56 protein-coding genes (2 of these 56 only partly in view) are annotated in these 57,112 nt (G+C 60.5%); 36 read left to right on the top strand and 20 right to left on the bottom strand.

Translation table 11 applies throughout. The features are described from left to right. From P3T17_RS22165 to P3T17_RS22185, 5 genes are all read left to right on the top strand, one after another. Window positions 1–749, top strand: the 3' portion of a protein-coding gene (locus tag P3T17_RS22165; RefSeq protein WP_429408901.1) for an aromatic ring-hydroxylating oxygenase subunit alpha. The gene continues 403 nt to the left of window position 1, outside the view; the window shows 749 of its 1,152 coding nt (coding positions 404–1,152); its start codon lies beyond the left edge, outside the window; its stop codon occupies window positions 747–749. Between the two features lie 35 nt (window positions 750–784). Next, the gene (locus tag P3T17_RS22170; RefSeq protein ID WP_429408902.1) at window positions 785–1,984 is read left to right on the top strand and encodes an ABC transporter ATP-binding protein; all 1,200 of its coding nucleotides are present in this window, start codon (window positions 785–787) and stop codon (window positions 1,982–1,984) included. A gap of 76 nt (window positions 1,985–2,060) precedes the next feature. Then, the gene (locus P3T17_RS22175; RefSeq protein ID WP_143787747.1) at window positions 2,061–3,047 is read left to right on the top strand and encodes an ABC transporter substrate-binding protein; all 987 of its coding nucleotides are present in this window, start codon (window positions 2,061–2,063) and stop codon (window positions 3,045–3,047) included. Window positions 3,048–3,064: 17 nt separating this feature from the next. Beyond that, window positions 3,065–4,321 carry an ABC transporter permease gene (locus P3T17_RS22180; protein ID WP_429408903.1) on the top strand — a complete coding sequence of 419 codons (1,257 nt, stop codon included), beginning with the start codon at window positions 3,065–3,067 and terminating at the stop codon, window positions 4,319–4,321. Window positions 4,322–4,334: 13 nt separating this feature from the next. Beyond that, entirely contained in the window at window positions 4,335–5,156 is an 822-nt protein-coding gene (locus P3T17_RS22185) for an ABC transporter permease (protein WP_429408904.1), read from the top strand. A gap of 62 nt (window positions 5,157–5,218) precedes the next feature. Here P3T17_RS22185 and P3T17_RS22190 read toward each other — a convergent pair whose 3' ends face one another. Further along, a complete protein-coding gene (locus P3T17_RS22190; protein WP_429408905.1) occupies window positions 5,219–6,280 on the bottom strand; it encodes a hypothetical protein in 1,062 nt (353 codons plus the stop codon). A gap of 186 nt (window positions 6,281–6,466) precedes the next feature. After that, entirely contained in the window at window positions 6,467–7,585 is a 1,119-nt protein-coding gene (locus P3T17_RS22195) for a helix-turn-helix transcriptional regulator (RefSeq protein ID WP_429408906.1), read from the bottom strand. Window positions 7,586–7,812: 227 nt separating this feature from the next. Here P3T17_RS22195 and P3T17_RS22200 point away from each other — a divergent pair, with 227 nt between their 5' ends. Beyond that, entirely contained in the window at window positions 7,813–8,520 is a 708-nt protein-coding gene (locus P3T17_RS22200; protein WP_429408907.1) for a hypothetical protein, read from the top strand. A 38-nt stretch (window positions 8,521–8,558) separates the two neighbouring features. Here P3T17_RS22200 and P3T17_RS22205 read toward each other — a convergent pair whose 3' ends face one another. Next, window positions 8,559–9,635, bottom strand: a complete 1,077-nt coding sequence (locus P3T17_RS22205) for a LacI family DNA-binding transcriptional regulator (protein ID WP_429408908.1) — start codon at window positions 9,633–9,635, stop codon at window positions 8,559–8,561. 125 nt (window positions 9,636–9,760) lie between these two features. On the opposite strand from P3T17_RS22205, the gene P3T17_RS22210 reads away from it, so the two are divergent. Next, window positions 9,761–10,954 (top strand): phytanoyl-CoA dioxygenase family protein, encoded by a 1,194-nt coding sequence (locus P3T17_RS22210; RefSeq protein ID WP_429408909.1) that lies wholly within the window; start codon window positions 9,761–9,763, stop codon window positions 10,952–10,954. Window positions 10,955–11,215: 261 nt separating this feature from the next. Beyond that, a complete protein-coding gene (locus P3T17_RS22215; RefSeq protein ID WP_429409144.1) occupies window positions 11,216–11,479 on the top strand; it encodes a DUF4148 domain-containing protein in 264 nt (87 codons plus the stop codon). 141 nt (window positions 11,480–11,620) lie between these two features. On the opposite strand, the gene P3T17_RS22220 is transcribed toward P3T17_RS22215, so the two are convergent. From P3T17_RS22220 to P3T17_RS22230, 3 genes are read right to left on the bottom strand one after another with little or no spacing between them, the layout of a single operon-like run. Then, window positions 11,621–12,826, bottom strand: coding sequence for a porin (locus P3T17_RS22220; RefSeq protein WP_429408910.1), 1,206 nt, complete (start codon window positions 12,824–12,826; stop codon window positions 11,621–11,623). A gap of 42 nt (window positions 12,827–12,868) precedes the next feature. Then, window positions 12,869–14,362 (bottom strand): sodium:solute symporter family protein, encoded by a 1,494-nt coding sequence (locus P3T17_RS22225; protein WP_429408911.1) that lies wholly within the window; start codon window positions 14,360–14,362, stop codon window positions 12,869–12,871. After that, on the bottom strand, window positions 14,359–14,637 hold the full coding sequence (locus P3T17_RS22230; protein WP_429408912.1) for a DUF3311 domain-containing protein: 279 nt from the start codon (window positions 14,635–14,637) through the stop codon (window positions 14,359–14,361). Before P3T17_RS22230 ends, P3T17_RS22225 begins: the two co-directional genes overlap by 4 nt. Window positions 14,638–14,895: 258 nt before the next feature. On the opposite strand from P3T17_RS22230, the gene P3T17_RS22235 reads away from it, so the two are divergent. From P3T17_RS22235 to P3T17_RS22250, 4 genes are all read left to right on the top strand, one after another. Next, a complete protein-coding gene (locus P3T17_RS22235) occupies window positions 14,896–15,432 on the top strand; it encodes a cupin domain-containing protein (protein WP_074267861.1) in 537 nt (178 codons plus the stop codon). Window positions 15,433–15,435: 3 nt separating this feature from the next. After that, window positions 15,436–15,813 (top strand): TIGR04076 family protein, encoded by a 378-nt coding sequence (locus tag P3T17_RS22240; protein ID WP_074267860.1) that lies wholly within the window; start codon window positions 15,436–15,438, stop codon window positions 15,811–15,813. Further along, a complete protein-coding gene (locus tag P3T17_RS22245) occupies window positions 15,810–16,865 on the top strand; it encodes an aldo/keto reductase (protein ID WP_429408913.1) in 1,056 nt (351 codons plus the stop codon). The genes P3T17_RS22240 and P3T17_RS22245 overlap by 4 nt, the downstream gene beginning before the upstream one ends. Before the next feature lie 165 nt (window positions 16,866–17,030). Next, a complete protein-coding gene (locus tag P3T17_RS22250; RefSeq protein ID WP_429408914.1) occupies window positions 17,031–18,149 on the top strand; it encodes an FUSC family protein in 1,119 nt (372 codons plus the stop codon). Between the two features lie 18 nt (window positions 18,150–18,167). Here P3T17_RS22250 and P3T17_RS22255 read toward each other — a convergent pair whose 3' ends face one another. Then, a complete protein-coding gene (locus tag P3T17_RS22255) occupies window positions 18,168–18,485 on the bottom strand; it encodes a DUF4148 domain-containing protein (protein WP_074267857.1) in 318 nt (105 codons plus the stop codon). A 995-nt stretch (window positions 18,486–19,480) separates the two neighbouring features. Here P3T17_RS22255 and P3T17_RS22260 point away from each other — a divergent pair. Then, complete coding sequence (locus P3T17_RS22260) at window positions 19,481–20,065, top strand: hypothetical protein (RefSeq protein ID WP_143787676.1); 585 nt, start codon at window positions 19,481–19,483, stop codon at window positions 20,063–20,065. 92 nt (window positions 20,066–20,157) lie between these two features. Here the strand turns inward: P3T17_RS22260 and P3T17_RS22265 are convergent, their stop codons facing one another. From P3T17_RS22265 to P3T17_RS22290, 6 genes are all read right to left on the bottom strand, one after another. Next, on the bottom strand, window positions 20,158–21,891 hold the full coding sequence (locus tag P3T17_RS22265) for a PQQ-dependent sugar dehydrogenase (protein ID WP_429408915.1): 1,734 nt from the start codon (window positions 21,889–21,891) through the stop codon (window positions 20,158–20,160). A 235-nt stretch (window positions 21,892–22,126) separates the two neighbouring features. Further along, window positions 22,127–22,669, bottom strand: a complete 543-nt coding sequence (locus P3T17_RS22270; protein WP_429408916.1) for a glycoside hydrolase family 19 protein — start codon at window positions 22,667–22,669, stop codon at window positions 22,127–22,129. A gap of 38 nt (window positions 22,670–22,707) precedes the next feature. Continuing rightward, window positions 22,708–23,511: a DUF4239 domain-containing protein gene (locus P3T17_RS22275; protein ID WP_074267853.1), complete on the bottom strand. Its 804-nt coding sequence runs from the start codon at window positions 23,509–23,511 to the stop codon at window positions 22,708–22,710. A gap of 4 nt (window positions 23,512–23,515) precedes the next feature. Further along, the gene (locus tag P3T17_RS22280) at window positions 23,516–24,613 is read right to left on the bottom strand and encodes a hypothetical protein (protein WP_429408917.1); all 1,098 of its coding nucleotides are present in this window, start codon (window positions 24,611–24,613) and stop codon (window positions 23,516–23,518) included. A gap of 97 nt (window positions 24,614–24,710) precedes the next feature. Next, window positions 24,711–26,348, bottom strand: a complete 1,638-nt coding sequence (locus tag P3T17_RS22285) for a S8 family peptidase (protein WP_429408918.1) — start codon at window positions 26,346–26,348, stop codon at window positions 24,711–24,713. A 190-nt stretch (window positions 26,349–26,538) separates the two neighbouring features. Then, complete coding sequence (locus P3T17_RS22290) at window positions 26,539–27,429, bottom strand: hypothetical protein (protein WP_429287884.1); 891 nt, start codon at window positions 27,427–27,429, stop codon at window positions 26,539–26,541. 621 nt (window positions 27,430–28,050) lie between these two features. Between P3T17_RS22290 and P3T17_RS22295 the strand changes: the two genes are divergently transcribed. From P3T17_RS22295 to P3T17_RS22325, 7 genes are all read left to right on the top strand, one after another. Next, entirely contained in the window at window positions 28,051–28,257 is a 207-nt protein-coding gene (locus tag P3T17_RS22295; protein ID WP_074267849.1) for a response regulator transcription factor, read from the top strand. 8 nt (window positions 28,258–28,265) lie between these two features. Next, the gene (locus P3T17_RS22300) at window positions 28,266–28,484 is read left to right on the top strand and encodes a response regulator transcription factor (RefSeq protein WP_429288119.1); all 219 of its coding nucleotides are present in this window, start codon (window positions 28,266–28,268) and stop codon (window positions 28,482–28,484) included. A gap of 180 nt (window positions 28,485–28,664) precedes the next feature. Next, entirely contained in the window at window positions 28,665–28,943 is a 279-nt protein-coding gene (locus P3T17_RS22305; RefSeq protein WP_429408919.1) for a hypothetical protein, read from the top strand. A gap of 48 nt (window positions 28,944–28,991) precedes the next feature. Beyond that, on the top strand, window positions 28,992–30,053 hold the full coding sequence (locus tag P3T17_RS22310) for an extracellular catalytic domain type 2 short-chain-length polyhydroxyalkanoate depolymerase (protein ID WP_429287886.1): 1,062 nt from the start codon (window positions 28,992–28,994) through the stop codon (window positions 30,051–30,053). Window positions 30,054–30,079: 26 nt separating this feature from the next. After that, window positions 30,080–30,655, top strand: a complete 576-nt coding sequence (locus P3T17_RS22315; protein WP_429408920.1) for a hypothetical protein — start codon at window positions 30,080–30,082, stop codon at window positions 30,653–30,655. A gap of 55 nt (window positions 30,656–30,710) precedes the next feature. Beyond that, entirely contained in the window at window positions 30,711–31,088 is a 378-nt protein-coding gene (locus tag P3T17_RS22320) for a hypothetical protein (RefSeq protein ID WP_429408921.1), read from the top strand. A gap of 237 nt (window positions 31,089–31,325) precedes the next feature. Beyond that, the gene (locus tag P3T17_RS22325) at window positions 31,326–32,396 is read left to right on the top strand and encodes an Ldh family oxidoreductase (protein WP_429408922.1); all 1,071 of its coding nucleotides are present in this window, start codon (window positions 31,326–31,328) and stop codon (window positions 32,394–32,396) included. Between the two features lie 100 nt (window positions 32,397–32,496). Here the strand turns inward: P3T17_RS22325 and P3T17_RS22330 are convergent, their stop codons facing one another. Together P3T17_RS22330 and acnA are read right to left on the bottom strand one after the other, a co-directional pair. Continuing rightward, window positions 32,497–33,393, bottom strand: a complete 897-nt coding sequence (locus P3T17_RS22330; RefSeq protein WP_429408923.1) for a GntR family transcriptional regulator — start codon at window positions 33,391–33,393, stop codon at window positions 32,497–32,499. A gap of 42 nt (window positions 33,394–33,435) precedes the next feature. Further along, complete coding sequence (acnA, locus tag P3T17_RS22335) at window positions 33,436–36,060, bottom strand: aconitate hydratase AcnA (protein WP_429408924.1); 2,625 nt, start codon at window positions 36,058–36,060, stop codon at window positions 33,436–33,438. Between the two features lie 388 nt (window positions 36,061–36,448). Between acnA and P3T17_RS22340 the strand changes: the two genes are divergently transcribed. The 7 genes from P3T17_RS22340 (at window position 36,449) to P3T17_RS22370 (ending at window position 43,993) form a co-directional block, all read left to right on the top strand. Next, a complete protein-coding gene (locus P3T17_RS22340) occupies window positions 36,449–37,645 on the top strand; it encodes a diguanylate cyclase domain-containing protein (RefSeq protein ID WP_429408925.1) in 1,197 nt (398 codons plus the stop codon). Between the two features lie 337 nt (window positions 37,646–37,982). Next, a complete protein-coding gene (locus tag P3T17_RS22345; protein ID WP_429287888.1) occupies window positions 37,983–38,771 on the top strand; it encodes an enoyl-CoA hydratase/isomerase family protein in 789 nt (262 codons plus the stop codon). Between the two features lie 34 nt (window positions 38,772–38,805). Further along, window positions 38,806–40,467, top strand: coding sequence for an AMP-binding protein (locus P3T17_RS22350; RefSeq protein WP_429408926.1), 1,662 nt, complete (start codon window positions 38,806–38,808; stop codon window positions 40,465–40,467). 58 nt (window positions 40,468–40,525) lie between these two features. Next, window positions 40,526–40,891 (top strand): VOC family protein, encoded by a 366-nt coding sequence (locus P3T17_RS22355; RefSeq protein WP_429408927.1) that lies wholly within the window; start codon window positions 40,526–40,528, stop codon window positions 40,889–40,891. Window positions 40,892–40,930: 39 nt separating this feature from the next. Beyond that, window positions 40,931–41,953: an LLM class flavin-dependent oxidoreductase gene (locus P3T17_RS22360; RefSeq protein ID WP_074267837.1), complete on the top strand. Its 1,023-nt coding sequence runs from the start codon at window positions 40,931–40,933 to the stop codon at window positions 41,951–41,953. Next, the gene (locus P3T17_RS22365; protein WP_429408928.1) at window positions 41,950–43,059 is read left to right on the top strand and encodes a flavin reductase; all 1,110 of its coding nucleotides are present in this window, start codon (window positions 41,950–41,952) and stop codon (window positions 43,057–43,059) included. The genes P3T17_RS22360 and P3T17_RS22365 overlap by 4 nt, the downstream gene beginning before the upstream one ends. Window positions 43,060–43,111: 52 nt before the next feature. After that, on the top strand, window positions 43,112–43,993 hold the full coding sequence (locus P3T17_RS22370) for an alpha/beta fold hydrolase (protein ID WP_429408929.1): 882 nt from the start codon (window positions 43,112–43,114) through the stop codon (window positions 43,991–43,993). Window positions 43,994–44,004: 11 nt separating this feature from the next. On the opposite strand, the gene P3T17_RS22375 is transcribed toward P3T17_RS22370, so the two are convergent. Further along, on the bottom strand, window positions 44,005–44,781 hold the full coding sequence (locus P3T17_RS22375) for an IclR family transcriptional regulator (RefSeq protein WP_074267834.1): 777 nt from the start codon (window positions 44,779–44,781) through the stop codon (window positions 44,005–44,007). A gap of 285 nt (window positions 44,782–45,066) precedes the next feature. Here P3T17_RS22375 and P3T17_RS22380 point away from each other — a divergent pair, with 285 nt between their 5' ends. After that, window positions 45,067–46,158 (top strand): porin, encoded by a 1,092-nt coding sequence (locus P3T17_RS22380; protein ID WP_429408930.1) that lies wholly within the window; start codon window positions 45,067–45,069, stop codon window positions 46,156–46,158. A gap of 69 nt (window positions 46,159–46,227) precedes the next feature. Here P3T17_RS22380 and P3T17_RS22385 read toward each other — a convergent pair whose 3' ends face one another. Beyond that, window positions 46,228–47,154 (bottom strand): LysR family transcriptional regulator, encoded by a 927-nt coding sequence (locus P3T17_RS22385; protein ID WP_429408931.1) that lies wholly within the window; start codon window positions 47,152–47,154, stop codon window positions 46,228–46,230. Window positions 47,155–47,341: 187 nt separating this feature from the next. Between P3T17_RS22385 and P3T17_RS22390 the strand changes: the two genes are divergently transcribed. The 6 genes from P3T17_RS22390 to P3T17_RS22415 all read left to right on the top strand — a co-directional run bounded on the left by P3T17_RS22390 (window position 47,342) and on the right by P3T17_RS22415 (window position 52,629). Further along, window positions 47,342–48,694, top strand: coding sequence for an amidohydrolase family protein (locus P3T17_RS22390; protein ID WP_429408932.1), 1,353 nt, complete (start codon window positions 47,342–47,344; stop codon window positions 48,692–48,694). Window positions 48,695–48,755: 61 nt separating this feature from the next. After that, window positions 48,756–49,955 (top strand): arabinose transporter, encoded by a 1,200-nt coding sequence (locus P3T17_RS22395; protein ID WP_429408933.1) that lies wholly within the window; start codon window positions 48,756–48,758, stop codon window positions 49,953–49,955. A 66-nt stretch (window positions 49,956–50,021) separates the two neighbouring features. Next, on the top strand, window positions 50,022–50,792 hold the full coding sequence (locus tag P3T17_RS22400) for an SDR family NAD(P)-dependent oxidoreductase (protein ID WP_074267829.1): 771 nt from the start codon (window positions 50,022–50,024) through the stop codon (window positions 50,790–50,792). 237 nt (window positions 50,793–51,029) lie between these two features. Next, window positions 51,030–51,476 (top strand): Ohr family peroxiredoxin, encoded by a 447-nt coding sequence (locus P3T17_RS22405; RefSeq protein ID WP_429287900.1) that lies wholly within the window; start codon window positions 51,030–51,032, stop codon window positions 51,474–51,476. Between the two features lie 110 nt (window positions 51,477–51,586). Next, on the top strand, window positions 51,587–52,033 hold the full coding sequence (locus P3T17_RS22410) for an OsmC family protein (RefSeq protein WP_429287901.1): 447 nt from the start codon (window positions 51,587–51,589) through the stop codon (window positions 52,031–52,033). A 137-nt stretch (window positions 52,034–52,170) separates the two neighbouring features. Next, entirely contained in the window at window positions 52,171–52,629 is a 459-nt protein-coding gene (locus P3T17_RS22415; protein WP_074267826.1) for a MarR family winged helix-turn-helix transcriptional regulator, read from the top strand. Window positions 52,630–52,797: 168 nt separating this feature from the next. Here P3T17_RS22415 and P3T17_RS22420 read toward each other — a convergent pair whose 3' ends face one another. Further along, window positions 52,798–53,190 (bottom strand): tautomerase family protein, encoded by a 393-nt coding sequence (locus P3T17_RS22420; protein ID WP_429408934.1) that lies wholly within the window; start codon window positions 53,188–53,190, stop codon window positions 52,798–52,800. Window positions 53,191–53,336: 146 nt separating this feature from the next. Between P3T17_RS22420 and P3T17_RS22425 the strand changes: the two genes are divergently transcribed. Further along, window positions 53,337–54,242 (top strand): LysR family transcriptional regulator, encoded by a 906-nt coding sequence (locus tag P3T17_RS22425; protein ID WP_429408935.1) that lies wholly within the window; start codon window positions 53,337–53,339, stop codon window positions 54,240–54,242. Window positions 54,243–54,317: 75 nt separating this feature from the next. On the opposite strand, the gene P3T17_RS22430 is transcribed toward P3T17_RS22425, so the two are convergent. Together P3T17_RS22430 and P3T17_RS22435 are read right to left on the bottom strand one after the other, a co-directional pair. Next, window positions 54,318–55,457 (bottom strand): Gfo/Idh/MocA family protein, encoded by a 1,140-nt coding sequence (locus tag P3T17_RS22430; RefSeq protein ID WP_429287904.1) that lies wholly within the window; start codon window positions 55,455–55,457, stop codon window positions 54,318–54,320. 5 nt (window positions 55,458–55,462) lie between these two features. Continuing rightward, window positions 55,463–56,224, bottom strand: coding sequence for a sugar phosphate isomerase/epimerase family protein (locus P3T17_RS22435; RefSeq protein WP_429408936.1), 762 nt, complete (start codon window positions 56,222–56,224; stop codon window positions 55,463–55,465). Between the two features lie 299 nt (window positions 56,225–56,523). Between P3T17_RS22435 and P3T17_RS22440 the strand changes: the two genes are divergently transcribed. Beyond that, window positions 56,524–57,112, top strand: the 5' portion of a protein-coding gene (locus tag P3T17_RS22440) for a LacI family DNA-binding transcriptional regulator (protein WP_429408937.1). The gene runs 443 nt beyond the window's last position; 589 of the gene's 1,032 nt are visible here — the first part of the coding sequence; the start codon lies at window positions 56,524–56,526; the stop codon falls past the right edge of the window.

Below are 57,112 nucleotides of genomic sequence, written 5' to 3' on the forward strand. Positions count from 1 at the left end.
TGGAGCGGCAGGCAGGCTTCTGCAAGGAAAGCTACCGGCTGCCGTCGATCCGCTGCGAAACCTGGCAAGGCTGGATCTATGTCACGCTCGATCCTGACCTGCCGTCCGTCGCAACCCAGCTCGAAGAACTCACGCAACTGATCGAGCCGTACGGCATGTCCGACTACGTCGAGACGTTCTACGAAGAACACGTGTGGGACACCAACTGGAAGATCCTCGCGGAAAACTTCATGGAGAGCTACCACCTGCCCATGCTGCATCGTGCCACGGTGGGCCCGCATTCACGGCTCGAAGAGATGGAGTGCCCGCCCGGACGCGCGGCCTTCAACTATCATTGGATTACGAAGGAAGCGTCGCTGCCGATCGGCAATGCGCACCCCGGCAATACGCGTCTGCAGGGACACTGGCGCCGCACGACCGCGCTCCTCGCGATCTACCCGACGCATCTCGTCACGCTCACGCCGGGCTACTTCTGGTACCTCGTGCTGCAGCCGCGCGGTGTGGGCAAGGTGCACATCCAGTTTGGCGGCGGACTCTCGCCCGAGTTTATCGACGATCCCAAAGCGGCCGACTACATGGCCACGCTGAAGACCCTGCTCGACGAGGTCAATGCGGAAGACCGGCGCGGTGTCGAAGCCGTGTTTCGCGGCGTGCATGCCCCGCTCGCGCGGCCAGGCAACCTGAGCCACCTCGAGCGGCCGAACTACGACTTCGCGCGCTATCTCGCGCAGCGAACCGCTTCGTCATGACGCGCGTGAGCCGCGCACCGGATGATCACACGACCATGTCCAGCCAATCGTTCATTTCATTCGCAGGGGTCAGCAAATCGTACGACGGCGTGCATAGCGTCGTCGAAGGTCTCGATCTCGATGTCGCGCGCGGCGAATTCGTCTCACTGCTCGGCCCGTCCGGTTCAGGCAAGACCACGACACTCATGATGCTGGCAGGATTCGAGTCGCCGACGCACGGCGAGATTCGCCTGAACGGCAACCGGCTCGACGACAAGCCGCCGCACCAGCGCGATATCGGCATGGTGTTCCAGAACTACGCACTGTTCCCGCACATGACGATCGCGCAGAACGTCGCGTTTCCGCTGTCGGTCCGCAAGATTGGTCGTAACGAACAGAAGGCACGCGTGGCGCGCGCGCTTGAGATGGTGGAGCTGCCCCACCTCGCGGCACGCCGGCCGGCGCAGCTTTCCGGCGGCCAGCAGCAGCGCGTCGCACTGGCACGCGCATTGGTATTCGAGCCGAGCGTGGTGCTGATGGACGAGCCGCTCGGTGCGCTCGACAAACGCCTGCGCGAAAGCATGCAATACGAAATCATGCGCCTGCATCGCGAGTTGTCGCTGACCGTCGTCTACGTGACGCACGACCAGAACGAAGCGCTGACGATGTCGGACCGCGTCGCCGTGTTTTCCGACGGCCGTATCCAGCAGGCCGCGACGCCGACCGAACTCTATGAAAATGCGGCGAATGCGTTTGTGGCGAACTTCGTCGGCGAGAATAACGGCTTGACTGGCCGCGTCGTCGCGAGCGAGGGCGAGTGGGCCACGCTGCAGCTCGCCGACGGCACCACCATCAGCGGCCGTGCCGGTGCCGAACTGCGCACCGGCGGCGAAGCGATGCTGGCCTTGCGGCCCGAGCGCGCGCACATCGCGGCAGCGGCGGCTGCGACGGCCGATGCCGCGCGCGGCGAAGGCGATTCGAATGTCGTGCACGCGCTCGTGCAGGAACTCGTCTATTGCGGCGACCATCACCGTGTGCATCTGAAACTGGCACACGGCGAGAGCGTCGTCGTGAAAGTGCCCAACACACAGCATCGCGATCTGCCTGCACTTGGCCATACCGTGGCCGTGACGTGGCGACGCGACGACTGCAAGGTACTGGCCGCCGTTTCGCCGCGCGTCGCGGTTACCGCCGACGGCCCCACCCAGGTTTCGCCTTCATCGTCCGCATCGCCACTCATCGCAGGAGTTAACTAAAATGCACGCTACTCGCTCTCCCATCCGGCACGGCGCTATTTTTACCGCCGTCACGGTCCTCTCTGTCCTGTCTTCGATGGCGCACGCCGCCGACACGTTGTCCGTCGTCACGTTCGGCGGCGCTTACGAATCGGCAGCAAAACAAGCCTGGTTCGAGCCGTTCACCGCAAAGACCGGGATCGGCTTTTCGACGGAATCGTACGACGGCGGCCTCGCGAAACTGTCCGCGATGGAACAGGCGAAGAACCCCACGTGGGATCTGATCGACCTCGAAACCAACGACGCCATCACGGCATGCGACGAAGGTCTGCTGCAGAAGTTCGACCGCAAGCAGCTCGGCAATACCGCTGACTTTCTGCCTGGCTCGATCAGCGATTGCGCCGTCTCGGCGATGGTGTGGTCGACCGTGTATGCGTACGACACGACAAAGCTGAAGACGCCGCCCACCTCCATCAACGATTTCTTCGATCTGAAGAAATATCCGGGCAAGCGCGGCATGCGCAAATCGCCGAAGGTGGCGATGGAATGGGCGCTGATCGCCGATGGCGTTGCGCCGAAGGACGTCTATAAGGTGCTCGGCACGCCCGCAGGCGTCGACCGCGCATTCAAGAAGCTCGACACGATCAAGTCGAGCATCGTCTGGTGGGACGCGGGTGCGCAGGCGCCGCAGCTGCTCGCGGACGGCGCGGTCGTGATGACGCAGGCTTATAACGGCCGTATCGACGATGCCACGCACAAGGATGGCAAGCCCTTCAAGGTCGTCTGGGATGCGCAGGTCTACGACTATGAATGGTGGGGCATTCCGATGGGCGCGAAGCATGCGGCCGACGCGGAGAAGTTCATCGTCTCGGCATCGACTCCGCAGGCCTATGCGGACCTCTCGAAGTACATCGCGTATGCGCCGCCGCGCAAGGAAGCGATTCCGCTGATCGACAAGGCACGCCTCGCCGATCTACCGACTGCGCCGGCCAACTTCAAGCGTCCGCTGCAGATCGATGCGACGTTCTGGGCCGACAACGCGGATGCGATCAGCAAGCGCTTCCAGGTGTGGCTCACGCAGTAACGAGAACGGGCGAGACGATGAACACGCCAATGCAGCCCACAGCAACGATCGGCGCCGGCAACCCCGGCGGCGTCCGTCACGCCTGGCAGCGCGCCCGTCGCAAGGCCGCCTTGCAGGCGTTACTGCTGGCGTTGCCGTTGCTCGTGTTCCTGCTCGCCACGTTTATCGCGCCCATCGCCAGTCTGCTGGCGCGCAGTGTGCAGAATCCCGAAGTGCGCGGGAGCATGCCGCAACTGACGGTGGCGCTACGGGCGTGGGATGGCAACGGCGTGCCTGGCGAACCGGTTTTTGCCGCACTCGGGCAAGGCTTGCGGCAATCGGCCGAAGCCGGCGAACTCGGTAACATCGCACGCCGAATGAATTTCTATCAGCCGGAGTTCCGCAGCCTGCTGATGAAGACGGCGCGCGAAACGCGCTCGCAGACACCCGACGCGTGGAAGCCTGCGCTGATCCAGATGGACCCGCGCTGGGGCGAGAACGAAACATGGCGCCTGCTAAAACGCGCCGCCACGTCGCCGACGCCGGACTACCTTCTCAACGCGATCGATGCACAGATCGCGCCGGACGGTTCCGTGACACCGGTGCCCGCGGACAGCGCCGTCTATCGCGCCGCCTTCGTGCGCACCATCCAGATCAGCGCGACCGTCACGCTGTTGTGTCTGCTGCTCGGCTACCCGGTCGCCTACCTGCTCGCCACGCTACCGCCGAAACAGGGTAACCGGCTCATGCTGTTCGTCATCGTGCCGTTCTGGACATCGCTGCTGGTGCGCACGACCGCGTGGTACGTCCTGCTGCAGCCGGGCGGCGTCATCAACACAGCGTTGATGCGCTTCGGCATCGTCCACCATCCAGTGCCGCTGGTCTTCAATCGCACCGGTGTGCTGATCGGCATGACGCACATTCTGCTGCCGTACATGATCCTCGCGATCTATTCGGTGATGAAAGGCGTCTCGCCGGTGTACGTACGGGCCGCGCAATCGCTGGGGGCGCATCCGGTCACGGCGTTCATCCGCGTCTATATTCCGCAGACGCTGCCAGGCGTCGGCGCCGGCTGCTTCCTCGTCTTCGTGCTTGCGCTCGGCTACTACATCACGCCTGCGTTACTGGGCGGCGCGGGGGACGAGATGATCAGCCAGCTGATCGCATCGCAGACCAACGAGCAGCTCAACTGGGGACTCGCGGGCGCTCTGTCGTGCTATCTGGTGGTCTTCACGGCCCTCTTCTATTTCGTCTTCAACCGGCTTGTCGGTATCGACCGGCTGCGCTTCGGCTAGCGGAGAGACCAGCATGCAACCTCAACGTCACCAAACGCTGTCCGAGCGTATCGCGGGCGCAGGGCTGCGCGTGCATTGCGCGTTGATCTTCCTGTTTCTCGTCGCGCCGATTCTCGCGATCGTGCCGTTGTCGTTCAACTCGGGCTCGTTCTTTTCCTATCCGATGGAAGGCATTTCGCTGCGCTGGTACGCGCAAGCGTTCGGCTCGCACGACTGGCAGCTTGCGTTCGCGAATAGCATCGGCATCGGCGCGGTCGCGACATTGATTGCAACCTGCCTCGGGACACTCGCCGCGCTCGGGCTGAGCCGTCCGGTATTCCCATTTCGCACGATCATCATGCCGCTGCTGATTTCGCCGATGATCATCCCGATCGTGGTGGTCGCCGCCGGCTTCTACCTGATCTTCGCGCCGCTCGGACTCGTGAACTCGTACATGGGCGTAGTGCTCGCGCATGCAGCACTTGGCACGCCGTTTGTCGTGATTACGGTGACCGCCTCGCTGCTGTCGTTCGACCAGAGCCTGCTGCGCGCCGCCTCCGGTCTCGGCGCGCGGCCGTGGACCACCTTCCGCCGCGTCACGCTGCCGCTGATCGCACCGGCTGTGGCGACGGGCAGCGTGTTCGCGTTCGCCACGTCGTTCGACGAGGTGATCGTTATTCTCTTCATTGGCGGCCCTGAGCAGCGCACCGTGCCGCGTCAGATGTGGAGCGGCATCCGCGACCAGATCGATCCTTCGATTCTTGCGGTGGCGACGGTGTTGATTGTGTTTGCAACGTTGTTGTTCACTGCGATGAACTGGTTGCGTGGCAGGGCCGCCGCCGGCTCGGCACCCTGAAACAAGCCACACAAGCTCCCCGCCGCTGCCGGCCCCCGTATCAGTCCATCAATCACATCGAGCTAAAAAGTCACCGCCGCTTTCAGGCTTGTAATTGCTGCAGCATTCAGACGTATCTGGATGTTCTGCGAATAGTTGAGCGTGAAACCCTGCGTGGTGCCCGCTGCCGCAACCGGATACTCGTTGCCGCCCAGAACCGTGCCGTCCTTGACGAGGTTGCCAGAGTAGACGTTGCCGTTGAGGTCGTAATAGGTGTGATACGTCGGGGTGGTCCGGTTAGGACGCACCGCGCTGGCGACGTAGGTGGTGACGCCGTTGATGGTCGACACTGCGCCATTGCTCAGTGTGTAGGTCGTGTCGTCGGAGCCGGACTTGATACCGCCTGCCGTCATCAGCGCGGCGATGGTCGTGCCGGTCGCAACAGGTACGGGCGTGTTTCCGGTTGTCGAACCCGTATAGTCTTCCACTGTGTACGTGTCGCCGATCTGGGTCTCTGTGTACTTCATGTACGCCGCGCCCGCGGTCCACGTCGTGGTCGTGTTCAGCAGTGCAGTGTTGAAGTACAGAAAGTTGAACCATTGCACCAGATCGGTCGGGGCGGAGGCCACGGTACCGCTCAGCGGCACGACCGAGATATTGCTGCGCAAGGTGCTGTTGACCGTTGTGGCACCGTCCACGGCAAGCGTGTCGGCCCTGACGCCGGTTCCCTGAAAGCTGATGTTCGTGATGTAGGCTGGGCCGGAACCAATCAGGATGCTGCCATTGATCAGATACCGTTCGGGAAGCGATGCGGCAGCCGGAATCGGCAAGGTGTTGGCGATCGACGCGAGCGCGGAGTTGGTCACCTTCTGCGTGCCGGCGCTCGGCGACGCAGCCAGAGACCCGTAGCTGTCGTCGAAATAGCTCGTTCCGCTAACTGTTGCGCCCGAGGCAGGCAAATCCCAGTCGGTTCGATACGCCTGATTCGGCGTGAGCTCGAAGCTTTGAAAAGTGGTTTGATCCGCGCTCAGCGTGGGCGTAGTGCTCGAACCGGAACTGGACCCTGAATGCCCGCCGCCGCACGCGGTCAACGCCGCGACCAGGCCAAATGCGACAGACAGTTTTTTGCGCTGCATCATGTTCATCTGATTCCCCTCTTGGTGTGTTTGATAATCCCCTGGTACCCGGGCACGTCTGCGTCAGGCGTCTGCCGACGTCTGCGCTGGTCTGCGTGCAATGAAAGACTATCGATTGGTCGGGGTGGGGACATCCCCAAAATTGGGGATACGAGTGGGAATCAGCTTGTTCGAACGGCGGGTATGGCAGGATGCCTAATCGGCCTGCGGGAGATCGATGCCCGCGAACAGTGTGGCGATTTCCGACATGCGACGCGTGCCGGTCTTAGCCATGATCGATTTGATCTGGCTTCGCACGGTGCTGACTTTCACGCCACTGCGCGAAGCGCATTCGGCGGGGGTCAATCCTTCCGCCATTGCGGCGGCTACGGCAATCTCGGCGTGCGAGAGCGAATAAGGACGGGTACTCGCACCGGACCAGTTCGCGCGCTGAAAAGGGCAGCGCAGCAGGACCATCGCCATCGGATCTGCCGAAGTCACACTGGCCGCCAGGGAAGGGTTGAGCGGCACGATATGAAGCTCGACCGAAGGACGCCCGTTCGAATCGACCGTATAAATTGGCACCGAATCGATTGCCGGCGTGGGCCGACAGATTTGTTTCACGCGTTGAACCAGTTGACGCGCAAGATGCGGATCGGACAACGTCAAACGTCCAGACCTCACGAGCACATCTTGCGCGCGATCGAGCAGCGCGCTGGCAACGCGATTGCTATAGCGAATCGTCGCGTACTCGTCGACGATAATGACTGCGCGCGGCAGCACGTCGAGTGCCGCGCAAGACATCGATGCACCGACGAGGCTTCGCGCGGCCAGCTCACGCACCCGAAACACGTGCGGAAGATGATCGAGCACGCGCTGAAGCTCAGCCACGGTATGCTCTTCGTAAGGGCGATGGCCGACCGGGCGATGCACCGCCAGGATCAAACGCCGGTTGCCGTCGAACAGCGTGCCGCCGCACGAATAGCGCAGTCCCTCGGGAATATAGAAACCCTGGTAGTACTCGCTTTTCTGCACCATGCTCTCGGATACATGGCGATGCATCGCATGCATGCGTCCGGCGGGCTCACGCAACAGCACGTGGCGCGCGAGATCGAGATTGTGATAGTGGCCTGCATAATCGCGGGCCCAGTTCGCACCGTATCCGCTGAACCGGTATTCGACGAAACTGCCGGTCAGCGCGTCATGCACGAAGCAGTTTGCCGCGCGCGCATCGGCGAGACGCTTCAATGCCTCCAGGGCCGTGTCCCATTGATCGGGCGCGACTGCAGCCGCATAGAGTGCGGCAATCGCTTCATCAGCCGAATATGCACTCACTTTTCTGCCTCTTATAATGATCGGTGTGCCACGATTTAACCGATACTGAGCTGCAGCTCGTACGCCCGTCGAACGCGTTTTTAAAACATTCGTTTCGGTTGAAGCATGGGAAGCGGGTCTTGCGACAGTTTAATTTCTCCCGTCTTTGCGTAGCTGTCCATTCCTCGTTTGAGGTGTTGCAGGATTTATTTTTTTGTTGTTGGCAAGTCTATCAAGGAGACGAATTCATGATCGAGGTTGCCCAGACGCTGCGCCAGTCAATCGGGTTCGATGCGCTCCTGATCGGAACCGGTACCTCCAACGAAGACGGCTCCGTCAGCATTAGTCAAACTCAACTGGTTAATCTCCCACCTGAATTCGTCGAAGAATATCCCAATGTGTCATCGGCCGATGTCGTTGCACAGGTATTCGCGGCGCTTCCGCACACGGTCCAGGTAGTTTCGATCCGCGACTATCGCGAACTCAAGGCGGACCACCCGATCGCCGACTATCTTGAGAAATACGATATCGAGCACCTCATGCTGACGGGCATCCATAGCTCGTATGGCCTTGCGTGGATCACCATTTACCGGTTCAGACGTGGCGCGTTTGCGGAGCCCTTCAATAGCGACGACGCCGAAGCCGCGAAATACAGTGTACCGGGTGTGCTCTATCAATGGCAATGCCGGACACAACCGAAAAGAGAAGTATCGAGCGACATATCGGCCACGCTTGCTCCGCTTGAGCGCGATGAACTGCAGATTGTGCTGTTGAAGCTTCAGGGCATGCTGAACAAAACCATCCAGGACAAGCTGCACGTCAAGGAAGACCGGGTCAAAGACGTGCTCAAAAAGGCGCGCCTGTGGTTGGGTGTATCCGGCCGAAAGCTCACACCCCAGGACCTGGAGAAGACGGCGCAGGCAAAGGACAGACAACGCGAAAGTGGCTCGTCCTGAAGTCGCGGCTCTGCTGGTGTTCCGCGCACATAGACCCGTCATCTCCAGTGGTCATTAGCGGATTCCTGCGGTGCATTGCCGAAACGGCGACTAATGTACTGTGGGATGTTTGCCGGAGTCACCACGACCACGGACGATGAATCGCCAATAGCCGACGCCGGCAGCAGCTTGTGGAAATGCATGATCTGGTGGCACGCGTTGCGCAGATCCAGACGCAGGTCATGATGCAAAACCGCGCTAATGCTTCCATCGCGCAACAGTCGAATGTTGTCCCTGTCGAGATCATGCGCAATGAAGCACTGTGGCGCTTTTCCCATGCCATGCAGGGCGCGGAGTATCGCAACATTGCCACCGCCCATCGAGTACACCGCTGCGATGGTCTTTTTTCTGCCGACGGCTTTTCGCACGCGCTCCTCGGTCAGGGCGTCGAGCCCATGGCCGCCACTGGCGTCTACCAGGGCCAGTTTCGGATAGCGCGCGCGCAGTTCATCGCGAAAGCTGAGCTTACGATCTTCCTCGCCCCGGAAGCTGTCGTCGCTCATCGCCACAAGAACGTTTCCGTGTGACTGCGCAAGCCACTGACCGATCAGAAAGGCGGCGGTCGCACCCGCCATCCGGTTATCCAGACCCGCGTATGCAATCCGAGCCGATCGCGGTATATCGGTGAAAATCGTCACGACCGGAATGCCGCGTTGACGCAGTGCGGCAATTGCGTCCGTCACCTCCGGAACGTCACGCGCCTTGAGCAGCACACCATGTGTGCCTCTGCGGCCCGTCGCCTCCAGTGCGTCCACCACCTGCGCGGTCGTCATGGTGTCCTGCATCGTGAAGCGTGGCCTGAATACGGCTGGGCGTAGAGTGGGAAGCTCCGATTCGAATGCTTCGCGTATTTCGTCGCAGAACCGGCTCGGCGCTTCCACCAGGACGTCGACGACAAGCTTTCTCCCGGTGACTGCCAATTGAAACTGCTGCCGCTCCAGTTCCTTGATCGCGTGTTGAACCCGCTGACGGCTGCGCTCGTGCACGTTTGGACGGCCATTCAGCACGCGGTCGACCGTGGCAAGGCCAACGCCAGCCTGCAGCGCAATTTCCTTCATCAGAAAGCGACGGGCCATGGATTCCACTTGAGGTGTTTTTGATGTGTTTATGGTACCGCAGACCAGTGCAACGGCAGTATCGTTAGGGAAACCAATTAGCAACCCTCACATGAGAGTGCACTTTCATGGGATCGGAGACAGACATGGACACGCAACGCTCACGCCCGGATGCCGGGCGCAGGAAACCGTACCGCGAACAGGATTGTTCGCTTCGCGACTTTCTTACCGTATTGCACGATGGTCGCGATGCCGTTCGAGCCGAATATGCAGACGAAACGCGTGAGAACGTGCCGTTCTACGATTGCAACCGGTTAAGCGGGATGCTTGAGGATGCGACACGGCGCACGGAGCTGCAACTCGAGTGGGCGGACGTTCTGGAACATGGCGCAGGCGTGCTTGTATTGAAGCGCGCGTTTCCCGACACCACGCCGATCGACGATGCAACGGCGGTCTTCGATGCGATCATCCGGGACGAGCGGGAAGCAGGCAGCGCGGCAGCCGATCATTTTGCCAAGGCAGGAGCCAACGACAGAATATGGAACGCGCAGCAAAAGCTTTGCATGCGCGCCCCGTCCGCGTTTGCCCGTTACTACGCTAACCCCGTGCTGGTTGCCGCGGCGCAAGCATGGCTGGGCCCCTGCTTTCAGGTGACGTCGCAGGTGAACGTCGTGCGTCCCGGCGGCGACGCGCAACAGGCGCATCGCGACTACCACCTGGGGTTCCAGACCGTAGCGGAGGCCGAACGCTATCCGGCACACGTGCATACGATGTCGCCCTTCCTGACACTGCAAGGTGCGGTCGCACACAGCGATATGCCGGTGGAAAGCGGACCCACCAAGCTGCTGCCGTTCTCGCAGCGCTACGCGCCAGGCTATCTTGCGTGGCGGCGTCCGGACTTTCGTGAGTACTTCGAGGCGAACTACGTCCAGTTGCCTCTCGAGAAAGGCGATGTGATCTTCTTTAGTCCTGCGCTTTTTCACGCAGCGGGGGCGAACCGCACGGCAAGCGTTCAACGTATGGCGAATCTTTTGCAGATTTCGTCGGCTTATGGGCGTGCAATGGAATCGCTGGATCGCACGAGAATGTGTGAGGTGCTGTATCCCGTTCTGCTCGATCAAGTCATGACCCACAGGTTGAGCGCAGCTGAAGCCGACGCGGTCATTGCGTCAAGTGCTGAGGGGTATCCGTTTCCTACCAATCTGGATAGTGATCCACCGATAGGCGGTCTCGCGCCGGAGAGCCAGCAAATGTTGTTCGCGCGGGCACTAAGGGAGTCATGGAAGGTTGATGCGTTCGTTGCGGCGCTACGTCGGCAAGCGGGGCAACGGGAGGCGTGAAGCGGGTGCCTCAGCTGCTGCGTTGTGGCCACAAACTCAGCTCCTCGCGATCCCAAGACTGTTGTAAAGGCAAGAAAACAGTTTTGCGCTCAGCGGAGTGGTAGTGCGTGCTGACTGGTGGTCTACTAATTACACGCTATAGAAATAGAACCCCCTACGAAGCATGCCGGCTTGCGCTATCCGCGCAAATGCTGGGATACATAAAAGTGGAGACGCTTCATCATGATCCATCCTTTCAGATTAGCAATTCCGATTACGCTAATGGCCGCCAGCGCATGTGCCATGGCGGGCACCCAGCTTACGCCGGAACAATGCAGCAGCTATCCTTTCAGACCGGCGCATGGACAGGTGACCAGGGCCGATCTGTCGCGTGAACTGGCTGAGCTCGAGTCAGTAGGGTATTGGCCTGGGACAGGCAACTACTCCCCGGGCATTCCTGTGATGCGAGCTCGCCTGAATGAGAAATACGCCCGGGACTGCGGGTCGCAGCACACTTCGACTGACGTTCAAACGCCGGGTGGCTGAGCGGGCTCAGGCAGGTGAACGGCAGGAAATATGTCGCAGTACGGAATGATCGTCTGGACATGACTGACGAGACAACCGGAGCTGAAATCCACCAGGGAGTGAATGCTTGATACCCCCTGATGGGTTTGCTGCTTGCATAGCTTAAAACGCGTGGTACATCCCCACCGACATCAGCAGTTGCCTGGAGGTGCTGGAGTCATAGCCGGCGCCAGGAATTTCAGCAATTGCTGTACGCCCTACTACTGCACCATCGGCATCGAACACAGGAGCTATGCCATCGCCGCCTGCCTTCTGAACAATCGCAATGGCATAGAGGCTGGTGCGCTTCGAAAGCGCGTACGTCACACCAAGGTTCACCTGCTGGAAGTCCGGCTTCAGGTTCTGGTAGTCGGCCTTCCCCGCGTTGAAGATGTAGGCCGCGCCTAACAGCAATGCAGGCGTGACTCTGTAGGTCGCGCTGGCTTCGTAGGCATCCATCTTGAAGTCGTTGCCGCCTCCCGCACCCGCAAATCCGTTGATGACGAAGTACTGGCTGTTTTCCAGGTCGGTGTGCGAGTAGTTCAATGCCAGCGTTGCCTGGCCGATCGAGTACGAACCGCCAATCGTGAGCACCTTCATCGAACTGGCGTCCTGCAATCCGACGTAATCGTTCAATGAGCCCACATAGTTGCCATTGGATGCGTACACGCCGCCGGTACCGCCCGCGTTCGTCGCAGGATTCTGAATGTCCAGATAGCCCGCGGCAACCGCGAACGGTCCGCGGTTATACGCGGCGGCCAACGACCAGACGCGATTCGTCGAGAAATTACCTGCTACGCCGCCCAGGCTGAACATTCCTTCCACATGCAAGCCACCCCATGTCGGGCTCACGTACTTGACGGCGTTGTTGAAGCGGATCGACTGGTTCAGGTTGTCGAGATCGCCGAAGTGCGACCCGTAGCCGGTGGCGAAATTATTGCTGGACGGAAAGTAGCCGACCGTCAACGACGGCGGATCGTACTGACGCCCTAGCGTCACCGTGCCCCATTGATCGTTGGCGAGCCCCACGAAAGCCTGCCGCCCGAATTCCGTGCCGCCCTGTCCGAGTTTGCCGTTCTGGATGTTAAAGCCGTTCTCGAGCGTGAAGATCGCAGATGTGCCGCCGCCCAGGTCTTCCTTGCCCTTCAGCCCCCAGAGGTTGCAACTCGGTGGACCGCAGGTGTCTGCCTCGACGACGTGCCCCTTGCCGGTATTGTTGACGAACGTCAGGCCCGAATCGACCAGCCCGTACAGCGTCACGCTGCTCTGGGCCGAGGCCAGCGCCGGTAGCGCCATCAGCACGGCAAGACAGATACTGCTCTTTTTCATCAGGATCTCCAGGTAAAGGGGCTGTCGTTCGAAGAGGCTTATTCAGACGGTCGATTGCTCGCTCGCAGCACGCTCAAGCGCAACGCCGAGCGACACCGCATGCCGCCCAGGCAACGGCGTGGCCAGACTGACGAGCACAACCATCGCTGCATTGATCGCCATCGCGATCAGACCAGGTTCGCATTGGGGGGCGACGGCATCCCAGTAGTGCGCCGCAAACGGTGCAAGCAGCGCAATAAAGCCGGCCACGAGACCCGCAAGTACACCTGTCGCAGTGGTCCTCTTCCAAATGAAACCAAGGAAGACACCGGGCGCAAGCATCCCGATTGCCGAATACGCGTCGAGCAAAATCTTGACGAGCGAGCCTTTCTGGCTGATCGACAACCACACGGCGATCGCAGCAAATACCGTGAGCGCGCCGCGGGAAATCACCAGGAACGTGGCGTCCTTAAGACCCGGCAGGATCGGCGCGACCACGTTGCGGCTGAAGATCGATCCCGCGGTTAGCAGAAGCAGCGCGCCAGGCGCGAGTGCCAGCAGGAATCCGGTGCCGGCCACGAGGCCCACGATGGGCGCGGAATAGCGCTGCGAGATGAACTGCAGCAAGGCCGCGTTAAGGTTGTTGCCAGGCGGATGCGTGCCGGCCAGCAACGCAGCGAAGCCAAGCAGAATAATGAAGAAGTAGGCGAGCGAATAAAGCGGTTGCCAGATCGCGTTGCGGCGGATGGCGGTAGCGCTTTGCGCTGTGTACGACATCTGGAACAGATGAGGAAAGACCCAGTTGCCGAGTGCGATGTTGATCGACGATGTCATCAACCAGATCGCCGTAGTGGGTGACGTAGGATCCAGACCGGGGAATCTGCCAATACCTGGATGCTGAACCTCAGCCATCCGAAAGATATCCAGCATCGATGCGGCACCGACCTTACCCGCTACCGTCGCGCTCAACAGCACGACCACCACGATCATCAACACGTCCTTGACGCCGGCCGCGAATGCTGCGGAGCGTATCCCCGCGACGAACACGAACGTGATCATCAACAGCCCGGCAATCAGCGTGGCCGTCTGGGTGGAGATCAGGTCATCCAGCGTCAACTGGACGATCAGTCCCAGGCTGACCAACTGGATTTGCACATAGACGATCAGCGAAGCGATGCCGATCACGCCCGTCAGGACGCCGAGCCAGGTAGCGTCGTAGCGGGCAGCGAAGAAGTCGGCCTGGGTAACGAGTTGCCGGATGCGTCCGGCGCGCCAGATCTTCGGCATCAGCCAGTAGCCAATGGCATAGCTCATCGACACCGAACAGAAGGCAAGATACGCAGGCGCGCCTAGCGCCCATGCATAGCCGGAGATGCCGAGCACAGCAAATGTCGTGTACACCTCCCCTGCGTTCATGAACCAGAAGATGATCGCGCCCAGACTGCGGCCGCCCACCGCCCAGTCCGACAACGTATGCCCTTTCCGGGTGCGACGGCCATAGCCCACCGCACCGGTGAGCGTGGCAAGCAGAATCACCACAACGATGGCGAGCTTCATCGTGGCTCTCCCGCTGAACCCGACGTCGCCGCAATGAACGCCGCTTCCTCAAGTTCGACGCCATGGGCACGATCGAGCCGGAACACAATCGCGATCAGCACGCTCGTTAGCACGATTCCCGACAGTTGCCACAGCATGGGAAAGGGCAACCCGAATGGCGCCCACATCACCCCGTTGACGACAGGCGCAAGCCCTGCCTGCCATACGAAAGGAACCGCCAATAACCATCGATACGTATGACGGGGCGAGCCGCCCGTCCCGGGACCTTGTGCCATGACCGATGCTCCACGTAAAGTTACACTGCACTGCCGCAGGCAAAGTGTGCATCCACAGTGCACAACATTTCAAGTGAGTCAAAAACAATTTCTCGTCCAAACGGATCAGGTAAACCCCTGGTTAAATGCAAATTTATAGAGAATTCAGATTTTTTGTGAGGGCGGCCGCAAACGGCGTCGAGGAAATTGACGATCCAATTTTGTGCACCTATACTCCACACTAATGTACGACTCAGTTGCACGACGTGAGGCCTCAAATTGATTGGTGAACGGCTCAAGGAATTGCGGACCGCGCGCGGCATGTCGCTGCGTCAGCTGGCGAGTCTCGCGGATGTCTCACCCACCCTGCTCAGCCAGATCGAGCGGTCGGTGACTGATCCAAGCCTCGAAACGATGCGACGTCTGGCCGGGGTATTTGGAGAATCGGTCGCCTCGCTGTTCGCTCAAACAGTTGCCCCCGCTGTGTGGATCAGCCGCCCGGGTAACCGCTCGAGGCTGATTGCCCCCAAGGGTCGGGTCGGCTACGAGCGCCTGACTGCCGGCAACGGACAGCTCGAAGTGCTGCGCGCCGTGCTGCAACCAGGCGAAATCTCCGCGGATGAGCCGCGCGGCCATCCGTCCTCGGAATGCGTCTACGTCATCGCGGGCGAGCTCATCGCGCAGATCGACGGCATCGAGTACCAGGTGGCGGCCGGCGAAAGCATTTCGTTCGACTCACGGCTGCCGCACCGGTATCGCAACGGATCCACCACTCCCACCGAAATCATTCTCTCGGTCACACCACCGAACCCTTGAGCCATGACCTCTCACACTCCTGACGAGCGCGCGGGTCTGCCCTCGTTCGAACTCTACGATCTGCGTGTCGAAGTCGTTGCCCCTGAAGGGGCGAAACTCTATTGCGGCGCGCGCGTCGGCGACTACTTTGAACTGCATGGGGAAATGCTGCACCTGCCGCCGGGGCAAGCATTTTCCATTTATTCGCTTGCGGCACTGCTGCCGCTGCTGCCGGCCAAGCAACGCGCCACCGACCCGCATGACTGGATGTCGACCGATGCCGAAGTAGCCTGTCCCGATCCCAATTGCCCGTCGCGCTTTCGCATTTCGCGGCTCGGCAAACGCACGTTCCGGCACGTGGATACGACAGCGGTCAAACTGATTGATAAGGACTCTGAATGACACAGATGCAGCGCATCGAGCTGGCGCCAGGCTACTCGATCTCACGTATTCTCAAAGGGGGTTGGCAACTCGCCGGTGACCATGGCAGCGTGGACCGCGCCGCCGCGATTGCCGACATGGGCGCCTATTACGACGCAGGCATTACCGCATTCGACTGTGCAGACATCTACACCGGTGTCGAAGAAATGATTGGCGAGTTCCGCGACGACTACCGGCAACGGCGTGGCGCCGACAGCCTCGACCAGTTGAAGATCCATACGAAGTTCGTACCCGATCTGTCTCTGCTGCAGACGATCGACCGCAGGCTCGTCGAGCAAACTATCGACCGGTCTCTATCGCGCTTGCGCGTCGAACGGCTCGATCTGGTCCAGTTTCACTGGTGGGACTATTCCGTGGCGCGTTACCTCGAAGTCGCGCACTGGCTGCGTGAACTGCAGCAAGCCGGCAAGATCGACCGGCTAAGCGGGACGAACTTCGATACCCAACGCACCATGGAGCTGGTGGAGTCGGGCATCGAACTGACGAGCATGCAGGTGCAGTACTCCCTGCTGGACCGGCGTCCGGCGCGCCAACTGGGCGCTTACGCTCGCGAGCATGGCATTCACCTGTTCTGCTATGGCACGGTGGCGGGCGGCTTCCTTTCCGGACGGTGGCTCGGTGCTGCGGAACCGGGACAAGACATCGCAAACCGCTCGCTCATCAAATACAAACTGATCATTGACGATTTCGGCGGGTGGGATATTTTCCAGGCGCTGCTGCAAGCGCTGGACCGTATCGCGGCTAAACACAACGTCTCGATTGCGACCATCGCGACGCGCTGGGTACTCGATCAGGAGCAGGTGGCGGGCACGATCGTGGGCGTGCGCCGCGGCGATCATCTGCCGGAGCATCTGAAGGTCATGTCGGTCACGCTGGATGCCGAGGACCGTTCAGCAATCGAGCAGGTGCTCGCCCAGAGTGCGACGATCGAGGGAGACGTATATAGCGTCGAACGCGACATTCATGGACGGCACGGCAACATTATGAAGTATGAGTTGAACAGCGCTTCGTGACAGTGGACGGACCGATCGTTAATACGCGTTGTTAGCCTTTATATTTATCGGTTGACCTGAGTTGCCTGGATTATCCTAGTCATATCCCGCGTCCCGCAGACTTTGCGCCGAGCCTCAAACAGATCAGCGGGCTAATGTTCCCCGGAGGAGACGACGGATAACCCTATGAATGACAACCCGCAACGCTCCCCTGATCAAGGCGCACAACGCCGGCAGGCCACGCTGCGTCCGGTAGCGGCACTTGGCCAATGGCTGGACCGGATCGATCCCGGCACGCACCGCCGCATCAAAGGCTTGCGGCTCGTGACGGCGTACGGCATCGCGGCGGCACTCGGGACGTTGCAGGATATCGCCCATAGTGTGCCGAGCAGCGTCTCGCTGGGTTACCTTGCCGGAAGCTTCGCTCTGTGGGCGAGCGTGTCCGAGGGTAAAGCGACGCGAGCCGAATCGAGCCGCGACCTCGTCCTGTTGAGTTTTGCCGCCGCGCTGGGCGCAGTTCTGTTCGTGGTGTTATCCACGCCATTGCAACTCGCGGGGCGGGCGGGACCGGAACTGGTTCTCGTGACTGGCGCGTTTCTGGTCGGATATCTGAAACGATTCGGTGTCCTGGGGGCGGGCATCGGTTCACAAATCTACATTGGAGAATTGCTCGCGTACGGCACCCATCTGACGATTGCCGATCTGTGGGCGGTTGGAATTGCGGCGCTGATCGCCGCGCTCGCGTCGGTCGTGCCGCGCATGCTCAGTGGACCCGCGGAGCGGCCGGTCACGCCTGCGGTGCTCGCAGCCGGGCCGCAACCGTTACCCGGGAGATGCTCGCCGGAATTCCTCATGGGATTGCAGGCGGCCATCGCCGCGTTGACCATCTGCCTGCTGAACGGCCTGATTAGCCTCGAGGAGTCCGCCTGGGCGATCACCGCGTCCACGTACGTCGTCGCGGGTTCGGCAAGCGGCACGATACAGCGGGTGCGGCGACGGATCATCGGCACACTGATTGGCGTTCCGATAGGCCTCGCCTGTCTGCCGGTCGCAGAGCACGCGCCGTTGCTGATCTGGGCCGCAGCCGCCATCGCGATGATCATCTATGCGATGGCCTTGCCGGAACGCTACGACGTCGCCTGCGGTGCGTTCGCTTTCACGTTGATCGTCACGCTCGCGGCAAGTGGAGTGCACTCGATCCCCCTGCTCGCCGCTCGCGCCTGGGAGACGCTCCTTGGTGGAGCACTCGGCCTCGCTGCCGCGATATTCATCTTTCCACTTCGGTCTTCGAATCCCGAGCGGTAGAGAGCGTCCAGAGCAGGCTCACGGCTTGGTATAGAGCGAACCGAGGCCGATCACATCCGCGGTAACGGCGTGTGAACCCGAAGCCGACGTGCCGGCCGCCGACGAACCATATGACGATGCCGCAACGCCGTTTTGCGCGCTCAGGCGTGCCTCGGCTGCCTGAATGTTCTGCGGGTATTGCGTTTGATCGGTGGCCGGGTTGTAGCCGACCTTTTGCAGTTCGACGAGTTGCGCGCGCACTTCGGCACGGGTGAGCGGCTGATTCGACGATTGGGCGAACGACAGCGCAGGCAGAGCGACAACAGCAGCGACCAGAAGAGATTGGATGACTTTCATGATTTGCACCTGGAGATTGGGTTGTTCGCGCAGACACCCGTCGGGGGCGTCTGCTTTGCGAAGCCAGAACGTCTGGCGTGGAAGTATTAGAAGCCCCGGACGTATCTGGCTTGTGTCCGCGAGAGGCGCCAGTGCAAGGTTTTGTATTTATCGTGGGCGCAGATACATTGCGATACAAAGGCGATGACCCGCGACTCGTGCTACTCCATTCCACTAACCGAAAAAAGTATGAAAACGCGCCACGCTGGATCGTCTATCGGTTGTAACCATGGTGATTGCGTGAGCCAGGGGAAGGAGTAAGACCGTGCGGCGCTTTGCTCTTGTCTTTCTGTCATGCATGACGCTAGCGATCACGTGTGCCGCCCAGAAGCCTCCAAGGTGCGACAGTGACGTAGAGATTGCGCGTTCAGACGGTGCCTGCAAATCAACGGCCGCTGGTCAGGGCAGCAAAGCCGGGGCGCTGTCAGCCTCCCGTTCAGGCATGTCCCCCGGCGAAGCGGCTTCGGCGACCGGCGCGTTTGCGACCATCCGCAGCCTGAACAAAGGCGCGACCGTTCCCCATTACCCGGCGACGAATGTGCCCACGTCTGACGAGTCGTCGCCCTCTGATGCGCCGAGCGACGTCAGTCCAACGAAAAAACCGCCGTCGTCGGTGAAGAAGCCATCTGCGCGCCGGCCCGATCCGATGGAACCCATACCGGACAACAATAGATTGCGACCGGTAACGCCCCCTCGGAAGCCTATATGGCCCATCGTCGTAAGAATCCTTGCTGCCCTCCTTTCACTGGCTGTTCTCGCCCATGTCATCCGAAAGTGGCTGCGACGCCCGATGTCCACCAGGTGTTACGTCCGCATGCGCAGCGACCCCGGTAACCAGTCGTGCCGGCTGCCGAGCCACCACATGGTGTATCCCTCAGTCGAAGTGAGACTCGGGTCGACGTCGTGGGAAGCGCACATAGGTACGATGTCCGGCAGAGTCATCTCGTAGGAAAATCATGTCCGATATACCCGTTACGCTAGGTACGCTTTTGTGGAGCGACTCGCCCAGGACGTGCGCTAGCGCGTTGATCGACGCAGTCAAGCGCAACGCGCCGCATAACGTCGCGAAGCTGCCGCTCATGCAATGGAAGGAAATTGCGCAAGCGACGGAAGATCAGGTGTCGGCAGGCTTCGACACCAGCCTCGGCTCAATTCTGGTGCGTTCGTGGTGCGATCTGAAAGAGGTCCGCGAGGCGGCGGACCCTACACACACCCCTCCAGGAACAACCCGTTGTGTGCAGCTCGTCGATCATTCGATCGAGTCCGTGCATCATCCAAAACTGGAAATCACGATCGAAGGACTCGCCAGCTTCGAGATCCTGTTTGAGCTGAAACTCGCACTCGACATTCGCGGCGCAATACTCAGCATCCGCGACGCTCGGCTTCGAGAGATTTCGCTCGTCGAATGCCGCGGCGACGCCACCTTGTCATCGTACGGACAAACGCTGCAGCACTATGAATTGGGAACGGTCAGGTTTCCTGCGCAGATCCGCTTCGCCGGCGAAGGCGTGCCGCTCACATCTCCGCTAACGTCTCATTAGTAAGCCCACTCGTTTGCAACGTGGCAAGTCATGCCATCGGCCCCTCGCCGATATTCAGGTCTTAAAGCAGATGAGGCGCTTTCCGCTCCGCATCACGGCGCGCCCGCATACGAGACGCGCCATACGGTGCCGTTGCCGTCTTCGGTCACGAGCAGCGCGCCGTCGTGGGCAACCGCCACACCTACAGGTCTGCCCCATACGCTGCGGTTGTTCACCACGAATCCGGTGAGAAAGTCCTCGTACGCACCGGTTGGAACGCCGTGCTCGAGACGCACCCGCATCACCTTATAGCCGGTGCGCGAACTGCGATTCCACGAACCGTGAGAGGCCACGAAAACATCGCCGCGATACTCGGCGGGGAACGCTGCCGCGCCCGTTTTCGCCGTATAGAAGCACATCTCCAACGGAGCCGAATGCGACTGCAGCAGGACGTCGGGGGTGATCGTCTTGCCGGCGAGATCGGGGCGCTCACCAGCGTGGCGAGGATCTTCGTGGTTACCCATGTAGTACCACGGCCAACCGTAGAATCCACCCGCCTTCACCCGGGTGACGTAGTCGGGCACTAGATCGTCGCCAAGGCCATCGCGCTCGTTCGTCGCAGTCCACAACTCGCCCGTATCCGGATCCACCGCGATCCCCACGCCGTTGCGAATGCCCGTCGCGAAGGTGTGGAGCGCTTCATGACCTTCGGGATCGGTGACGAGAATATCGGCACGATTGGTTTCAGCATCCCACCCAGCGCCCTGCCCGTGTTGCGAGTCCCAACGAGCGATTTCCTCAGGACTCTTCTTGCTCATACCCTCAGCAACGTTCGACCCGGACCCGACCGTGATGAACATGCGCTTGCCATCCAGCGAAAAAGCCACATCGCGCGTGCTATGACCGCCGTGACTCTCCGTCAGACGTGGCACGATCACCTGCGCCGCACCGCTCACCTTGAGATCGCCGCTACGATAGGGGAAACGGACAACCGAGTTGTTGTTCGCCACGTAGATCCATTGCGGATGATTCCCCGGTGGATAAAATGCGATCCCGAAGGGCTGGTCCAGGCCATCCGCAAAGATCTGATTGTCGGACGGCGCCTGGGCTCCGTCGGCGGCGCGCAATACCCTGATGCGATTCTCGGCGGTCTCCGCCACAAAAATATCCCCATTGGGTGCGACGCGCACGATGCGGGGATCGGACAGGCCTGTCGCAAACAACTGAACCTTGAACCCCGCTGGCACGGACAACGAGGCATTGGCGGGTTGCGCTACCACTCGCGGACTGTTGCCGGACGAAGTCGTCTTGTAGGGTGCCGGCAAATCCGCCACCGTGAGGTGATGCTCGACACCTGGAGCGGCGTGACGCCAGTCGCCTGGGTCGGTTTCAGGCGAAGCGCCGGACGCGGTGTTCGCGGTCGACGAAACCTGGGCCAACTGCTTCAAGGTGGAGAGGTAGGCAATCACGTTGCTGCGATCGTTGGAATCGGCGACCGATATAGGCATGGTGGTGCCAGGGACTGCCGCCGCCGGATTGAGCAGGAAGTGCTCCAGGGTCGCTGAATCCCATGTGAGACCTGACCCGCTCAAGGCATTGGTGAAGCTGAAGTTTGGGATAGAGCCCGCGCGCCGGCCCAAAACGCCTACGAGGCTTGGGCCTTGCCCCATGATGGGTAAATTGCCAGGCCCAAGGGTGTCGGCGTGGCACATGGCGCAATTTTGCTGAAAGAAGACTTTACCTTGTGAGGCATTACCTGCAGGCGGGACCTGCGCTGCGGCTTCTCCAGCAACACCAAGACCGGCAAAGACCATGCTCACAAGGAGCGCCCGAGGGAGTGGCCGCATGGACAGCACCCCATGCCCGGCCGTGTTCGACCTGCGATGCGGCATAGATAACATGACCCACCTTCCGCGGATTGAGTTATCAATACTCTACGGTGGAATCGAGGCGATGTAGACCCTGCTGAAGCAATGAATGCCTTTTCTGGCAGAGATGCCATCCCCCCGCCACTCAATTGTCATTCTGCGGGGCGATGTTGTGCCGTGATGTATTGCAGCTAGCGACGCTTTACCGCCCCACTTAAACTGCCAAAGCGGCCTTCGCTATTTCCCAGCGCCGGATCCGGTCGTCGAGTCCGTTGGTGCCACCGTTGATCCGCCGCGTAAGCGCCACGAAGTCTCCGCTATCAGCGAGCGCATTGCAGCCGTGCTCCTTCCACCACCATGCGGCGGAACGTGCCGCCCAATCGTCGTGCTCCAGTAATTCCGGCGTGGACGTCAGATCCACGCCGAGCGCCGCGCCACATGACGCGTAGTTCGCGCGGCCCGTTATCTGGATCAGGCCGCGTCCGCGGTAACGATATCCGTCTCCTGCCCGAAGATTTCCCAGACTACGAGCTTTCTCCGAGGGCGGTTCATACAGTTTTTGCGCCGGTGTTGGCCCCCACAGTTCGTGTGTCAACTGGAAGCCAAGCGTTTCGTGCCCGGTTTGCGCGATGAAGGCAACGAGACGAACCCGGCTCGCGATGTCGAATTCGTCGAGCACGGCGCATACGCAGGTATGCCAACGAGTCGCAAGCGCCACCGGAAGGTCGGCGGCTTTTTGAAATTCTTCGAGTGTCATTTCACTATCCCCACGCCAGGATCCGGCGTCGCATCCAGTTAGTGGATCGGAGCGGCTGGCCACGTGCCGCGCGCTATTAACGCGTCGATGGTCTGCCGGAAAGGGGCCGAACTCACGCTGACGTCGCCGGCAAATGGGCGATCGACTGCCAGCACGAAGAAAAATGCGAGTCCAAGCGTGACAGCCCATGCCGATGTGAGTGCGACGTGGAAGCGCGTCGCAGGCAGCGCATACAGCAACAGGAAGGACAACAGACTAACCACGATCATCACGGCCCACAGCGTGACAGGCATCGCCACATCGAGTGTGGCGATGCGTTGCTCGCGATACTTCACCATCTCGTTGGCACGTGCCAGCACTTCAGCGAGCAAGGTGGTCTGCCGCGGACCGGTGGGTTGGATAAGGTTGGCCGAGTCGAACATCGCATCGAAGCGGGCCTCCGCCTCCGGGTCGAATCTCGCCTGTTGCTGCATCAACGGCCACTCATTTTCTACGACGCGTTCCAGATAGCCGCGCAGCGCCCGTCCGGTCGCATCCGCGTTTGGACTGCTAAACGCTGCCAGATCACGCGCGAGTTCGCCGGCACAGGCGGCTTCGGCCGCCACCGTGCGATTCGCGTCGTTGTACGCATCCCATACGCTGATTGCTGCGAATGCCACCAGCAGCGAGTTGATCGTCGTGATGACGGAGACCATCGAGATGGTCATCGCCCGCTGCTCGGCATCGAGCTCAATTGGTGCGCAGCGCCGGAATATGACGTACCCCAGCAGCGCAGCCGCGAGTGTGGCGCCTACGACGAGCGCGGCCATGCAGAAGGTGGGCAGGTTGTAGAGAAGCAGCATGGTCCTACTCCTGCGCGACGGATGCGGCACCATCGACCGCGGTGCTGGCGGAGGGCGCCGATTCGGGCGATAGCATCGCCCGTGTGAAATCGCCGAGTCGTTGCCTGATTTCCACGGGCGTGGTGCCCGCATCAAGTGCCTGCTGAAGCTCCAGCAAGCGCGCAGCGAGATCGCTTTGCGACTGAATCCGTTCGGTGGTGGCGTGGGCGCGCTGCGCATCGAGCGTCGCGCTCACCTGGGTGGACCCGTCGCCGCGCACGAGCGTCTCCACGGTGTCGACGAGACGTTGCAGAAGCCGATGCACCGCAGTCGCGGAGAAGCCACCGAGCATCGCGAGCGACGGTTTTCCGAAGCTGTTCATCGGGCCCGATCTGAACAGATCCGCGGGCAGCATCTCCACCAGGATTAGCCCTGCGATCACGCCAAGGATCAGGCGCGCACCGTACGAGGCGTCGAATTTCGGATCGTAGGTCGAGTTCGCCACGTAGCGGTGGGCGTGAAAGAGCGTCGCGAACGATGCACCCAGCCCCGCACAGAAGAGCAGAAACAGCGTATTCCACAGCAGTGTCGAGCCCGACGAGGCGAGGAAGCCGCGTTGCATGTTCGCAGACGACACTTCCGCCGGCAGTCCGGTAACGACCACCGCCAGCAGAAACAACACCGACGCCACGGTCAGCACGCGGATCAATGGAACGGGGCCCAACCATGCGAAGCGCTGGCCGCGGCGCCGTTCCGTGTCCAGCAACGTGATGCCCTGAGGCGTCGCGGGCGCTACGGCATGAGCCAGTTTGCGATGCATTGCCGCAAGCTCGCGGGCACGGGCGCCAGGGGTCTCCGGCGAGCGGCGTGGAGCCGTGGCCATGGTGGCATCCACATCTGCTCCATCGGCCGAATCGATGAGCGCGGAAAGCTGCGCAATCAGTTCTGCCGGCACGGCGAGGCCGTGCTGCAATGCGTGGCGTGCCATTGCTTCGCACTCCAGCTGAAGCTGGCCCACCAGCGATTTGGCGCGCTCCCCGGTCACGGCCGGCGCCAAGGTGGCACTCGACCGCCCGCTTAACGCGCGGGGTAGAGGCGTCGGCCCCAGTTCCAACGTACGCATATGCCCTCTCCTTTTATCTTGTGTGCCTGCCGTCCGGGAGGGAGAACCGTGTCATGACGCCTCTCCCTCCCGGCTGCAAAAATGCGGCTCCCTCAAACTACATGCCGCGAGTGAACAGACGGGTCAGGTTCTGCAACCGGGGTAATCCGGCGCCAAAACGGTTCTCAGGATCGCTCGCCAGGATCGGCGAGCTGATCATACGGATCAGCCGGAACAGGCACGCCACCCGGTTCAGTCCGCGCGGCCCCAGATACTGCGAAAGCTGCGGATCGGCTAGCAGCATTGCGGCGAGCCCGGCGATATGCGGCGCCGCCATCGACGTGCCCGAATCGGGCATGAAGGTCGCGCCGGGGACTGTCGATACGATGCCGACTCCAGGTCCGCATACGGCCACTTGCGGGCCGAAGCACGAGAACGTCGGCGCAAACAGCCCTTCGCGCGTGAGCGCCTGTTTGAGGATCTGTGTCTGCTCCCACACCGTAGGGGGCAATTCGCTTTGCAGTCCCAGGGCAGATACGGCAAGCACATAAGGCGAGGCCGCCGGGTATTGCACCGGGCCGCCGGAGTTGCCCGCAGCGACGATGCAGGCGACGCCACTCTGGGCCGCCTCGATCAGCTTGTGTTCGACGACCTCGGAGGTCTGCGGTGCGCCCAGGCTGAGATTCACGACATCGATGTCATGGTCGATGCAGTAGTCCAGTGCCTTGAGCAGGGTGCTGAACTGGCCGCCCGGGAAAATCTTCAGGGCGTGAATCTCGGCGTCGGGTACAAAGCCACGCATCGATAGCCGTTGTTTGTCTGCCTCCGCACTGGCCTTCGCGCCGATCACACCCGCGCAATGGGAACCGTGACCGATCGTGTCGCGCTTCCATGTCTGGACGTCGTCGCTATTGGTGAAATCCACGCCTTCGCGGATGTGGCTGAGCAACGGATGGCTGGCATCCGCGCCGGAGTCGACGATCGCCACGCGAACGCCAAGTCCACGCGGCTCGCGGCCGTTGTCTTCGAGTCCCATCAACCGTTGTCCCCATCCGAGGGATGCAGCCGGCGGCACCTGGGGATTCGGCTGTGATAACGGTACGACCTGGACCACGTTGACCTGCTCCGACGACAAGGTCGGCGTCAGCATGTATTTGTTCCAGTAGCGGTTCAACGGCCGCACAAACAGCGAGCGCGCCGGTCCCGGCTGCGACTGGACAAGTGCCAACGCGACTTCTCCGCTCGCGTCGGTCGTGCCGCTCGCCGGATTTCCGTCACCCGTCAGCGCAATGGCCACGCCTGCAACGGGCTGCCCATCTTCCCCGATCACGCGGATCACCACCTGGCGCGTCAAGGGACCGTCGAAGGCGGATTGCGGATGCAGCAACTGAGTGCTTTCGCTCTCCGGCTTTCTCCCATATCCCAGCGGGTGATCTTCCTCGACGATCATGTGCGGCGGCGCAACGTTCTGCAGCGCCTGCGCGTGATTCGCGTCGAGTTTGACCACGTAGGTGTGCGTGGCTTCGTCAGCGCGGACCGAATTCTGGTGCGAATTCTTATGACCGGTGACCACATGCACGATCTCCACGCCTGGCAGATTCGTCACCGCACTGTGCAATTCCGTGGCCGACATCGGCTGGACTGACGCTTGCTGCGCAAGCACGCCGCGGCGCGATCCAATCAGGTATTGACGCTTGTTGTTTTCCACCGTGACTGGCTCTGCGCTGGGCGCACCAGAGTGTTTGTCCTGTTCCATGGGTGTCTCTCCATTCAGGCGCCGCGCCGAAGGCGACACCTCATAATAATTTGCATGCCTAAGTTAATAGAGGAATGATCCCGGCAATCGAATCGCCCTTTGAAAACAAGAGCCGCTACCGACCTCTTGTCCCGTCTCTAACCGGACCCGGTGGCCTTTAACGGCGCGCACCGGATCCGGGACGCCGCGATCAGTGGTAAATGACCATCGGTTGCGCCGAGAACGGCAACAGACTGCCGATATGTCCCGCGACCGTGCCGATCTGCTGACCGGCGTTCGGATGACCGACGAGGCCACCCACGACGTTCCCGACCGTGGGCGCCAATGCACCGATCAGGTCACCGAATACGCCTTGCGGAGCAAGCGTCACTTGCGGCTGGGCAGAGAACGGCAGCAGGCTGGCCACATGCCCCGCGACCGAGCCGATCTGCTGACCGGCGTTCGGATGACCGACGAGGCCACCCACCACCTGACCGACCGTCGGCGCAAGCGTACCGATCAGACTGCCGAGAATCCCTTGCGGAGCGAGCGTCACCTGCGGTTGGGCAGAGAACGGCAACAGACTGGCCACATTCCCCGCGACCGAGCCGATCTGCTGACCCGCATTGGGGTGACCGACGAGTCCACCCACCAGATGGCCAACCGTCGGTGCAAGCGTGCCGATCAGACTTCCGAGAATGCCTTGCGGCGCCAGCACGATTTGCGGTTGCGCCGAGAAAGGCGAATACCGCGCAGCCTCACTGACGATGTTGCCGAGATGCTGACCCGCGTTCGGATAGCCCACTGCAGCGCCGATCGTCGAGAAAACGGGAGGCGCCACGGTATGAACGACCGCGCCGATCGGGCCCGGATGCGCAGGCGGCTGCGGAAACGGAATGTGGCGTACGGCGCCGGCAAGCGCATGCCCCGCCACGAGTCCCGTGGTGGGATAGCCGAAGTGAGTGCCGACAGCGTGCAGGGCGTCAGGCGCTGCCGCCGCCAACGCGTCGGGCAGTCCGCTTTGCGGATGCAGAAGCCATTGCGGATGCACTGAAAGCGGCAGCACATTTCCATAAGCGTGAAACGCAGGTTGATAGCTCATTTCATATCCTTGGTTATCCATATTCCCAATGCGCGGCGGAGCCGATGCATGTCTCCTTCAGCGCTCTCATCCCGGGCCTTTTTAAATCGGCCCGCGTCTCGAGGATCGAATTCGCGAAGCCTTGCGTGCACCGGTCAGGCCATTCTGCGATGGCACTTCTGACACAACCATTCGGCAAATGCGGTATGGGATGGATAAGGCAGAAAAACGGAGTGTCTGGCGAATTCACTGTCTTTTTTACTTAAATTTCATTTTCATTACTTTAATTTTTCGTTTTGTAATTTTGCAAAACTGCATGGAATTGAACCGTCAAAAAAGACAATGGACGTTCACGTATTAGTCATATCATATGAATATAGATCTATACGCAGAGCGCCGGCCTCCGGCGCCTGTGCTGGGATTCCCGTTCGCCTACGTCCGAACCGTCAACGAACGGCTGCAGCCTCGAATAGCAAAGCAATCGAATTTACACGCTGTGATCTGAAAAGCCTTACCCGGCATATCCAGTTTCCGCTTGTGGGTCCGATAAAACGCGTTGTTACGGGGGCATTCCCGACGCGGTAAACATGCGGCTGCCACTCCTGCACCGGAACTGAAATTCCGGGTCGCCAGGAGACCTCCATGGGACTTACCCTTCGGGAAAAGGACGTGCTCGCGCTTATTGCACAGGGATTCACTGATCGGCAGATTGCTATGCAATTAGCATTCGCCGTTTCTACCGCACGCAAACACCGCGAAAATCTGCTTCTGAAATTTTCAGTAACCAAATCTGTTCATCTGGTCGCGCAATATTTATCAGATCAACCTGATTTGCTTAAAAAAACTTAATAATCCCTATTCCTTCCCCCTGCTCACCGCGTGAACGGGACGTTTTGCAGCAACTGGCCAGGGGCTTAAGCGACAAAGAGGTCGCAAGGTCTCTCGACATTAGCGATCAAACCGCCCGCAAACACCGCACCAATCTGCTCCGGAAGACCGGCACGCATAACGTCTGCGAGCTTGTCTTCAAGGCAGCCACATCGCACTGGATCGATCTTGCAGGTCCGCTGGAATGAAATCCCGAACCGCGACATCAGCGCTCTCAAACATGAACGACTACCGCATTTGCCGTATGGCGCCGGTTAGGTCCAGTTGCGCAGAATGATTCACAACCGGTTGGGCCTTCGCAGTCGGGAGGTCCGCTCCGGTCAATCGACGTTTCGAGCGTGGCAGCCACTCAACGCAACGGGGGCGGGATGACTTGCTATCTGGTGCAGACGATGTCGAGCGGAGACCTGAGCCGCATCACCTATTTCAGGCGGCTTCCGGAAAGCCATCCCTATCCGGATGAGAAGCACCGCTTCACGGAAGACGCAACGCTGGACTACGCCAGACTGCGTGGCATTGCGCCGTCGGAGGTGGTGGCGGGCAAATTGATCCTGCAGCAAAACGCGCTACGGGGCGTATCCACCCGAGAGCTCGACGTCACGGACGGCATACCGCTCGAGTGTGACGGCCACATCCAACCGGCTTGAAACACCGTACTGACAAGCCACCACTACCAGAAACTACAAGGAGTAGCGATGAAACGCCTATTACCACGATCCGCCTCGCGTCTGGCGTGGCTATGTGCCGCCCTCATACCGCTAGCGTCAATTGGATATGCCGCGGATTCGACTGCGCCGCTGCCCAGCTACGGAGCGGATCTTACCCAGACCTCGGTGTCCGGACTTTCATCGGGCGCATTCATGGCCGTCCAGTTCGACGTGGCATTTTCGAACGAAATCGTCGGTGCAGGCATCGTCGCAGGAGGCCCGTACTATTGTGCGGGGCTCTTTGCGCCGACCTCCCCCTTTCTCGCGGCACAGACGCAATGTATGGAGCCGCTTGGCGATTCCGGTCCGCAGGCGAGCGACGCGTTGCAAGCCGCGCGAACGTTTGCCCGCGATGGCCTCATCGACGATCCGCACGGGCTCGCGCGTCAGCGCATCTACGTCTTTAGCGGATCCATGGACAAGACCGTGGATCGCCGCGTCGTCGATCAAACCGCGGCGTTCTTCGCGCTGGCGCAGGTTCCGCCAGAAAATATCCAGTATCAGCATGACATTCCCGCCGGGCACGCGTTCATTACAGACAGGAGCACAGACGCGAATTGCGGCGTCTCTGCCGGTCCGTACATCAACAATTGCGGTTTCGAACAATCGCATCAGATCCTGCGCTGGATCTACGGGAACCTGAATCCGCCATCCGCAGGGGCCACCGGCCGTCTGCTTCCGTTCGATCAGGCGGATTTCGATCCTGGCCATCGTGCAACGCTTAGTCAGACCGGCTACGTGTACATACCTTCAGCTTGCGATACGGACACATGCCGGGTCCATGTCGTCTTCCACGGCTGCCTGCAGGACGCGCAAGCCATTGGTGACCGGTACGTGCGTGGCACGGGCTACAACGAGATGGCGGATACGAACCACATCATCGTGCTGTATCCGCAAGTCGATACGTCTTCGCGCAATCCACAGGGGTGCTGGGACTTCTGGGGATACACCGGCGAAAGCACGCGTAAGCCCGACTTCTATTCACGCGAGGCACCACAGATCGCGGCGGTCATGCGGATGGTTCAACACCTCGGCGCGCCGCGTCAATAACACTTACCGAAAACAAAGGAGCCCTTATGTATTCCGCCCTGTTTGCACCCTGGAGCAACACGAACCGCATGCAATTAGACCTGCTGGCCCAAACCTACGCGCTCTTTGCCGAAGCGTCCAGGTCCTGGCCTACGAGCAGTGACCCCGCACAGTGGCGAACGCTTGCCAGTCATTCGCTGAAGACGTTCTCGCAACTCTCGGATGAACGCGATGCAAAGGCCGAAGATCTCTGGCATGGGCTGCGCGACAAGCTCGATCTCGCGCGCACAGCACAGTCGTTGCGCAGTCTGCATGGAATCGACGCCGATGTCGTGGGGCGTATAGGGCAGGCCAACAGCCGGTGCGTAGCGGCCTTTGTCGAAAGCATGGCCTCATACATGCAGGCCGCGAGCTCGGCACGCGACGCGAACGATATCAGCCTTGCCACGGTGGAAATGGGCAGTGCTCTGCAGAACGCGCTGAAAGACTACGTTACCGATCTCGCGAGAACCGGTAGCGGAGTACTCCCGGCGTGGGTTCAGTGGTTGCGCACGAGTGTGGACGATGCCCCCGGCGGCTCGGCGCAACCGGAAGCCAAGGCGCCGCGCGGCAAGACGCAGTGAATGGCAATACGGCTTGTATCACTCCCCCCGTATCAACCAACCAGTGAGGACTTTTATGGAACACAAACTTTTGATGACAGTGCCTCAGTCACAGCCGGAACTTCAGCATATGGTAGCCGAGGCAAAGAGGATCGCTGATCTGCATGGAGGTGCACCGGCGAATTTTGTAATCGATCTTGCCTCGATCAACACAAGATTGACTACAGCGAAAATCGACCTGGGCGTTTTAGGGGCACGCCAACAGCAACGGAGTGCAATCGTTTCCCTACTGGAACGGCTGATGATCGAAGCTGCAACTTTGGACTACGACGTATCGAATGACGACGTCTTTCGGGCCCTCTATGCGGTTGCCTGCAGCGAGCACAGTGCCGATTATGTGCCCATGCGTGTACTGGGAAATACCGCTGAGGCCATGGTGCCGAAGAAGAAATGATTGGGACTTCGGCAGGATGGACGTGTGAACCATGTCCGAGAAGCCGAAGCTGTGCGCGCGCGAGCGGGCACAGCTTCGGCTTCTGCATTGAGGGCAAGGATGTTGGTCTCCCGATGGATATAAAATTTCACGAGCTACCAACTAATTGCCAGGTTGCCGAGACCAAAGTTTGCGCCAAGACTTGCCTGGTCGGCCACCCACCCGCGCCATGAAGTTTGACCAAAGGAGATTTGCCAAGTGAGCATCACCGACACCCAAGAGTTCCAGCGCGTCGATCCCGATACATTGCGGGACTTCGTCTGCGCCGTCTACGAAACCACCGGCGCCACCGCCGAAGACGCCTACGTCGCCGCCGATGCGATGGTCCAGGCCGACCTCTGGGGCCACCAGTCGCATGGCGTGCTGCGTCTCGGCTGGTACTACGCACGCCTGCGCTCGGGCGCGATGCGCTCGCAGACCAATCTGAGCTTCCCGGTAGACGCCGGTGCGATCGCCGTGATGGATGGCGGCGACAGCATCGGACCGGTGGTCGCGAAACACGCGGCGCTAGACGCAATCAGGCGTGCCAGAGCGCACGGTATTGGCGCGGTGTCGGTGCGCAACTCGAACCACTTCGGCACCTGCATGTACTTCACGCGCATGGCCGCCGAACAGGGTTGCATCATGCTCGCCACGACCAACGGCGGCCCGAACATGGCGCCCTGGGGCGGCCTGAAGAAGATGATCGGCACCAACCCGTGGTCGGTGGCCGTGCCGGCCGGCCGTCACGCGCCGCTGATCATGGATGTCGCCAACTCGGGCGTCGCGCGCGGCAAGATCTTTCTCGCGCAAACCCGTCACGAAGAGATTCCGCTCGGCTGGGCTATCGACTCCAGGGGCCGTCCGACCACGGATCCGGAAGAGGCGCTCAAGGGCTTTATCCTGCCGATGGCGGGCCATAAGGGCTATGCGATCGGCACCATCGTCGATGTGCTGTCGGGTGTGCTGTCGGGCAGCGGTTTCATGGACGAAGTGCACGGCCCCTACGATCCGGTCAATCGCAGCCGCGCCGGGCATCTGATGATCGCGCTCAACGTGGCCGCCTTCCAGCCGCTCGAGGTATTCAACGCGCGCATGGAGCGCTACATTGAAATGCTGAAATCGGTGCCGCTTGCCGAAGGTGTCGATGAGGTGTTCTATCCCGGCGAGAAGGAGGCACGTGCTCACGAACAGCAGAGCAACGAAGGCATCGTGTTGCCTGCGGACACCGTCGCGGGACTCGACAAGGTGGCGGCCGAAGCCGGCGTACCGCTGATCGCGCGCGGGTGAGGTCTAGCTAAGGCCGGTCCGCGATGTCCGGGGCGACTTTACAAGGTGGGGACCAGGAAAGGCACGATCAATTGATAGATGTGTACACCGAACGTCTCGCTTACGGCTCAAGAATGCTGCTGATTCTGGACAACGCCTCGAGCGTATGACGAAGATGCTCGCGCAATGCCTCCGACGCCTCGTCGTTTCGCTCCTGCTCCAGCAACGCGAGGATGTGAAGATGCTGCTTGCAATGCTCGACATATCGGGCGCGGTTCTGCGTCGAGCGGTAAGAGAGAAGACGGCGCACACGATTGACGCGCCTGATCGTGTCGATGAAGAACGAGTTGCCTGCCGCTTCCACGAGCGACTCATGGAAGCGCACGCCACGATCGTGAATCTGATCGGCGGTGTCGGTTTCGATTCCGCCAGCCAACAAATGGTGTTCCGCTGCGCGGCAGCGTTCGATGATTTTCGGATCCAGCCAGTAGCCTGGTTCGAGCAACGCGGCAGGCTCCAGTGCGATGCGCAAGCGATAAGATTGCAGCAGGCTGTCCGGCGTGGTCAACATGCTCGAAAATTGCCAGCCGTAGCCGGGTTTGCGTTCGGCCCACCCTTCCCGTGCGATCCGGCCAAGCACCGCGTTGAGTTGTGCGTTGGTCAGCTCGTAACGGTTCTTGATCAACAGTTCCGTGAAGTCATCGGGTAGCAAACCTTTGAGGCGGTCATCGGCGATACGGAAGTACGTGCTCGTCACCACATCGGACTCTGGCAATCCCAACTGGCCAACAACGTCCGCGAGCGACCCGGTAACCGCCTGCGCGACAAAAAACCCGCGATTGCGCTCGCGTCTGACGATCCCTTTCTCATGCAGTAGCGCCAAGGCCTCGTTCACTGGCGAACGTGACACACGCAGGCGGTCGGCGAGCATCTGCGCAGGCAAATGGCTGCCTGTTTCGAGGCCTTCCGTCTGGATCAGCTCGACTATCTGACTCGCAATGGACCTGTCGGTGTTCATGAGCGTTCTGATTTCCGTTGCCGCCAGCATCCCGCGTATGTGTCAGGCGCTTTGCGACGAAATGACCTTCTTCAGGATTAAGGGAATCACGCCACCGGAACGCAACAAGTCAATTTCCAGCTTTGTTTCGACGGCGGCGGTCGCAATGATGGTCTCGCTGCTGCCGTCGAAGCGAACGATACGGACCGTCACGGGACCTCGCGGAGCCAGCAGTTCGGCCGCAGCGTCGACCTCGATTCTATCGCCGGGCTGTATCTCCAGCGTCACCGGATTCGTTCCGGCCGGCAGGCGTAGCGGCAGAATGCCCATGCCAATGAGATTGGAACGATGGATCCGCTCGAAGCTTACCGCCAGTACCGCGCGGATTCCAAGCAGCCTTTGACCTTTGGCGGCCCAGTCACGTGAAGACCCCGTTCCGTATCGCTCTCCAGCAATCAGGACTACTGAGTCGCCAGCGTCGCGATATCGTTGAGCGGCTTCGAAGATCGGCACGACCTCTTGTGTCGGCACGTGCAGCGTGTGGGCGACAGGGGCACCTGGCTTCAGCAGGTTGACAAGCGTCCGGTTAAAAAACGCCGCACGCACCATGACTTCCCAGTTGCCGCGCCGGGACGCGAAGACGTTCAGGTCGTTGCGGTCGTCGCCACGTTCGACCAGGTAGTCTGCCACGAAGCTATCCGGCGGGATGGCACTCGCCGGAGAGATATGGTCCGTCGTCACATCGTCGCCGAGCACGAGCAGCGGATAGGCCTGGTAGCGTCCGAGCTGGCTGCCTTCGCTGGTCGAGGCGAACGGCGGCCGGCGCAGCGCCGTCGATTTCGGGTCCCATGGATAACGGGCCGAGGCCGGCGATTGCAACGCATGCCATTGCGGATTGGCGCTTGCCGCAGAAAACGCCTCCGGATAGTCCGTGGATTCAGATGCGGCGGCTACGTGTGCCGCGATTTCCTCGCGCGTTGGCCATAGATCCGCGAGAAAGATCGGCGCACCCTGCGCCGTCACGTGCAACGGTTCACGGCTCAGGTCCCGCGCGGCATCGCCAGCCAGCGCGAAGCCGACCACGAGCAGCGGCGACATGATGAACGCGAGGTCAAGTTCGGCGTGAATCCGGCCCGGAAAATTGCGGTTACCCGAAAGCATCGCGACCGGGTAGATGGCCTTGCTCGCCATGCCGTCGCGAATGGGCTTGGTTAGCGGTCCAGAGTTTCCGATGCACGTGGTACAGCCATAGCCGACGATATCGAAACCCAGCGCGGAAAGATCGTCCAGCACGCCGGCCCGCTGCAGATAGGAAGCCGCAGCAGGCGAGCCGGGCCCCAACGATGTCTTGACCCAGGCTGGAACCGTCAGCCCGAACGCGCGCGCCTTGCGTGCAACGAGGCCTGCCGCGATCAGCAACGCCGGATCAGAGGTGTTGGTACAACTCGTGATCGCGGCAATCGCGACTGGATGCTTCGGCAACGGCGGATTCGCCGTAGCGGGCTCGAAGCCCAGCTTCGCGAGTACGGCGGGCATTTGCGAATAATCGAGCAGGTCTTGCGGGCGACGCGGACCGGCAATGTGCATGCCGATCGAATCAAGATCGATTTCGATGGTGCGCGTGTACTTCGGTTCGGCCGACGGGTCGAACCACAGACCCACACGTTTCGTGAATGCTTCGACAAGTTCGACCGCTGCCGGCGAACGATGTGTGGTGCGCAGGTAATCGAGGGTCGCTGCGTCGACCGGGAAAAAGCCTGTCGATGCGCCATACTCCGGTGCCATGTTGGCGACGACCGAGCGTTCGCCCGCGCTGAGCGTCGCGACGCCCGCGCCGAAAAACTCGACGAACTCGCCCGATACGCCAATCTGCCGCAGCCGCTGCGTCACGGTCAGCGCCAGATCCGTCGCAAATATGCCCGGCTTTAACGCGCCCGTGAGCCGAACGCCAATCACATCTGGAATGCGCTGCATAACCGGCATGCCGAACATCACGGTCTGTGCCTCGAGTCCTCCCACTCCCCAGCCAAGCACGCCGATGCCGTTGACCATCGGCGTATGGCTGTCAGTTCCGATGAGCGTGTCGGGCACCGCCCATTGCTCGCCATCGCGCTCCTGCACCGTTACCACTGTCGCCAGTTGTTCCAGGTTGATGGTGTGCATGATGCCCGTGCCAGGCGGGTGGATCGTTACGCCGCGCAGCGCCCTTGAGGCCCAGCGGAGGAATCCGTACCGCTCCCGATTACGGCGAAGTTCAAGCTTCAGGTTCTGTCCGGCCGCATCGGGAACAGCGAAAAATTCGACCGCGAGCGAGTGGTCGACCGATGAATCGACCGGCAGGACAGGGTTCAATGCCGTCGGGTCCGCTCCGGCTTCTGCCACGGCATCGCGCATGGCGGCAATGTCCACGAGCGCCGGCGTGCTGGTGGTGTCGTGCATCAGTACCCGGTTCGGCTGAAAAGCGATTTCCACCTCACTCGTGCCGCGCGCGAGCCACGCAAGAATACCTTCGACCGCCGCGCGACGCTCCTCGCCGACGGCGTTGCGCACCACATTTTCGAGGAGTACGCGCAGCACGACTGGCAGGCGCCAGAGGGTATCGCCGAATAGTCCGTGAAGATCGACGAAACGAAAGGAGGACTGCGAGGTGAGCAACCTGGCTGTGGTGGGGGCGTGGAGGATGTCCATGACTGCATTTTTGCACTTTTACGAGTACAAATGCAATAGCGCAAAATCGCTTCCGCTTGTATATGCCTTGCCGCGTGCGATCGGTCTGTGGATGTCAGCGGGTCGGCACCCGCAAGTTGTTCGCGGTATGTGGAGAGCTGCGGGATTCAGGGAAGTTTACGGCCGGCTTCGTCAGCGGTCTTAGGACGCTCTGATAGACTGCCTCGTGGAACGACACGACCCAAGGCCTTTCCGGTCAGCACATGACCAGGCGCCCGGATAAAGATGAGCCAGCGCGTTCGGGGAAACATCGTCTTTAGCCAATGCGTCTGGTTACCGGCACCTATAGCCCCTTGAGATCGTCATCCGCAAACGGGGGCGGGCATTGGCCCGCATAAAGGTGCTGCCAATGAAAAACACTCAACAAATCTATTCATTGCCGCGCGGTCGGCTGGCAAAGTGGCTCGTAGCGCCCGGTCAGGAAACACCACACGAGATACGCGTCGCACTGGTCGGCACGCTGTTCGGAACACTCCCCATCTTCTTCGGCGGCGTTTCCAACACGATCGCGGTCGCATGGGCGCTTGCCTATCGACACCCAACGTTGCCCTTCCAGTTGTGGCTCGCGGCGGAAATACTGGTCTGCGCAACCCGCCTGTGTGTACTTTTCTTTTCGCGGCGGCGGGCCGCGCAGGCCAAGGAAACGCCCACCGACCTCTACATCCTGCTGGCGCCGCTGTGGGGCGCCACGGTCGGCTATGGCGCGTTTGTCAGCGCGATCAGCGGCGACTGGGTTGCCGCGACACTGTCATTCCTTTCCGCAGCTGCGATGGTCGGCGGGATCTGTTTCCGTAATTTCGCCGCACCGCGGCTCGTTGCGGTGATGATCTTCTGTTCGCTCGGACCGTGCTGCATCGGCGCGCTACTCGCTCGCGAACCGGTCCTTCTTCTGACGCTGCTGCAGATCCCCTTCTACATGTTTGCGATGAGTGTTGCCGCGCAGCGGCTGAACGGCATGCTCATTTCGACGATGAAAGCCGAACGCGAGAACAGTCACCGTGCGCGTCACGATGGACTCACCGGACTACTTAACCGCGAAGGTCTCTTCAAGGCTGTCGGGCCGCGTGGCACACCGCCCGTCACGGCGGGTATGACGCTTCTTTATCTCGACCTCGATGGCTTCAAGCCGGTCAACGATGCCTACGGCCACGAGGCTGGCGACATGCTGCTGATTCAGGTTGCGACGCGTCTGCGCGCACTCGGAAGTCCGCATGCGCTGGTTGCGCGTATGGGCGGCGACGAATTTGTCATCGTTGACAGGATCGTGGACGGCCATACATCGCAAGAAATGGCAGCAGCTGTTGCACGCGCAATCGAGCAGCCGTTCGAGATCGCGCCGGGTCTCGCGATTACCGTAGGGGCAAGCGTTGGCATGGCGACTGTAACGACAGAGGACACCGATATCGACGCAGTACTCCGTCTGGCGGATAACGCGATGTACGACGCCAAGCGTAGAAAGAAAGGTGGGCTGGGGCTTGAACACCAGGCCCCGGAAGCCGCGGGTATTGCCGTCGAAGCGTTCGTTGTCGAAGGCCCGACTGATTGAACATCGCGCGTCGCACCTGACCGGTACCACGGCCAGGTGCTCAATCGAGGTCTGACGAAAGCTCTCAACGTCTTTCCCGCCAGCCTCATCTCCTGTTCTCCATTTCGTCCAGTTTGCAGCGCTCAAGCAAATATCGCTGCATGACTGGCTTCTGCACGCCTCAGCGGTACTCCACCCCCACGTAAACCATCCTCGGCAAATGGGTTGACACGCCTCCGCCGTCGACCTACTATACAACAATGATGCATGCGTTCACTATTGTTGAATACATGCACCTGATCTGGCAGGAGACATCAAGGCTTTTACGATCGCCATCATTTATTAAGGATTCCTTTCAATGAAAAGCATCTACTTTGAACGTCGTCAGAACGTAGGCCATATCGTATTGGCCAACCCTCCCTCGAATCTCATCGCGGCTGATTTCGCAGACTCCCTCGAAACCTCCGTGCGCGAAGCCAGCAAGGCCGATATCCGTGCGCTCCTGATCCGTGCAGAGGGCCCAGATTTCAGCAAGGGTGGCGACGTCCTCGATTTCATCGACAAAGGTTTCGATGACTGGCGGACCTTCATAGCGCAGATTCACCATACGTATCGATCCATCGAAGGCCTCCAGATTCCGACGATTGCCGCCGTGCGCGGCGCGGCATTCGGTGGCGCATTCGAACTGGCGCTTGCTTGCGACTTCATCGTCGCCGCGGGGAACGCCACCTTCCGCTGCATTGAAGCATCGGTGGGCTCGGCCCCTGTCGCGGGCGGCGTGCAGCGTCTGGCGGAAAGAGTGGGCCGCGCGTATGCAGCGCGCTACGCGATGCTGAGCGAATCCATGTCCGGTACGACCGCCGGTCAGCTCGGTGTTGCCGCTTTCGTGGTCGACGAAGATCAGGTCGAGCGTGTTGCCGGGGATCTCGCCACCCGGCTTGCCAACGGGCCCACGCGGTCGTACGGCGCCATTCGCGCCCTCCTCAAGGCATGGTCGGGCGGCGGCGTGCCTGGTGCCGACGTGCTGACCCTCGACCTCACCATGGGGCTGCACACAACGGAAGACGCCAGGAAAGGGCGTACCGCCCGTGCGGAAGCCGTCGCTCGTGGCGAGGAACCGGCTCCGGTCGTGTTTCTCGGCAAATGAGCCATCAGGCAAGCCCATTGCACGGAAGACACCGATGAACACGCTTTCACATGAGCGCGGAACACGTTTCCCTGAACTGATCGACAAGACCATTGGCGATGCATTCGACGAGGTCGCCGGCAATATGGGCGACCGCATTGCGGTAGTCAGCCGGCATGAAGGAGTCCGACTCACCTACGGCGAGCTTCGTGAAAGATCGGACCGGCTTGCGGCCGCACTTCTCGATTCAGGGTTCGTGCCCGGCGACCGGATCGGAATCTGGTCTCACACGAATGTCGCGTGGCTGCTGTTGCAGTTAGCCACCGCCAAGGCCGGACTGATACTCGTCAACATCAACCCGGCCTATCGGACTTCGGAGCTGGAGCATGCACTCAACCTGGTGGGATGCAAGGCCATCGTGACGATGGTCCGCTACCGGTCGAGCGAGTATCTGAACATGCTGCGGGAACTGGGAAAAACGCGGCTGCCGACCCTCGAGACGATATGGTGGATAGACGACGCCGACTGCCCCGACGAAGCCGGCGCACAACGCTTCTCCGAGCTGCTCAGCTGCGCCCCTGCAGACAGCGCATCGCTTCGCGACGCACGCCGTGAAGTGCGCCCGGACGATGCCGTCAACATCCAGTTCACCAGCGGAACGACGGGCCTTCCCAAAGCCGCCACGCTGAGTCATCGCAACATCCTGAACAACGGTTTCTTCGTAGGCGAGTGCATGAAGCTCAGCCACGAGGATCGCGTATGCGTTCCGGTTCCGATGTACCACTGCTTCGGTATGGTCATGGGCAACCTCGCGTGCCTGACCCATGGCTCGACGATCGTCTACCCCGCCGAGCGCTTCGACGCAGAAGCCGTTCTGGAGACCGTCCAGGCAGAAAAATGCACTGCCCTGTACGGGGTGCCGACCATGTTCATCGCTGCGCTCAATCATCCGCGCTTTGCGCAGTTCGATATGAGCAGCTTGCGTACCGGCATCATGGCCGGTTCGCCTTGCCCGATCGAAATCATGAGGCGGGTTGTCGGCGACATGCATCTGTCTGAGATCACCATCGCTTACGGCATGACGGAAACGAGTCCTGTGAGTTGCCAAAGCACGACGGATACCCCGGTGGAGAAACGGGTGTCCACGGTCGGCCAGGTGTTGCCTCACCTCGAAGTAAAGATTGTCGATCCGCTGACCGGCCAGACCGTGGAGCGCGGTCAGCCCGGTGAGCTCTGCACACGTGGTTACTCCGTCATGCTCGGTTACTGGAACCAGCCCGAGCGCACGCGCGAGGCCATCGACGCAGACGGCTTTATGCACACGGGCGATCTCGCCACAATAGATGCGCACGGCTACGTGAATATCGTCGGGCGCATCAAGGACATGGTCATTCGCGGCGGCGAAAACCTTTATCCCCGGGAAATTGAAGAGTTCCTGTACACGTGCCCAAACGTTCTCGACGTGCAGGTGGTCGGCGTACCGGACAAACAATTCGGCGAAGAACTATGCGCGTGGATCGTCGTCCGACCGGGCGCGGCTCTCGACGACGACGCTGTCCGCGCCTTTTGTCAGGGCCGGATAGCGCACTACAAGGTTCCCAAATACATCCGCTTTGTCGACTCGTTTCCGACCACCGTGACGGGAAAAATTCAGAAGTACCTGATCCGGCAAATCATGAGCGAAGAGCTTGGCCTGCAAGAGCAACGCACCGCGTGACGCTCCCCGGTCAGGAACCCACATCAATTCCGTTACCATCATTTGCCGGAGCGCTGCCATGGCAGAAGTTGATATACAAACCGTCTATTTCGTCGCGAAGGATATAGGCCAGCTGGAAGATTTCTATGTATCGGCGCTGGGGATGCCTGTCCAGTTCCGCGATGAGAACAAATGGACTCAATTCCGCCTGCAACGCGGTGCATTTGCCCTGAGTTCGCCAGAGGAAGCGGCTGAAGGAACCGTCGGAGCCGTCCCCGTCTTTCAGATCGCCAGCGCGGCCCAAGACGAAGTCAGGCAGAAAATCGTGTCTGCGGGTGGCCAGCTACTCGCACAGCGCGACATGGGCACGCACGGCGTCGTTACCACTTACAAGGATCCGGAAGAGAACATCTTCCAAATATTCAGCAAGTCTTCGACCCGCTAAGTCAGAAGATCACTCATTTCTCACCTTACTGGAAAATCGATGAAATTCGGCATCTTTGATCAAAATGATCGCAATGGTCTGCCAATTCATAAGCAGTACGAAGATAGAATGCAGATTATCGAGCTTTATGACAGGCTTGGCTTCCATTGCTATCACATGTCGGAACACCATGCGACCACGCTGAGTGCCTGCCCGTCGCAAAGCGTGTTTCTCGCCGCTGCCGCGCAGCGCACGGAAAGACTGCGCCTGTCTCCGCTGGTCTACATTCTTCCGATCCATCACCCCGTGCGTCTCGCGGAAGAAATCTGCATGCTCGACAATCTGAGCGGCGGCCGCCTGGAGTATGGCGTAGGCCGAGGCGCCTCGCCCCACGAGATCGAGGCGCTCGGGATCGATCCAGCCACAGCGCAAGCCAGATACGTCGAGTCGTATGAAATCATCAAGCGCTATCTCAGCTCGGACACCCTCAACTACGAAGGGACGTTCTGGCAATTCAACGACATGCCGGTCGAACTCAAGCCGCTGCAGACGCCCCCTCCGACCTGGTACGCGCTGGCATCGCCGGAATCGACGGTATGGCCGGCCCAGGAGAAGATGAACATCGTATGCGGCGGTCCGATCCAGCGGGTCCGAGCCATCACCGACCGATATCACGAAGAATTTGCAAAACGGCACCCGTCTGTCGCTGAGCCGCTCATCGGCGTGAATCGCTATATCGTCGTCGCGGAAACGGATCAGGAGGCGATGGAAATTGCCTCGCGGGCATGGTCGGTGTTCTATCCGAACTTTTTCAAACTCTGGAAGAAGCACGGGACGGAACCGGTCAACCAGAAGCTTCCGCCGACAATAGAGCCGCTCGTGGAATCGGGCCTCGCCGTCGTGGGCCGGCCGGAAGCCGTCCGTGAAAAACTGCTGGCGCAGGCGCACGACGGGGGGTTCAACTACCTCATCGGCACATTCATGTTCGGGGACATGTCGGTATCCGAAGCAAAGACGTCTATCGGCCTGTTCCACGAGTCTGTCATGCCGGCGTTCGGCGAGTCGCAAAAGGTTCTGTCATGACTGGAGGTACTTCGTCAGACAAGGAACGTCCTGCAGTCAGGACGTTCGACAAACGTCAGTTGAGAGACGTACTGGGGTCTTTCGTAACCGGTGTCACGGTGGTCACCACCGTCGACGCCGAGGGACGTATGCACGGCCTCACTGCCAATTCGTTTTCCTCGGTATCGCTGGATCCGCCTCTAGTTTTATGGAGTCAGGCGACATCTGCGGGAAGCCATTCGGCGTTCAAAGATGCCCAGAGATTCACCATCAACATCCTGGCTGAGCACCAATACGACCTTGCCAATCACTTTGCGACCCGGTCACCGGACAAATTCTCCGGCATCGACCATGACCTTGGCGTCGACGGGTTGCCGCTGCTGCGTGATTGCAGCGCATGGCTGGAGTGCGAGGTGGTCTCCCGCTATCCCGGCGGAGATCATGTGATTTATGTGGGCTCGGTGGATAGCATCCGCCAGAGTACGAGACGGCCACTGGTATTCGGTGGCGGGCAGTATCTGGTCGCCGACCCGCACGACCTTGGCGTGGCGCCAGTCGGCACGAAAGGCGCGATGAAATCGCAGCCCCATGCTGTCCGGCTGGCGAGCCGCGCCATGTTGCGGCTCGCGCAGACACTCGACAAGACCCTTGCGCTGGTAGCGTGGGGCAATCACGGTCCCACGGTGATCGCGTGGCAGGCCGCCACCACGCCCGTGGCCGCCGATCTGCCGCTGGGACTTGTGCTACCGGTGACATCCTCCGCTTCGGGGTTGGCTCTCGCGGCCTTCCTTCCGCCCGAGGCGGTCGATCGATTCGTGACCGCAGAACTGCGTGATAACGCGCGACAAGCCTCTGGCGAACCGCCCCTCACCGCGGAGTCACTTGCACGTGAACTGGAATCCGTAAGGGCCTCACATGTCGCGACGAGGCGCCCCGGGCCGTTTTATGACGACCGGACACTCGCCAACGCCATCAGCGTGCCGATTCTTTCTCCAGGCGGACTGGCCGTGCTGGCACTGACGGCGATCGGCCCAGCCGAGCAGTTCGATGCTGCGCCCGACAGTCCTTGTGCAGAAGCCCTCGGGGCCGCCGCGCGCGAGATCTCCGCTGCGTTGAAAGAGGCGTGAACCGGCTTTTTCCATGATTGAAGCGACTGATATATCGGCTGGACTCCTAATCATGACTGAAACAGACACCCATCTTCTTGAATCCCCGCTGCCCGCCATCGAGGAAGCCACATTGAACCTCCCAACACTCGGGGACAAACGAGTGATCACATATCGGGCTACCGGCGACGCGAAGGCGCCCGCCATCCTGCTGCTGCATGGCATTGGTTCGAGCTCGGCGGGATATCGCGCGCAGCTCGCGGCACTGAGCAAGAACTATCGGGTGATTGCCTGGGATGCCCCCGGCTATGGGCAAAGCAGTCCCTTCGCGATCAGCACGCCGGCCGCAACGGACTATGCGGATGCGCTCGCGGGCCTGTTGTCCGCGCTAGGCGTCAGGCGTGCAACCGTCGTAGGCAGTTCATGGGGGAGCGTCATCGCCGCGACGTTTGCGGCGCGTTACCCGGCGGCTACGCGTGCCATCGTTCTGAGCGCTCCCAATGTCGCACGAGGACACCTGTCCGGTGCCGAGCGCGACGCGGCGCGAGAAGCTCTGATGCGAAGTGCAACGGCACAATCGCCCGAAGCGCGCGCCGCTGTAGTCGACGCTCTGCTCGCTCCAAACGCCGACCCCCTGGTTCGCGCGGTCGTATCCCGGCTGCGGGACGCGGTGACCCCTACAGGTTGGGCGCAAGCCGTGGATATGCTCTTCTCGACGTATACGCCATCCGTAGTCCGTTCGATCCAGGCGCCGATCTCCGTCGTGGTCGGCAACCTGGACCGCCTCGCTCCGGTTGAAGCGCATGCCCGGCCGATTCATGAGGCCGCTCGCCATTCGACACTCCATGTGCTCGATGCGATCGGCCACATGCCGAAACTCGAAGCGCCAGAGGCGTTCAATGCCATCGTGCTGGCAGCGGCGGGCGCTGGGACAGACGGCGCGCACCGGCTTTGAGCGCCCAGCTTCTACCCGATCTTGCGGGGGACCTTTCCGCCGAGCGCAACCGTAGCTCGAACCGCGCTATCGAGCAGCGCCTTGATCTCTTTACCTTCAATTTCCGTGTTCAGTGTTGCAGGCGATCCGATGAGACTGATGGCGAATCGGAGATCACCGTCCCTGTCCCAGATAGGGGCAGCGACAGACACGTAACCCATGTCCCCGCGATGAACCGCTGTGAAACCGCAAGTGCGCAATTCAGTGATCGCTTCGTCACGGAAGGAAGCGGGGCTCCATTCCTGTCCCGCGGACAGTTCGCGGCTGATGAGATCGTCGGTGCGCTCGGGTTGGAGACAGGCTACGAACAGCTTTCCCGCCGCAGTCGTGACGAGCGGAATCAGGCCCGTTCTGAGCTCAAGAATGCTGCGGGTCTGCCCCTCCTGCTTGAAGAGACTAACTGGTCCATCTTCGGTCCACGCGGTCACGGCCGCACCACTCAGGGTGGCTTCCCGCAAGGCGATCACCTCGCGGCGCACGATATCGAATCCGTCCAGCTGGTTGATCGCGCTCATACCCAGTGCGAGCGACGCTGGCCCGAGCTTGTAGCAGCCCGGCTTTTCGTCCGCCGATACAAGCCCGGTTCGCACCAGACTGATCATGTAGTTGCTTGTCGCGCTCGGCGACAGTTCGGACAACGCAGCAATTTCTCTGAGAGGGAGTGCTCGCACACTCGTCTGCAACGCCGACAGGATCCGGAACGCAATCTCGACAGACTGAATGCCGCGTCTCGCAGTCACATTGGTCATTTTTCAGCCGTAGTAGAAGTCATAAGAAAACGCCGCCCGGGTTTCCACGGACGTTCATCGTGTTGACACGTCCCGGGGCGGCCCCTATATTGTTCAACATACATTGTGTCATTCATTACTGTTGAATGCAACACCGGCGAACTGAGGCGATTACGCACGAGCAAGCAGCCGGGACAAATGATTGAATTTTTATCCGCCCATTTCATTAGTAGTACAAATATTTTTTGGATTTCCCTTAAATCAATAACTTGTTCGGAAGAGCAACAACCGGATTGGAGACAGGGCATGGCAATCTTTGGACGTACTGTGGCAGGCGCGATCGTGGCACTTTCCGTGACCAGTTCCGCCAACGCGCAATCCAGCGTGACCTTATATGGCATTGCGGACACCGCAGTCCAGTACATCAGCAATGTCGGAGGACATGCCCTGTTCCAGGAGGAAAACACGCACTCCCCCGACATTTTCGGCATCAAGGGAGTTGAAGACTTGGGCGGCGGGCTACGCACCGTCTTCGATCTGCAGAACGAGTACACGCTGAACAATGGCGAGGCGCTGGTTCCCGGCACGCTATTCAACAGAAAGGCATACGTCGGACTGCAGTCGGACACCTATGGCACGTTGACGCTCGGTCACCAACCCAGCTTCATGTATGACGTTCTGTCCAGCTATCAAACGCCCTTTATCCTGGGGAACATTCTCTCGCTTCACCAAGGCAACCTCGATGAGATTGCCAACTTCTTCCAGTTCAACAATGCGGTGAAGTATGTGAGCCCGACCATCGGCGGGTTCTCCTCGGGCGCCGAATTTGCATTCGGAAATGTGGCCGGCAATTTCAGCGAGAGCAGGGACTACTCGCTCTTTGTCCAGTACAAGGGCGGACCTCTGAGTCTGGCCGCCACGTACGCGAACGAGAACAATCGCTTTCTGGAGCTCTCCAGCGCTATTGGGCTTCCTTCGCTGTTTGGCACCTCGCTTCCTCAGGCCGAGGGCGTTGTTGCCAATAAGCTTGTCAATTGGGGACTCGGAGCGTCGTATCAGTTTAAGAATGTGCTTCTGCACACCACGTTTACGCAGTCGCGCATCACCTTGGCAACGGGCCAGGGTAACGCCAACACCGTGGACGCTGGTGTGAACTGGACGATCGTACCCGACGATGTCATCGCGATTGGCGGATGGGTGGAAAATCTCGACGGCGGTGACTGGAAGACCATTACCCTTTCAAACTCGTACCTGTTCTCGAAGCGAACGACGGTCTACCAGCAAGTGACCTATCAGCATGCCTCGGGCACCAACGGCATCGCTTCGCTCACGGGAGCTGGCGTGGCATCCGGCCGGTCAGTGACCGCCATCTCGGTTGGTATTCAGCATTTCTTTTAGGAGTGCAATATTTATGTTTTGCACATTCCCCCCGCCCAATGCGCTCCGCCGCTCAGCCGTCGATCATACTCAGGAGGACACCGGCGCCGTGCGCTGCCCATGGCAGAGCTCCCAGCAAAACTCGAGAAATGCCTCGACCGCTGCGGGAGGTAAACGCCGCGATGGCCGGATAGCATAAAGCGGAAAGGTCTCGCCCGGCCAATCCGGGAACAGTTCAACCAAGGCGCCGCTTGCAAGCAAATGCTGCACGCCAAGGGCCAGGACCTGCGCCACCCCTGCGCCGGCCACACACGCTCCGACCATCGTATCGACGTCCGTTAGCGTAAGCCTGCCTGTCGTCTCGACAGGCAGGATCTCCTTGCCACGGTGAAATTCCCAGTGAAACGGTTTGCCGTGCTGTGGATCGATGTACTGGATACAGTCGTGCCCGACGAGTTTCCCAGGCGTCGCGGGGCGCCCATATTTCTTGATATACGACGGCGACGCCACCGTCAGCACACGGGTTTCGAGCAACAGCCGGGAGGACATGCTCGACGCCGGCTGCGGCCCGAACCGCACCGCGGCGTCGATGCCTTCCGTCACCAGATCGCCCGCATCCGGTAGCTGCACCACCGTCAGGGCGAGGTCAGGATAGCGCTCGGTGAATTCCGGCAATCTCGGCGCCAGAACGTTGCGGGCAAACACGGGATTCAGGCTGACCCTTAGTGTCCCGCGAACCGTCACCGCCGCGCCTGACACCACATTCGCGGCGTCCTCGATGCCGGAAAGATGGGGCGCCGCCAGTTCGTAGAGCCGGGCGCCCTCGCCGGTCAGGTGCAGCGCCCGCGTCGTACGGTCCAGCAACCGTACCCCCATGCGCGCTTCGAGCCGCGAAATCGACCGGCTCACGCCTGAAGCCGACAGCCCAAGCACCTCGCCCGCCCGCGTAAAGCTACCGGTCTCGACGACGGCCGCCAGCACGCTCATCCCTGCAAGCAATCTTCCGTCAAAGCTCATTTGCGTCTCGCCTTTGATTCATCTTTGATTTTTAGCATAAATCATTTGAACGACCCTATCTTAATCAAAAGTCGCGGGACGCCTATCTTCCCATCAACGACGCGTCACAGTGGCCGCCGCCACCCGGAAGTACGGCTCCGCACCGCCCTTTCCGCCGTCGTCGATAACCCACCCGGAGGAGTTCACCATGTCTGGCACTGCACGCACCATCCTTTTTAAGGGCGGCACCATCGTCACGATGGACCGCAACGTTCCCAATCTCGCAACCGGCGACGTCCTGGTCGAGGGCGACCGCATCGTGGCCGTCGGCGCCAGTCTGAAGGCCGATGACGCCGAAGTCATCGATGCCGCCGGCAGCATCGTCCTGCCCGGCCTGATCGATGCGCACCACCATGCATGGCTCGGCGTCATGCGCCGGATGATGCCCGACGTCGACGATCTATTCGCCTACATCGATGTCGTCGCCGAGACGCTGGGCTCGCAATATCGTCCGCTCGACATGTATCTGAGTACGCGCCTGACGGCGGTCGCTTCGCTCGACGCCGGCATTACGACCATCATCGACGCCTGCCACAGTTCGCGCAGCCCCGAGCACACCGATGCAGCGCTCGAAGCACTCGACTCGGCCGGCATCCGGGCGCTGCATATGGTCGGTGCGGCAATGGACAAGAAAGCGTCCAATGCCCATCTGCCACAAGATCTCGAACGCCTCGCACTTAACTGGAACGCTGGGGCGGACCGGGTGCGGGTTGGCCTCTTCGGTCAGCTCAATCTCGACTGGTGGAAAGTCGCACGCCGGCTCGACATGCAGATCCTGACCGAGTTCATCGGCGATCTCGCCAAACTCGGCCCTGAATTCGCCGAGCCTGGGGTGCTGGGCGCGCACAACATCTTCAATCACTGCACACGTGTCCCGCAAGAAACGTGGAAGCTGTTCGCGGATGCGGGCGTGAACGTCACCGTCAATCCCCGTTCGGATGCGCTATTCGGTTTCGACGACGATAGCTTCGCGTATCAGCAGGCGATCGATCACGGCCTCACACCGGCGCTCGGCATCGACCTCGACACCGCCTTCGGCAGCGATCTGTTTGGTGAGATGCACGCCCTGTTCGGGCAGCAGCGCGCAGCCATGCGGTATCGCCGATTCCGTGGCGAGGCCGACGCTCCCGCGCCGATCTCGGTAGAGGCGGTGCTGCAAGCCGCGACGATCAATGGCGCCCGCGCCGCCGGCCTGGAACGTTCGATCGGCTCGCTGACGCCGGGCAAGCAGGCCGACATCATCATGGTGCGCACCAACGGCGTGGCCGTCTTCCCGGTGAACAACGCGATCGGCACAGTCGTCCAGGCTGTCGAGCGGTCAGATGTCGACACCGTGATGGTTGCCGGCCAGTTGCGCAAGCAAGGCGGCAAGCTGATCGACGTCGATCTGGCAAAACTGTCGGCCGAGGTGACCGCGTCCCGTGACTACCTGCTCGACGCGAGCGGCTACCGGAGCGAACTCTTTGGGACGTCCGCTTCCTCTTCTGGCACTACTGCCTGAGCGTGTTCGGCCGCTCTTCGCGGAGCGGCCTTCTCTCACGATTGCCAATCTGGAGTTAATCATGCCATCGCTTACCGTGAAGACGATAGGCCAGGCCGACGCCCCACCGGCTCATCTGGCTCGTCCCTCCCTCGCCGTCATCGCAATGCTGTTCTGCGGTTACCTCGCAGTCGGTTTGCCGCTTCCCGTCATTCCGCTCTTCGTCCATGACAAGCTGGGTTTTAGCAACCTCGTCGTCGGACTCGTGATCGGGATTCAGTTCCTTGCCACCGTACTGACCCGTGGCTACGCCGGTCACGTGACCGACCATCACGGCGGCAAGCGGTCGGCGTTGCAGGGCGCTGCCTTCTGCGCCCTGGGTGGCCTGCTCTATCTGGTCTCGGCCACCAAAGGTCTCTCGCCGGCGGTCAGTCTTGCCATCGTGATTGCAGGGCGTCTGGTGGCCGGGCTCGGAGAAAGCCAGTTCGTCACCGGCTGCGTGTCCTGGTCGATCGCCTCGGTAGGCCCGCAACGCGCGGGAATGTCGATGTCCTGGACTGGCATCGCGATGTTCGCAGCACTGGCGATCGGTGCGCCCGTCGGCATGAGCCTCTATCAGCAATTAGGCCTTCAGGCCGCGATGGCGGCCTGCATCGCCGCACCGCTGCTCGCTGCCGGTATCGCCTTCGGTGCAACCTCGTACGTTTCGCCGGCCGGCCAGCGACTGCCGTTCTATCGCGTGATCAGCCAGATCTGGCGAGAAGGCTTGGGCTTGATGCTGCAAGGCGTCGGGCTGTCCGGGCTGACGGCGTTTGCTTCGCTCTACTTCGCGATGCGTGGCTGGGGCCATGCCGGGCTCGTCATGACTGCGTTCGGCGTTGGCTTTATCCTGATGCGGATGGTGTTCGGCCATCTGCCCGATCGCATCGGCGGCTACCGTGTGGCTCTCTGGTCACTTGGCATCGAAGCCATCGGCCAAGCCGTACTGTGGGCAGCGCCGTACGAGATCGTCGCGCTCGCAGGTGCGTTTGTCACCGGTCTTGGCTGCGCGCTGGTGTTTCCGGCCCTTGGTGTCGAGGCGCTCAAGCGCGTGTTGCCCGCGAATCGCGGCAGTGCGATGGGCGCTTTCGTCGCCTTCCTCGACATTGCCTACGGCATTGCCGGGCCAGCGGCGGGTCTTGTCGCCGGCCACTTCGGATATGCCGCGGTCTATCTGCTCGGCGCGGCAAGCGCGATTCTTGGAGCGGTCCTCGTTCTGATCAGCCGCCGCTCCGCACGTTGAGCATCCCATCCCCGGAACCGGCGACGACCATGTCGCCGGTTCGCCATCCAGTACAGGAGAATTCACATGACACGCATATTCATTTCCGGTTCGTCCACGGGCCTCGGCTTCATGGCGGCCCAACTGCTTGTGGCGCAAGGACACCAGGTTGTCCTGCATGCCAGAAACGCCGCCCGCGCAGAAGTTGCCCGGCGCGCGCTACCTGAGGCCGAGGCCGTAGTCGTGGGCGACCTTGAAACCATTGCCGGCGCCAAGGCACTTGCTGCGCGCGTCAACGAACTCGGCCGCTTCGATGCGGTGATCCACAATGCCGCGGTCGGCTACCGCGAAGGCCAGCGCCTCACCACTGATGGTCTGCCGCACGTCTTCGCGATTAACACACTATCCGCGTATATCCTGACCGCCCTGATCGAAAAGCCGGAGCGGCTCGTCTATCTGAGTTCGGGGATGCACCACCACGCTGACGCCAATCTCGACGACATCCTCTGGCGCAAGCGTCGCTGGAACGGATCCGCAGCCTATGCCGAGAGCAAGCTGCATGATGCCATGTTGGCATTTGCGATCGCCCGTCGCTGGCCCGATGTTTTTTCCACCGCGCTGGAACCTGGCTGGGTGCCTACCCGGATGGGTGGCCCCGGTGCGCCCGACGACATGGATCAGGCACATCGCACCCAGGCCTGGCTCGCCGCCAGCGACGATCCGCAAGCCAAGGTGACCGGGCAGTACTTTTACCACCTGCACCCACTCGCTCCCAACCCGCAGGCGGATGATCCCGTTCTCCAGAAGCGGCTCATTGCACTCTGTGAAGATCTGTCCGACGTCCGTTTGCCGGCATAAGCACTCGCTTGCGCGGCCGTGTTTTTGCATGATCAGCCCTCAGACCTGCCGCTCACGCCGAGCGGCAGGTCTGACTGCTTCCGGGACGCAGGTTCTCATCGCTGCCTATCACAAATCGCATGCGATTAAATCTTATACGCTTGACAAAGAAAACGCTCTCGCCCATCATGCGGCTCATGCGATTACATCGCATGCGATCTAAACCACCTAACCCCCGTATTCACGAAGGAATCCGTCATGAGCAAGATCGAACAAGTCCTCCACTCCGGCAACAGCCACGCTACAATCAATCGCGCCCCTAATGCCCGGCGCGGTGAGCACGGCGCGCTGGATCTCAAACTTTCAGCTCCCGGCGCTGAAAACCGCGAATTCATCGCTACCGGACTGCACCCAAGAGCCGAGCAGCTGTTTTCGGGCGCGTGGTCGGCCTGTTACATCAGCGCGTTCGAGATTGCAGCCAAAATGAAGAAGGTCACGCTGCCGTCCGACTATTCCGTGGACATTCAGGTCAGCATTGGGTCGGTCGGTACCGGGCATTGCCTCGGCGCCCAGTTCACCATCCGCGCGCCGGATCTGGCAGCCGACGTTGTCGAGTCGATCGCGCACCTGGCTCATCAGATCTGCCCGTACTCTAAGGCTGTGCATGGCAACATCGAGGTCGGACTGAACGTCGTCACGCAGTGACCGGATAAGGCTTGCGGATCTCGCCAGGTACCTCCCCTAATATATCGCACGCGATCAAATCGCCTGCGCCTTAAATTAACGTAACACCCTTATTCACCAAGGAATCCATCATGGAAAAGATCGAAAAAGTCCTCGCCTCAGGTAACACTCACGCCACGGTCAATCGCGACCCCAGTGTCCAGCGCGGCGAGTTTGGTGTCTTCGACCTCAAGCTGTCTGCGCCCGGCGTTGAAAGCCTCGATTTCATCGCCACCGAGCCGCACCCGCAAGCCGAGCAGCTGTTTGCGGGCGCGTGGTCGGCCTGTTACACGACCGTGTTCGGAATTGCAGCCTCGATGAAGAAGGTCACGCTGCCGTCCGACTATTCCGTGGACATCCAGGTAAACATCGGACAGACCGGTGCAGCGTGGTTCCTCGGCGCCGAGTTCACCGTCCGCGTGCCGGGTCTGGCACCGGAAGTCGTCGAGGAAATCGCGCACCTGGCCCATCAGATCTGCCCGTACTCGAAATCTGTGCGCGGCAACATCGAGGTCGGCACGACCATCGTCACGGTGTAATCCGCCAAGGCACGTGCATCTCGCTGAGGCACGTGCCTTCATTTTGGGGTATTCACCATATTGCGATATAATCGCATGCGATGTATATTTGTTCGTATGTCTTGTGAAACATCAGGCTCCAGCCAAAGAGGATGCAGATGAAAACTACCAATCCGGCGCTCGCTGCGGCTGCACCGCTGTCAGACTACCTCTGCTTTGCGATCTACTCCGCGAACCTGGCGTTCGGCAAGGCATACAAGCCGATGCTCGAGGAGCTTGGGCTCACCTATACCCAATACATCGCGATCGTTGCGCTTTGGGAGGAAGACAACCCAACCGTCAGCGGTCTGGGCGAGAAGCTGTTTCTCGAATCCAACACGCTCACGCCGATGCTGAAGAAGCTCGAGGTGATGGGCTATCTGGAAAGGCAGCGCGATCCTGAAGACGAGCGTCAGGTGCGAGTCAGGCTCACGAAAAACGGTCGGCGGCTGCGCGAAAGAGCCCTGACCATGAGTCTCAATGGGGCGACCGGCCTCGCGCCAGATGAGTTCGCCAAAGTACAGAAGGCGATCGTGGCGCTGCGGAACAATCTTATCGATTCAGTTCAGGCAATTTAGTACCCTTTGAAATCAGGTTTGCGCCCCTGTTCGTCGGCTTGTTTGCCCTCCTTGAAGCCTCTGGTATGAAACGGGCGTGCGAATACTGTCGATCCGCCGCCAGGAAATGACCGATCCGGTGTTGTGGGCATTGCTTTGGTCGGGGTTAAGGTCGTGTCGATCCCCCAATCACTCCTTCGGCGCATATTGCATTTCGCCGTTGCCGAAGGACCAGTCTTCCCGCGCGACGTCTACGAGGTTTATCACGATGTCCTCCTTTCGAACGCCCGTTTTCGCGTGAATACGGTCCGCGATCGCCTTGTAGAACGCCTTCTTGACCTCTGTCGTGCGGCCCGCATTCCACGTCACCTGAATGAATATGATGGAAGCCGAGTAAGTCATACCCAGATAGCCTTCGGCCGGATAGATCAGTTCGTCTTCAGCGTGGCGCGTGACAATCTGAAACTTGTCGTTTCGCGGCACGTTGGCGATCTCCACCATCGCCTGATAGACCGTCTCGCTCACTGCCTGTACAACTTGTGGTGTGGCATTTCTTGAGAGGTTGATGCGTACGAGAGGCATTCGATTGCTCCTGCAAATGACGGCATGGCGTCGTTGGTCAGTGCTCGCCAGTCATTGAACTGGCGCGCGAAGTGAGATCAGGTTAAGCTTGCTCACAACTTTCCTCAAGAGAATAAATGTCATGTTAAACATGACACATTGGAATTATGATCGACGACCTGAAAACGTTCGTGACGGTGATCGATGAGGCGTCTTTGACGCGTGCGGCAGACATCCTCTGCGTGTCGCAGTCGGCCATTTCTAAACGCGTCCAGCGGCTCGAACAATTGCTTGGGGTCGAACTGTTCGACCGCGACTCGAAGCCACCCCGGCCCACTGCGCTCGCAAATCGCGTGTACGAACAGGCCGTGACGTTGCTTGGCGCCTGGTCGCATCTGCTCGATGTTGCTCACGAGGGCGCTGCACCGTCTGGCACTTTCCGCTTCGGCCTGCCGCACGCGGTGGCCGATGCCACGCTGTTTGACGCGGTGTTAAAGATGAACGAACTGTTCCCCGCGCTGGAGATCAGGTTGCACACGGAATGGAGTCCTGCCTTGCAGCAGGCGACGGAACAGGGTCAACTGGACGCTGCGGTCTTGATGCTTCCCGAGGGCACGGGGCTACCCCACGGACTGACGGGCCGCCAGATCGTTACGTTCGAGGTGAAAGTCATCCAGAGCGCGGATAAGCCGCTGGTCAAGCGTAAGAGTTCGATACAGTCGTTAGTCGCGCATAGCTGGATTCTCAACCCGGACGGCTGCGGATATAGGGCGGCCCTTGAACGCTCGATGGAAGCCGCTGGCCAGCGGCTCAGGATTAGCGTCGACACTCAAGCAACGAACACACAGTTGCGGCTGGTCGGTGCTGGCATGGGGCTCGGCCTCGTGCCGCTCGACGTGTTGCGCACGAGTCCGTATCGCGACCAGCTGGAGATCCTGGACGTCAGCGATTTCAAGCTGAGCCTGGGCGTCTGGCTGGTTTATCCACGTCAGACGGGTAACCTGAAACCTGCTATAGACGCATTGACGGAATCGCTTTGTGCGTCGTTCGAGCGGCAGGCGGCTAAAGTTTAGTAGTCCATTCGCTAACCTCTATCACTCCCTTCACGATACAAACCGAACCGACTGTCATTGGTGCCGTTGACTTCTTCAGGCCATCAGCCGCATCGCATCCTCCCCGGTGAGCCGAGGCGAGCGGCTGCAAGAGCTCCTCAGATTGACGGTGCCGTTGCTAGCCGCGGCATCTTCGATGGCCAACATCGTTTCAAGGACGTGGAATGCGAATTCGCCGTTGCACCGGTGAACCACACCGGCCTGGATCGCCGAAGCCATGTCAGCCAGCCCGAGTCCCCGATAACAGCTGGAACGGCATACGCCATCGCCAACCCAGTCACGGTTGAAAGCGCCGAAGGGCATCGTGTTCGTGTGGATACTACGAAAGCTTTTGGCGCCCACTGACACGGCGACCTCGCCGCTGAACGAATTCGGATCAGCCAGCCGCAGCGTACCCTCCGTTCCGTGAAGCTCAATCGGACGAAGATCGCTATTCCAGACGTCCCAGCTAGCGAGCAGTGTGACGTGAGCGCCGCTGGCGAACGAGAGCAAGGCATGCAGAGTGGTGTACGTCTCCACTTTGATCACGTCACCCTTCGTTGGCCCTTCCGTCGTCACGACTCGCTCCGGGTAGCCGATCGTGCCCGATGCCTTCACGCTCGTGACCGGCCCTAACAGGTTGACCAACGTGCTCACATAGTACGGCCCCACATCGAGCACCGGTCCGCCACCCTTCTTGTAGAAGAAGCTGGGGTTCGGATGCCAATGCTCCATACCGTGGCTCTGCACCGTGGCGAGGCCTGACACAACCTTGCCAATTTCCTGAGAGTCGACGATCGCGCGCCCCGACTGGACTGCCGGCCCGAGAATCGTATCGGGCGCGGAGCCCACCCTGACACCACGCTGCCGCGCAGCATCCAGAATCGCAGCCCCTTCTGCCAACGTTACCGCCAGCGGCTTCTCGGTATAGATGTGCTTGCCTGCGGCAATCGCCATGAGGGAGACCTCGGCGTGCGCGTTGGGCACCGTGAGGTTCAGGACCACGTCGATATCGTCGCGGCCCAGCATCGCGTCAATCGACATCGCCTCGAGGCCGTAGAGCGCAGCCTTACGCTGCGCAAGTTCCGTATTGAGGTCCGCGCATGCGACATAGCTCAGGTCGCGAAAGTGCACCGCATTCCTGATATACGCATCAAAGATGTTTCCGCAACCAATCACGCCAATGTTGATCTTCATGTCGTTCACTCGCTGACGAGAGCCCGGAAAGCTGCCGCGCTGTTCTTTGCAAACCTGATCCAGTCGCCAGGACGGTCGTGTTCGAGAACAGCCACGCGCGGCTCCGCGCGGTTGACCACGGGCCAGATGCGCCTCCAGTCCACCACACCCACTCCGAGGTCAGCCCATCCATCCTGTTCAAGGTTCTGGCCCTGCGGCGCGATGTCTTTCACATGCACCGCCACCAGACGGTTCGAGTACTTCTCGAGCCATACCAGCGGGTCGGCACCTGCCCGGATAACCCACGCCACATCAAGCTCCAGGCCAACGCTGTTGCCTTCAAAGATGTGCTCAACCGGAAACGAACCATCCGGTAGCCGGATGAACTCGAAGTCATGGGTGTGCCAGGCAAACGTCAGACCGGCCTTGGCGAACTTCTTTTGAAGGACGGCCAGCCGTGCTCCCAAAGCCTTCCATCCGTTCGCATCCGTTGGGCGCAATGACGGGTCGAGCCATGGCGCAATCACAATCTCGATACCAAGAGTATTGGCAATGTGAATCGCTTTCTCTGTATCGGCTTCGAGCATCGACAGATCAAAGTGACCACTGAGCGCCGACAAACCGTTGGCGTCCAGTTCCTTGCGAAACTCAATGGGGTCGGCGTATAGGGCACCAAATGGCTCTACGTTCTCGTAGCCCAGCTTCGCAAGCTCAGCAAGCTGTGTCTTTAGCGGAACCGTATCGCGCGCTGAAAACATCTGAAAAGACAGTGGATAGGATTTTTTCATTGCTATCTCCCGACTTTAGAACCTGGGTTCATTTCCGAGCGAGGACGCTGTGGTGACGTCACCATATCGGGATCGAAGAAAAGCTGCAAGGCCTTTTTTGACGGCGATGGTGACGTCACCACCCCATTTCTGTTCATGGCAAAATTCGGTCGGGTTGCAAAGTCCGCCGGAAGGCCGTCCGGCGGGTTCGATAGACTATGCTGCACAGCAGCGCAGCACGACCGCGCGCAAACACGAGTAGTGAGGTCCAATTTGTTTGTAAAGACAAAATCATGAACGCACGAGCCAGTCGCGCAACGATGACGGACGTCGCCCGGGAGGCCGGCGTCTCCGCTTCGACCGCGTCACGAGTCGTTTACAACAACGGGTATGTTTCCGAAGAGAACCGGGCGCGGGTGCTGGCAGCCGTCGAAAAGGTCGGCTACAGACCCAACATTCAGGCTAGAAGCCTTCGGAACCAGCGTAGTTACACCCTCGGCCTTGTGATCGACTCCGCGACCAACAACGCGCACTTCGCACACATCTCACACGCGATGCGCATGGAGGCCGCCGCCGCAGGTTATTCGCTGTTGACTGTCGATCATGAATATAACGTCGACCTCGAACGGGACGGGCTCAAACATCTGCTCGACCACAACGTCGAAGCAATTGTCGTGTGCCACCCATTCATTTTGGAGAACTACGATATCGTCCGCGACGCAGGGATTCCACTCATCCAGATTGAGCGCGACAACCTTGGCGACGTGCATCGGGTCGGCATTGACCCCACACCTGGAATTGAAGAGGCGGTCAGGCATCTGGTCAGGTTCGGTCACCGGTCGATCGGGTATGTAAGCGGCACCAGCACGAGAGAGGCGGGTCCCCACAGAAACTCAAGCGTCGAAGAAT

Source organism: Paraburkholderia sp. GAS82, assembly GCF_050436285.1.
GTDB classification, from domain to species: Bacteria; Pseudomonadota; Gammaproteobacteria; order Burkholderiales; family Burkholderiaceae; genus Paraburkholderia; species Paraburkholderia phenazinium_B.

Bases quoted from the DNA above. Each gene is read 5' to 3' on its own strand.
- P3T17_RS22420 (WP_429408934.1), bottom strand. From the start codon at position 53,190: ATGCCTCTCGTACGCATCAACCTCTCAAGAAATGCCACACCACAAGTT.
- P3T17_RS22290 (WP_429287884.1), bottom strand. From the start codon at position 27,429: ATGAGCTATCAACCTGCGTTTCACGCTTATGGAAATGTGCTGCCGCTT.
- P3T17_RS22265 (WP_429408915.1), bottom strand. From the start codon at position 21,891: ATGCGGCCACTCCCTCGGGCGCTCCTTGTGAGCATGGTCTTTGCCGGT.
- P3T17_RS22215 (WP_429409144.1), top strand. From the start codon at position 11,216: ATGGCCGCCAGCGCATGTGCCATGGCGGGCACCCAGCTTACGCCGGAA.
- P3T17_RS22370 (WP_429408929.1), top strand. From the start codon at position 43,112: ATGACTGAAACAGACACCCATCTTCTTGAATCCCCGCTGCCCGCCATC.
- P3T17_RS22250 (WP_429408914.1), top strand. From the start codon at position 17,031: ATGAATGACAACCCGCAACGCTCCCCTGATCAAGGCGCACAACGCCGG.
- P3T17_RS22260 (WP_143787676.1), top strand. From the start codon at position 19,481: ATGTCCGATATACCCGTTACGCTAGGTACGCTTTTGTGGAGCGACTCG.
- P3T17_RS22305 (WP_429408919.1), top strand. From the start codon at position 28,665: ATGACTTGCTATCTGGTGCAGACGATGTCGAGCGGAGACCTGAGCCGC.
- P3T17_RS22295 (WP_074267849.1), top strand. From the start codon at position 28,051: ATGGGACTTACCCTTCGGGAAAAGGACGTGCTCGCGCTTATTGCACAG.
- P3T17_RS22430 (WP_429287904.1), bottom strand. From the start codon at position 55,457: ATGAAGATCAACATTGGCGTGATTGGTTGCGGAAACATCTTTGATGCG.
- P3T17_RS22425 (WP_429408935.1), top strand. From the start codon at position 53,337: ATGATCGACGACCTGAAAACGTTCGTGACGGTGATCGATGAGGCGTCT.
- P3T17_RS22405 (WP_429287900.1), top strand. From the start codon at position 51,030: ATGAGCAAGATCGAACAAGTCCTCCACTCCGGCAACAGCCACGCTACA.
- P3T17_RS22230 (WP_429408912.1), bottom strand. From the start codon at position 14,637: ATGGCACAAGGTCCCGGGACGGGCGGCTCGCCCCGTCATACGTATCGA.
- P3T17_RS22375 (WP_074267834.1), bottom strand. From the start codon at position 44,781: ATGACCAATGTGACTGCGAGACGCGGCATTCAGTCTGTCGAGATTGCG.
- P3T17_RS22365 (WP_429408928.1), top strand. From the start codon at position 41,950: ATGACTGGAGGTACTTCGTCAGACAAGGAACGTCCTGCAGTCAGGACG.
- P3T17_RS22210 (WP_429408909.1), top strand. From the start codon at position 9,761: ATGGACACGCAACGCTCACGCCCGGATGCCGGGCGCAGGAAACCGTAC.
- P3T17_RS22435 (WP_429408936.1), bottom strand. From the start codon at position 56,224: ATGAAAAAATCCTATCCACTGTCTTTTCAGATGTTTTCAGCGCGCGAT.
- P3T17_RS22415 (WP_074267826.1), top strand. From the start codon at position 52,171: ATGAAAACTACCAATCCGGCGCTCGCTGCGGCTGCACCGCTGTCAGAC.
- P3T17_RS22255 (WP_074267857.1), bottom strand. From the start codon at position 18,485: ATGAAAGTCATCCAATCTCTTCTGGTCGCTGCTGTTGTCGCTCTGCCT.
- P3T17_RS22345 (WP_429287888.1), top strand. From the start codon at position 37,983: ATGAAAAGCATCTACTTTGAACGTCGTCAGAACGTAGGCCATATCGTA.
- P3T17_RS22315 (WP_429408920.1), top strand. From the start codon at position 30,080: ATGTATTCCGCCCTGTTTGCACCCTGGAGCAACACGAACCGCATGCAA.
- P3T17_RS22200 (WP_429408907.1), top strand. From the start codon at position 7,813: ATGATCGAGGTTGCCCAGACGCTGCGCCAGTCAATCGGGTTCGATGCG.
- P3T17_RS22355 (WP_429408927.1), top strand. From the start codon at position 40,526: ATGGCAGAAGTTGATATACAAACCGTCTATTTCGTCGCGAAGGATATA.
- P3T17_RS22385 (WP_429408931.1), bottom strand. From the start codon at position 47,154: ATGAGCTTTGACGGAAGATTGCTTGCAGGGATGAGCGTGCTGGCGGCC.
- P3T17_RS22185 (WP_429408904.1), top strand. From the start codon at position 4,335: ATGCAACCTCAACGTCACCAAACGCTGTCCGAGCGTATCGCGGGCGCA.
- P3T17_RS22395 (WP_429408933.1), top strand. From the start codon at position 48,756: ATGCCATCGCTTACCGTGAAGACGATAGGCCAGGCCGACGCCCCACCG.
- P3T17_RS22410 (WP_429287901.1), top strand. From the start codon at position 51,587: ATGGAAAAGATCGAAAAAGTCCTCGCCTCAGGTAACACTCACGCCACG.
- P3T17_RS22270 (WP_429408916.1), bottom strand. From the start codon at position 22,669: ATGACACTCGAAGAATTTCAAAAAGCCGCCGACCTTCCGGTGGCGCTT.
- P3T17_RS22380 (WP_429408930.1), top strand. From the start codon at position 45,067: ATGGCAATCTTTGGACGTACTGTGGCAGGCGCGATCGTGGCACTTTCC.
- P3T17_RS22280 (WP_429408917.1), bottom strand. From the start codon at position 24,613: ATGCGTACGTTGGAACTGGGGCCGACGCCTCTACCCCGCGCGTTAAGC.
- P3T17_RS22275 (WP_074267853.1), bottom strand. From the start codon at position 23,511: ATGCTGCTTCTCTACAACCTGCCCACCTTCTGCATGGCCGCGCTCGTC.
- acnA (WP_429408924.1), bottom strand. From the start codon at position 36,060: ATGGACATCCTCCACGCCCCCACCACAGCCAGGTTGCTCACCTCGCAG.
- P3T17_RS22350 (WP_429408926.1), top strand. From the start codon at position 38,806: ATGAACACGCTTTCACATGAGCGCGGAACACGTTTCCCTGAACTGATC.
- P3T17_RS22175 (WP_143787747.1), top strand. From the start codon at position 2,061: ATGGCGCACGCCGCCGACACGTTGTCCGTCGTCACGTTCGGCGGCGCT.
- P3T17_RS22320 (WP_429408921.1), top strand. From the start codon at position 30,711: ATGGAACACAAACTTTTGATGACAGTGCCTCAGTCACAGCCGGAACTT.
- P3T17_RS22390 (WP_429408932.1), top strand. From the start codon at position 47,342: ATGTCTGGCACTGCACGCACCATCCTTTTTAAGGGCGGCACCATCGTC.
- P3T17_RS22360 (WP_074267837.1), top strand. From the start codon at position 40,931: ATGAAATTCGGCATCTTTGATCAAAATGATCGCAATGGTCTGCCAATT.
- P3T17_RS22225 (WP_429408911.1), bottom strand. From the start codon at position 14,362: ATGAAGCTCGCCATCGTTGTGGTGATTCTGCTTGCCACGCTCACCGGT.
- P3T17_RS22240 (WP_074267860.1), top strand. From the start codon at position 15,436: ATGACCTCTCACACTCCTGACGAGCGCGCGGGTCTGCCCTCGTTCGAA.
- P3T17_RS22400 (WP_074267829.1), top strand. From the start codon at position 50,022: ATGACACGCATATTCATTTCCGGTTCGTCCACGGGCCTCGGCTTCATG.
- P3T17_RS22310 (WP_429287886.1), top strand. From the start codon at position 28,992: ATGAAACGCCTATTACCACGATCCGCCTCGCGTCTGGCGTGGCTATGT.
- P3T17_RS22340 (WP_429408925.1), top strand. From the start codon at position 36,449: ATGAAAAACACTCAACAAATCTATTCATTGCCGCGCGGTCGGCTGGCA.
- P3T17_RS22245 (WP_429408913.1), top strand. From the start codon at position 15,810: ATGACACAGATGCAGCGCATCGAGCTGGCGCCAGGCTACTCGATCTCA.
- P3T17_RS22220 (WP_429408910.1), bottom strand. From the start codon at position 12,826: ATGAAAAAGAGCAGTATCTGTCTTGCCGTGCTGATGGCGCTACCGGCG.
- P3T17_RS22285 (WP_429408918.1), bottom strand. From the start codon at position 26,348: ATGGAACAGGACAAACACTCTGGTGCGCCCAGCGCAGAGCCAGTCACG.
- P3T17_RS22170 (WP_429408902.1), top strand. From the start codon at position 785: ATGTCCAGCCAATCGTTCATTTCATTCGCAGGGGTCAGCAAATCGTAC.
- P3T17_RS22190 (WP_429408905.1), bottom strand. From the start codon at position 6,280: ATGAACATGATGCAGCGCAAAAAACTGTCTGTCGCATTTGGCCTGGTC.
- P3T17_RS22330 (WP_429408923.1), bottom strand. From the start codon at position 33,393: ATGAACACCGACAGGTCCATTGCGAGTCAGATAGTCGAGCTGATCCAG.
- P3T17_RS22180 (WP_429408903.1), top strand. From the start codon at position 3,065: ATGAACACGCCAATGCAGCCCACAGCAACGATCGGCGCCGGCAACCCC.
- P3T17_RS22205 (WP_429408908.1), bottom strand. From the start codon at position 9,635: ATGGCCCGTCGCTTTCTGATGAAGGAAATTGCGCTGCAGGCTGGCGTT.